This is a genomic window from Paeniglutamicibacter psychrophenolicus (assembly GCF_030812255.1).
Lineage (GTDB): Bacteria > Actinomycetota > Actinomycetes > Actinomycetales > Micrococcaceae > Paeniglutamicibacter > Paeniglutamicibacter psychrophenolicus_A.
Genome location: NZ_JAUSSH010000004.1, coordinates 1 through 57,671, shown reverse-complemented (window position 1 = coordinate 57,671; position 57,671 = coordinate 1). Strand labels below are relative to the sequence as shown.

Sequence of the window (57,671 nt, the reverse complement as noted above, 5' to 3'; positions counted from 1 at the left end):
CCCGTCCAGGGCCGACTGTTGCCCCGGATCGTTTTTCCGGACGTCCAGAAAATTGGGGCCGTGGCTGCCGGAATAGACTCGAGGCATGCCGATACTAAACAAGGACATGACCCTCTGCATTTCGCTGGCGGCGCGGCCCAGCAACAACGGGACGCTGTTCCACAACCACCTCTACGACCAGCTGGGACTGAACTGGATCTACAAGGCTTTCGCCCCAACCGACCTGACCCAGGCCATCTCCGGCATTCGTGGTCTGGGCATCCGCGGTGCCGCAGTATCCATGCCCTACAAGGAAGCGGTGATCCCGCTCGTAGACCACTTGGCCCCGTCGGCGGCAGCCATCGAGTCGGTGAGCACCATCGTCAATGACAACGGGATCCTCACCGCCCACAACACCGACTACTCGGCGGTCGTTGAACTGTTGGGGACCCACAACGTTTCCCCTGCCCTGCGGACCGTGGTCAGGGGCTCCGGCGGGATGGCCAAGGCAGTGGTGGCGGCGCTGGCGCACTCCGGGTTTGGCGACGTCGTGGTGGTGGCCCGCAACGAGGCGGCAGGACGGAATCTGGCCGAGACCTACGGCTTCACGTGGGCGACGGAAACCACCGAAGACGCGGAATTGTTGGTCAATGTCACACCCATCGGCATGGCGGGCGGCGCGGAGGCGGACCAGATGCCGTTCTCGCAGGAGCACGTGGCCACCGCGGAGGTGGTGTTTGACGTGGTTGCCGTCCCGACGGACACGCCGTTGGTTCGCGCGGCACGCACTGCGGGAAAGCCGGTCGTGACAGGCGCCGATGTTGCAACATTGCAGGCCGTGGAGCAATTCGTGCTCTACACGGGCATCCGGCCCACCACCGAACAGATCCGCGCGGCACGCGCATTCATGCTGGCGCCGACACCTCGCGCCTGACGCCGGAGCTGGCGGGCCGGGAACCTCGGTAACGGGGACTGGGCAAAACACCGGAAACCGCCGCGGTGGTTATCGCGGGGTTGCGCGATTCGCGTGTCGGCGGGTCCATGCGGCATGGCCGATCGTCGCGGCGATTGTCAGCACCACGCTGGCCAGCAGGCCGAATCCGAAGATGGCGGCATAGGAACCTGCCTCGGCCAGTGTTGCCGTGGCGAAGTTTCCCAGCGAGCCGCCCAGGAACAGCGATGCGGCGAACAGCGATACCGTCGTCGCGCGGGCCTGCGGTGCCACGTCCGTGGCCCAGCCCTGCATGGACGAGTGCATGACCGCGTTGGCCACGCCTATCAGGGTCGCCGTCACGGTGACCACCGCCGGGACCGGCCAGAGCATGGAGATCCCGCAGGCCAGCGCCAACACCGCGCCGCCGGCACAGATCAGCCGGGTCCGGGAGAAGCGATGCACCAGGGCCTTCATCGCCCGTGCCCCGGCAATCACCCCGACGGCATAGCCGGTGGCCAACAGCCCGGCCAATCCGATCCCCACGCCGGCGTGCTGCAGCGCCGGCACGATGTAGGTCAGGGCGCCGAGCAACACCGTGCCTTCCAGCAAGGCAATGGCATAGAGTCCAACCACGGCGCGAGTGAAGGCCCTCCGCAGCCGGAACCGGCCGCGCACCGCCGGAGGTGCTTCCACCCTTGTCAGCGCAACCAGTATTGCCGCGGCCCCGAGGGCTGGAAGCCCGAAGACCAACCGCCAATCCACAAAGGTTGCAATGGCTCCGGCACCCAACGTGGCCAGGGTTGCCCCGAGTGAGGAATAGATCTGCAGGTCCGAGAGTCCCCGTGCGCGGTCGGTCCCCTTGCGGGTGTCGCCCAGCAGCGTCAGCAGGGTCGGATAGAGCGCGCCGAACATGAAACCGGTGAATGAACGGACCACGAGCAACGGCAGGTATGCCATGAACAGGGTGCTCGTGACGGCTCCGACCGCGGCCCCGGCCAGCGCCAGCCGCAGCACCGCTAGCCGGCCGAATCGGTCGCTGAGCAAGCCCCAGAGCGGTTGCCCGAGCGCGTAGAACAGCGAATAGGCGGCAACCAGCTGGACTGCCTGGGCCAGGGTGAGTTCGGTGACCGTGGCCAGGACGATGAGCATCGGCGGGGTGGCGAAGCGGTCAAAAAATGCCAGGAAGCCGATGGACCTGAGCACCGGGTCGGGTATCGTCCCGGCCTCGACAGCGGATTCCTTGGCCACGTATGCGCTCGCCACCTTCCCCACTCGTTCCCTTGCTATATGTAACCAGACGGGTGAAGCAGGGGATGCCTTCGTGACGAGTCGAGGAAAACACCAAGCGCAGGAAACCACTAAGGTGGATTCCTGCGCTTGGGTTGATCGAATATGACAGGGATTCCGTAGATCGGATTCCTGGCCGCGCTCTCAGCGTCCGAGCAACCGGCCCAGAAAACGGCGAACCCCGCCGCGGGAGCCCAAATGTCCCTCGAGCTCCCAAGGGCCCGCGGCCTCGTCGGACAACCGGCCGTCCTCGCCGTAAAGCAGGTGCTCGGTACCAGGACCAGGGATCTGGGCACCGGCGAGATTCGGAAGGCCGGGGCTTGACGCCGAACCGTGCAGGGATGCCGGTCCCATCCGTGACGTCCTGCCCTGGACGCTTTCCGGGCGGGGGAATATCTTTTTCATCGTCATCACCGGGTCCTTTGTCGGTACCTCAATTCTAGTTTTCTTCCCCGGCCCGGGGCAGGAAATCCGACAACATCTTTTGGCTGTCGACGTGCACGTTCCCGGGCCCCGCATCCGATGCACCTGCCTGGCCCCGTCCACCTTGGTGTCGAAAGGTCAAGGTTTCTTGCGGTTGATGACGCGGTGCCCCTGGCGAATATCCGCCGGGGTAGGACCCGGGGCGCGGGAAATGCCCCATGTGACCCCACGTGACCGTAGCTGGTCCTCATATGACGGACGGGTTCCGCCGGATCATGTCGGCTGCTTGAATCAAGGGGTACCCATCCAGAGCGGCCGAGAGACCTGGCTTGTCGACGCCGCAGCAAGTCCACTCGGCAATGAGTGGATAGTGCTTCCGCCAGGATCGATGGAGATCGCGCAACTCCCCCTTCGGCCGGCAGTGCAGTGCCCGCTGGGAGGCGTTCAAGTCGAATTCCATCCCCAGCGCCGAAGGTGCCTGTAGGTTCGCGCCTCACACCGGAATCCCAACCATTTCGATCGATTTGCCGACACGACCAGGAGCCCCCCATGACCACGACTTCCCTGAACCGCAGCCGGCTCGAGCTGCTCTCGGCACGCTTCGCACCGCTCTTCGAAGAGATTGCCGCCGGTGCCTCGGAGCGCGACAGCAGCCACTCGCTTCCCCGCGAACAGGTGGCGGCGCTGGCCGCTGCCGGGTTCGGCGCGGTGCGCGTGCCCGAATCCCACGGCGGGGCCGGGGCCACGCTGCCCGAGCTCTTTGAGCTGCTGACCGAACTCGCGGCAGCGGACCCCAACATCACCCAGGCGCTGCGCGCGCACTTCGCCTTCGTGGAGGACCGGCTCGTTGCCGCACCCGGCGCGGAACGCGACATCTGGCTGGCGCGCTTCGCCGCCGGCGAGCTGGTCGGCAACTCCTGGACCGAGATCGGGACCGTCACCGTGGGCGAGGTGAACACCAAGGTCAGCCCGGACGGCAAAGGCGGGTTCGTGGTCAACGGGACCAAGTACTACTCGACCGGGTCGATCTACGCCGACTGGATCGACACCTACGCCCAGCGCACCGACACCGGAACCAGGGTCATTGCGGCGATCAACGCCCACCAGCCCGGCGTGCAGCTCGCGGACGACTGGGACGGATTCGGCCAGCGCACCACCGGCACCGGAACCTCCACGTTCACCGATGCCGTCGTGACCGCCGGGAACCTCATCGAGTTCGACACCCGGTTCAAGTACCAGACGGCGTTCTACCAGGAGGTGCTGCTGGCGGTGCTGGCCGGAACGGCGCGCGCCGTCGAACGCGAGTTCGCCGCGGAGCTTGCCGCGCGCAAGCGCACCTTCAGCCACGCGGCCGCCGAGGTGGCGGGGCAGGACCCGCAGTTGCTGCAAATCGTCGGCGAAGTGTCCGCCGCGGCATTCGTCGCTTCCGGAGCGGTGGAACGCGTGGCCGCTTCCCTGCAGCGTGCCTACGAAACCGCCGTCGGGATCCACACCGGGGATGTCACCGAACAGGAGGACGAGGCAGCCAACGATGCCGCGGAACTTGCCTCGGCACAGGCCCAGGTGGCGCTCACCCCGCTGGTGCTGCACGCGGTGACCCACGCCTTTGACGCGCTGGCCGCCTCGGCCACCAGCACCACCAAGAACCTGGACCGGCACTGGCGCAACGCCCGCACGGCCGGCAACCACAACCCCTGGGTCTACAAGGCCAGGCTGGTCGGGGACCACGCGGTCAACGGTGCGGCGCTGCCGCGGGTATGGGCCATCGGGGCGTCGAAAAAGGCGTAGTCGGGCGGCGGGTCTTCGGGCTTAGCGCGACCAGTTGTAGGGCGTGGTTGTCGAGACCTTGAACAGGCCGGAGCGTTCCAGGATGGGCCTGGAATACTCCGTCGAATCGCTGTGGACCAGCGTCTTGCCCGCCGCCAGCGCCGAGCGCGCCCGGGCCGCCGTCAACGCACGGTAGATGCCGCGCCCGCGGTAAGCCGCGAGGGTGGCACCGCCCCAGATGCCCGCGAAGTCGGTGTTCGGCACGGGCTCGAGCCGGCCGGCACCGACCATGCGCCCGTCGGTTTCGGCGACCCACAGCTCCATGCCGTCGTTGCGCGCCAGGCGCGAGATGAGTGCTTCGGCAAGCCGGGTCTCGGCGGGGTCGCCGAAGGCTTCCTGGGCCATCGCGCCCATGGCGCGGACATCGGCATCGCTGCTGATCCGCCGCAACGACACCCCTGCGGGCATGGGGACATCGGTGCACAGGCTCTCGAGGGCCCCGATCATGATCGACTCGGGCTCGTCGGGCAGGAAGCCGTGCGCCAGCAACGCCTCGTGCAACCCCGGGGCGCGGTCGTGGCCGCGGCTCTTCCACTCGACGCGGGTGATCTCGGGATCGGCGCGGAAGTGGTCCAGCACCCGGCCAACGAGTGCCGCGATGCGGCGCCCGTCCAGGTCCCCCAGATCGCGGTAGGTGATGAAACCGCGCCCGCCGGCAAAGGTCACCAATCGCAGGGGGCCCAGCAGGTCGACCCGGATCGCGCTGGGTGTCTCGGCGTCCGTGCGGAGCTGGTCGTCGTAGGCTTCGAGGTATTTCGCAAGTGCGGTCACCGGTTTCATGCTGTCAGTGCGGAAAGGCCGCCGCAACCCCCTCCAGGGTCCGTACGGCGGTCCGACATCCGGTTTCAGGCTTTCTGCACCGGCCGCTTCCCCGAAATTGCCAGGATGCGTGGCATCCGCCGCAGGAACCGTCCGTCCATCGCGCGGAAGCCGGACGCATTCGGGTGGCTCGCGGAAAGCCGTTCCGGCAGGTGGCCCGCGACAAGAATTGCACGAAACCCGTCTTTTGGGGTTTCCACCCTCTCCCGATCGGGCAAAGTACTGGGAAGATCTCCACTTCTTCGCGTACCCTGAAAAAGTGAGCACCCCCACATGGAACCGGCCCGCAGCGCCGGAAAAGAGCATCCTGTCCCCGGAAGACGCCGAAGAGCTGGACATCATTTCCCTGGGCCGGCGGATTCGCCATCTGCGCAAGGCCAAGGCGATGACCCTCGACGATCTCTCGGCGGCCGTGGGAACGGCGCCGAGCCAGCTCTCGCTGATGGAAAACGGGAAGCGCGAACCCAAGCTGAGCATGCTCAAGTCGCTGGCTTCGGTCTTCGGCGTGGGGCTCGAGGAACTGCTCGGGGCCGAGCCGCCCACCAAGCGGGCGGCCCTGGAAATCGAACTCGAGCGGGCCCAGCGCGGCCCGCTCTACCAGGCGCTGGGGTTGCCCAAGGTGCGCATTTCCTCGCGGCTGCCCATGGACGTGCTCGAGTCCCTGGTCGGGTTGCAGGGCGAGCTGGAACGCCGGCTCAACGAGCAATCCGCAACGCCCGAGGAAGCCCGGCGCGCCAATGCCGAGCTGCGCGGGGAAATGCGCGAGCGCAACAACTACTACCCGGAGATCGAGAAGGAAGCGGCCAAGGTGCTCAAGGCCATCGGCCATGCCACCGGACCGCTCTCGCACCACGAGGTCGCGGACATCGCCTCGCACCTGGGATTCTCGCTGCACAACGTCTCGGACCTGCCGCACTCCACCCGCTCGGTCACCGACCTGAAGAACATGCGGGTCTACCTCACCCAGTCCCAGCGTTCCGAGCACTCGACCCGCTCGGTGCTGCTGCAGGCGTTCGGGCACCACGTGCTGGGCCACGCCACCCCGGGCGACTACGCCGAGTTCCTGCGCCAGCGCGTGGCCACCAACTACTTCGCAGCCTCCCTGATGATGCCGGAAAAGGCCACGGTGGAATTCCTGCAGCGCGCCAAGAGTGCCCGCGAGCTCGCGGTCGAGGACATCCGGGACGCCTTCGCGGTGTCCTATGAGACCGCGGCCCACCGCTTCACCAACCTGGCCACCGAGCACCTGGGAATCACGGTGCACTTCCAGAAGGTGCACGAGTCCGGCATCATCCACAAGGCCTACGAGAACGACGGGGTGAACTTCCCGATGGACCACATCGGCGCCATCGAGGGCCAGTCGGTCTGCCGGCACTGGACCAGCCGCGAGGTCTTCGACGTGGCCGACCAGTTCAGCGCCTACAACCAATACACCGACACGGTCGCCGGCACGTTCTGGTGCACCGCGCGGACCGAGCGATCCACCACCGGGAAGTTCTCGCTGAGCATCGGGGTGCCGTACGTGCACGTGAAGTGGTTCCGCGGGCGCGACACCACCGAGCGCTCCATCTCCACCTGCCCGGACGAATCGTGCTGCCGGCGCCCGCCGCTGGAACTCCAGAAGCAATGGGCCGGGCAGGCCTGGCCCAGCGCCCGTGCCCAGACCCACCTGCTGGCCGCCATGCCGCAGGGTGCCTTCCCCGGCGTGGACGAGACCGAGGTGTATTCCTTCCTGGCCCAGCACTCCGGCGACAAGTAGTGCACTGCGTCACACAATCGTCATGCTTTCCGCCCGCCGGGCATTGCTGGTAGGTATGGGGAGCACGCAGCACCGCCTGCCGAACTCCCACCGAAGGGGCCACTGAAATGAAGTATGTCGTCGGATGCCTTGCGGACAAGCGCGGCCGCGAGGCGATCTCGCTGGCCCTGGCCCTGTCCAAATCGCTGGCCGCGCCGACGCAAGCCGAACTGGAGCTGGTCCACATCATCCGCGGGGCCGCGCCCGAGGACGCGGGATCGCACAGCGAGCGCGTCTACCAGCAGTTCCTGCAGCAGTCCGCGCAGAAGTGGATGGACCGCGCGCTGGCCCTGGTCCCCTCGAGCATGACCGCGCGCACCCACATCCGCTTTGCCGACTCGATGGCCGAGGGGCTGCTCGAGGCCGTCTCCGCGTTCAAGGCGGACCTGGTGGTGGTGGGCGCGGCCAGCCACGGGCCGTTCCGGCGCTTCACCGTCGGATCCGTGGCCAACGCGCTGCTGCATTCCTCCCCGGTGCCCGTGGCCCTGGCGCCTTCCGGGTACCTGCCGCCGCGGGAAATCACCCGGATCACCTGCGCCCTGGGAACCCGCACGGGAGCCGACTCGGTGCTGGAGGTCGCCGTGGATTCCGCCGCGATCCGCCACGTGCCGCTGCGGCTGATCTCCCTGGTGGCCCTGGACGGGGATCCAGGCCATGCCGACGCAGGGCGGTGGGCCCGCGCACATGCCGCCGCGACGCTGGAACGCGCCATCGAAGGGGTGCGGGCCCGCACCATTGTCACCGCCGACGTGGCGCAGGGGAAATCCACGGAGGCGGCCATCGAATCCCTGGACTGGGACGAGTCGGAAATCGTGATGATCGGCTCCTCCCGCCTGGCCGAACGCAGCCGGATCTTCCTGGGATCCACCGCCAACAAGATGCTGCGCGCGTTGCCGGTGCCCATGGTCGTGGTTCCGCGCTTCCACGTCCCGGTCCCGGCGGCTGGCCGGCCGGGACGCATCTAGGGCCGCGCCCGGACCATCCATGACGCCACCGAACCCGCACCTCCCCCCGTCGCGCCACGGGCTGGTCCGCGCCCCGATCGCGGTCAGCTCGGATTCCGGGGAGCCGCTGTACCGGCAGCTGCGCCAGGCCCTGGAGCACCAGATCCTCTCCGGCTCGCTGGTGCCCAACCTGCCGCTGCCCTCCTCCCGGGAACTGGCCCGGGAACTGGGACTCTCGCGCAACACCGTGAACGCCGCCTACCAGGAAATGCTCGCGTCGGGCATCATCGAGTCCCACTCGCGGCGCGGCTACTTCATCAACACCCAGATGCTGCGCAAGGCGGCCCCGGAGTCCGCCGCGGCTCCTGCCGCGGGCTCGACGGTGGACTGGTCCCGGCACATCCGTCCCCGCCAGGACGCCGGGATGCCCGAGATCACCAAGGTCCGCGACTGGTCCAGCTACCCCTACCCGTTCGTGGCCGGGCAGGTCGACGAGCGCGACTTCCCGCGGCTGGGCTGGTCCCGGGCACTGCGCGACGCACTGGACCCGCCGCACCTGTTCTACTCGCTGCGCGACTCCGTCGACGAGGACGACCCGTTCCTGGTCGAGGTCCTGTGCAAGCACGTGCTTCCTGCCCGCGGCATCCTGGCCCGGCCCGAGAACATCCTCATCACCGCCGGCTCCCAGCAGGGCCTGGACCTGCTGGCGCAAACCATGATGGGCACCAACACCCTGGTGGGCGTCGAAAACCCCGGGTACGTCGATGCGCGGCACACCTTTGCCCGCACCGGGGCGACGCTGCGCCCGCTGGAGGTGGACGAGCACGGGCTGGTCCCGACCGCATCCCTGGGCGAGCTGGATTTGCTCTACCTGACCCCCAGCCACCACAGCCCCACCAACGTCACGCTCTCGGGGTCCCGGCGCCGGCAGATCCTCGACGGCACCCGGGAAACCGGGGCGCTGGTCATCGAGGACGACTACGACTCCGAGTTCCGCTACCGCGGCAAGCCCACCCCGGCGCTCAAGGCGCTGCCGGACTCCGAGCACGTCATCTATCTGGGCTCCTTCACCAAGTTCCTGGCCCCGGGGCTGCGCATGGGCTACCTGGTGGCCGAGGCCGAGCTGGTCACCGAGCTGCGCAACCAGCGCCGCTACAAGATCCGCCACATCCCCGGCCACCCGCAGCGGGCCATGGCCCTGCTGATCGAATCCGGGCAGTACCACCGCACGATCTCCCGGCGCCGCACCCAGCTGGCGCGCAAGTGGCAGGTGCTCGTCGAGGCACTGGAGGAGTTCGTGCCGTGGACGATCACCGCGCCCCCGGGCGGGGTGAGCATCTGGATCCGCGGGCCCGAGGGGCTGGACTGCGTCGCGCTGGCGGCCGCGGCACTGGAGGCCGGGATCGTGATCGAGCGCGGGGACGTGTTCTTCGACGACCCCGAAGCCAACCGCAACCACTTCCGCCTGGGCTTCGCCGCGATTTCCCTCGAGGCCATCCGCCCCGGCATCAAGGAACTGGGCCGGGTCATCGCCGCCCTGCCTGCGCGGTAACGCGCCGCACCGCGGTGGACCCAAGGAAGCGCCCCCGATCTGGATCTGGGCCGGGCGCCGAAGGTGAAGAACAGTTGAACCCAACGGCGCCGAAGCGCACCCACGACGAAGGAGTCCATGCCATGAACCGGTCAAGCACGCTCAAGAACACCGCCGCATCCGCTTACCGCAACGACGAGGGGTTCGTGCCGCAACGCGCGGCCTACATCGAGACCGCCGCGATCACCGCCAACGTGCGGGCCCTGCGCGAGGTCGCGAAGGGCGCCAAGGTCCTGGCCGTGCTCAAGGCCGACGGCTACGGACACGGCATCGTGCCCGCGGCCCGGGCCGCGTTGGAGGGCGGCGCCGACTACCTGGGCACCGCGGTGCTCGAGGAGGCCTTCGCGGTGCGCGCGGCCGGGATCACCGCCCCGCTCTTCTCCTGGCTGTCGGCACCCGGTGCACCCTACGGCCGGGCGATCGCCGAGGACATCGAGCTGGCCGCCTACTCGCTGGGCCAGCTGCGGGAAATCGCGGATGCCGGGCAACAGGTCGGCGCCGTGCCGCGGATCCACCTGAAGATCGACACCGGGATGTGGCGCGGCGGGGCAACGCCCGGGGACTGGCCCGGGCTCTGTGCCGCGGCCCGGGAGCTCGAAACCGAAGGCAGGATCCGGGTGCTGGGCATCTGGTCCCACCTGGCCTGCGCGGACGAGCCGGGACACCCATCGCTTCCCGCGCAGCTGGAGGTCTTCCGGCAGGCGATCGCCACGGCCCGCGCCCTGGGGCTGGAGCCGACGCTGTGCCACATCGCCAACTCCGCCGCGACCCTGGCGAGCCCCGAGGCGCACTTCGACATGGTCCGCCCCGGCCTGGCCGTCTACGGGGTGAACCCGCTGGCCGAGGCTGACCGCGGGAACGGTCCCGCGTTGCGCCCGGCCATGAGCCTGGGCGCGGCGGTCGTGCAAACCAAGCGCGCTCCGGCCGGCGCCGGGGTTTCCTACGGGCACACCGAATCCACCGCACGGCAGACCACGCTGGCGGTGGTGCCGCTGGGCTACGCCGACGGGGTCTTCCGCAGTGCCAGCTCCGCGGGCCCGGTGCTCATCGGCAACCGGGCCTACCGGGTGCTGGGCCGGGTCTGCATGGACCAGTTCGTGGTTGACGTGGGCGATGACGATGTCGCGGCCGGGGATGCGGCACTGCTTTTTGGCCCCGGGGACTCCGGGGAACCGCACGTGGAGGCGTGGGCCGCGGCCGCCGGGACCATTCCCTACGAGGTGCTGACCCGCATCGGGTCCAGGGTGCCACGGATCTACCTGTAGGTAGGTAACTGGTACCTAAAAAGGGACGCCAATTTGGGTCTGGGAAAGGGCCCAGCATACGGGCAGAGTGATACACACCACAGCAAGCCATGTGTGGCGAGGACCGCAGCGAGGTTGCTGCCGGTCCTGTCAGGAAAACTTTGAATGGAGGGGTCTCGTGACCAACTCAGATATCCGCAATCGTGCACAGCGGCATCTCTACCCGCACTTCACCACCGGCCAGGTGTGGAACGACCCGAACCTGCCGATCATCACCCGGGGCGAGGGAAGCTACCTCTTCGACGAAGACGGCAACAAGTTCCTGGACGGATTGGCCGGACTCTTCTGCGCCAACATCGGCCACGGACGCCAGGACATCCCGAAGGCCGCGTACGAGCAGATGTCCAAGCTGGCCTACTGGACCAACTGGGGCTCGGCGCACCCGGCCGCCGTCGATGCCGCCACCGCCATCGCCGAGTTGGCCCCGGGCGACCTGGACGTCGTGTTCTTCGTGAACTCCGGCTCCGAGGCCGTCGAATCGGCCATCAAGTTCGCCCGCCAGTACCACCGCAGCCAGGGGCAGCCCGAGCGCACCAAGATCATCGCCCGCGACATGGCCTACCACGGCACCACCCTCGGCGCCCTGGCCGTCACCGGCATCCCGGCCTACAAGGAAGCCTTCGGCACGCTGATGCCCGGGGTCTTCCACGTCCCGAACACCCTGGGCGAGGTCGTCCCGGAAGGCGGCTCCGCCGCTGACCTGCCCTCCGTGCAGGCCATCCGCGAGGTCATTGCCCGCGAAGGCGCCCACACCATCGCCGCGCTCTTCGCCGAGCCGGTGCAGAACTCCCGCGGCGCCCTGGTCCCGCCGGCGGGCTACTGGCAGGAACTGCGTTCCATCTGCGACGAGCACGGCATCCTGCTGGTTGCCGACGAGGTCATCACCGGCTTCGGCCGCCTCGGCGAGTGGTTCGGCAGCATCAAGTACGGTGTGGTCCCGGACATGATCACCTTCGCCAAGGGCTCGACCTCCGGCTATGCACCGCTGGGCGGGGTCATCATCCGCAAGCCGCTGGCCGATTCCATGCTCGCCTCGCCGCTGGCCGGGGTCTTCACCCACGGGGCCACCTGGGGCGGGCACCCGGTGGCCACGGCCACCGCCGTCGCCAACCTGACCGCGCTGAAGGAAGAAAACGTCGTGGGCAACGTGCGCAGCCTCGAGCCCTACTTCCAGAACGGGCTGGACGCGATCCTCTCGGCGCACGACGGCATCAAGGAATACCGCGGCACCGGATTCTTCTACTCCATCGAGCTCATGGGCAGCCGCAGCGAGGGCCGCGAGCTGACCGCGGAGCATTCCAAGGCGCTGCTGACCCGCATCATGCCGCAGGCCATGCGCGAGGTCAACCTCATCACCCGCCCGGACAACCGCGGCGCGACGATGCTGGTGCTCTCCCCGCCGCTGGTCGCCGACCAGGACGTGCTCGACGACCTGCTGAACAAGGTCGACCACGTCATGGGCGCGGTGGACAGCTACCTCAAGGCCCCCGCCGCCCTGGCCTCGGTCTAGGAACCAGGGAAGCACAGCAGATGACCATCGCACCGGTGCGGCCCCAGGGGGTCGACGAAAACATGCTGGCCCGCTTCACCGCGGGCCACTGGGCCGGCACCTCGGGCCGCATCATCCTGGCCGACGGGCACGACGCGCGGGCCATCACCGCCGCCGGCGTGCTCAACGAGATCGGCCTGGAGGTCATCCTGGTCGGCGGGCGCGAGGGCATCAACGCCCTCGCGCTCACCGAGGGCGTCACGCTCACGGACGCCACCACCGTCATGGACACCGCCGAGCTGAGGGACAGCGCCGCCGGGGCCCACCTCGCCGAGGTTGTCGCCGGGCTCGGGCCGGGGAAGACCGCCGGGTGGATGGATGACCCGCTGTTCCTGGCCGTCGCCGCGGTCCCGGCGGGTCTGGCGGCGGCAGCCGTCGCCGGGGCCACCCGGCCCACCTCCGAGGTCTTGCGTGCGGCCCTTCGGGTCGTGGGAACCCGCGAGGCGGGCGGCACCATCTCCTCCTCGTTCCTGATGCGGCTGAACGACGGACGCTACGTGGGCTACGGCGACTGCGCGGTGATCCCCACCCCCGATTCCACCCAATTGGCGCACATCGCCACCGCCACCGCGCGCACCTTCGCCACGCTCACCGGGCAGGAGCCGGCGGTCGCGATGCTCTCCTTCTCCACCGCCGGTTCCGCCGAGCACGAAAGCATCTCGATGGTCCGCACGGCCACGGCGCTGGCGCGGGCGGCCGAGCCGGCGCTGCAGATCGACGGGGAACTGCAATTCGATGCGGCGCTGCTTGAATCGGTGGCCGTTTCCAAGGCGCCGGGTTCCGCGGTGGCCGGGCACGCCAACGTCTTCATCTTCCCCAACCTGGCCGCCGGAAACATCGGGTACAAGATCACCCAACGCCTCGCCGGCGCCCAGGCCTATGGGCCGATCCTGCAGGGCTTGGCCGCACCGATCAACGATCTCTCCCGCGGCGCAACCGTGGCGGACATCGTGAACGTTTCACTGATCAGCATGATGCAATCCCAGAAATCTTGACCCCGACAGGTCCGCCCGCCAGGGCGAACCGACAAACCCCCATCCATGGTGACGCAGGCGTCGCCGTGCAAGAACGAGGTTCAAATGAAAGCCACAACAGACAAGACGGTGACTAGTCCCATGGCATCGGCTTCGCCAGGTTTCGACGGCGGCCAGCCCGAGCGCATGGAAAAGACGCTCAAGGCCCACTGGGTCTGGGCCATCGCCCTGGGCTCCGCGGTGGGGTGGGGAGCCTTCATCCTGCCCACCGATTGGCTGGCCATGGGTGGACCGCTCGGGGCGGTCTCCGGCTTCCTGATCGGCGGCGCATTGATGGTGCTCATCGCCGTCAGCTACGGGTTCCTGATCAAGTCGTTCCCGGTCTCCGGCGGCGAACTGGCCTTCGCGCTGGTCGGCTTCGGCCGGACCCACGCCTTCTTCTGCGGCTGGTTCCTGACCCTGGGGTACACCTGCATCGTGGCGCTGAATGCCTCGGCGCTGGCGCTGCTCTTCCGCAAGCTCATGCCCGACGTGGTGCAGCAGGGCTACCTCTACACCGTGGCCGGCTGGGACGTCTACCTGGTGGAAGTCATCATCTCGATGGTGGCCCTGGCGGTCTTCGCCTACCTGAACATCCGCGGCACCGCACTGTCGGGCCGCATCCAGTTCATTGCCTGCGTGATCATGCTCGTCGCGGTCGCCTGCATCCTGGTGGCCGTCATCGCCAGCCCGCAGGTCGTCTTTTCCAACGCGCTTCCGGCATTCCCGGAGAATGTCAATCCCATCGCCGCGATAGCTGCGATCGTCGCGATTGCGCCCTGGGCCTTCATCGGATTCGACAACGTCCCGCAGGCCGCGGAGGAGTTCGACTTCCCTCCGGCCAAGGCCATGAAGTTGATTGTGCTGGCCCTGCTGGCAGCTGCCTTGCTCTACGCGGCCATGATTGCCGCGGTGGCGATGGCCGCACCCTGGGAGGCCCTGGTTGCCGGGGACTCCGCGTGGGGCACCGCGGATGCGTTGACCGGGGTGCTGGGCGGCTCGGGCCTGCTGCTGCTGACCATCGGAATCACCATGGGCGTGAGCACCGGACTGAACGGCTTCTACGTCTCGGCCAGCCGCATCCTGCTGGGCATGGGCCGGGCCCAGATGGTCCCGAAGGTGTTCGCCCGGCTGCACCCCAAGTACAAGACCCCGTATGTCGGAGTCATCTTTGTTGGCGCCGTATGCCTGGTCAGCCCGTGGTTCGGTCGTGCCGCACTGACCTGGGTGGTGGACATGTCCGCGGTCGGAGTGACCGTCGCCTACCTCTACACCTGCCTGTGCGCGTTCAAGATCTTCCGCCCGACCAACTCCGTTGAGCGGGCGGGCGACCTGGAAGGCACCCGCTCGACCTCCAAGAAGGTGCTCAGCGCGCTGGGCGCGGTCACGGCGCTGGTGTTCATGGCCCTGCTGCTGGTCCCGGGCTCGCCGGGCGTGCTGGGCGTCGAATCCATGTCCGCACTGGCCGTCTGGACCGTGCTGGGCGTGGTGTTCTTCATGATGCGCCGCAAGCACAACAAGACCCTGTCCGACGAACAGGTCGACATCCTGGTGCTCGGTGCCCCGAGGCCGGAGGGCACCAAACTCAAGGCCCCGTCCGCCAGCGGTGCCTCGGCGGCAAACTGACGCCCGGAGCAAGACGCGGCACAATAGTAAACATATCCAGCGCGTGGTTCGTGGTGCGGCCGCAGGCCGCACCACGAACGCGACTCTTTTCCAAGGAGCTTCCCCCTCATGGCCAACCAAACACACGAACCGGTGGTGCAGTCCAAGGGGCCGGGTACCTCGGTCACGGGCAAGGCCCGCTCCTGGGTCGTGGCGCACTGGGCCGGACTGGCCGCCTGTGCCGTGGCCGTCCCGCTGTCCTTCGCGGTGCACCTGCTGTTCCCTTCCGTCCCCGTGATGACCACCGCGGTGGTGCTCGGCGTGCTGTCGGCCAACATCCCGGGCCTGTCCTCCCTGGTGGCCGGCCCCCTGCAGAAGGGCCTGGGATTCGCCGGGAAGAAGCTCATGCGCGTCGGCATCGTGCTGCTGGGCCTGAAGCTGAGCATCGTCGATGTCCTGGACCTGGGCTGGTTGACCTTCGTGGTGGTCGTGGCCATCGTGCTGCTGGCCTTCGGCGGAACCTACCTGCTGGGCAAGGCGTTCAAGCTGCCCGGGGACCAGCCGTTGCTGGTTGCCACGGGCTTTTCCATCTGCGGTGCCTCGGCCATCGGCGCGATGAGCGCGGTGCGCCGCTCCAAGGACGAGGACACCGTGATCCCGGTGGCGCTGGTGACCCTGTGCGGCACCCTGGCCATTGCCGTGCTGCCGCTGCTGATGGTTCCGCTGGGGCTGGGCCCGGAGGCCTTCGGGCAGTGGGTCGGCGCCTCGGTGCATGACGTGGGGCAGGTCGTGGCCACCGCGCAGACCGCCGGCGCCTCCGCGCTGGCCATCGCCATCGTCATCAAGCTCACCCGCGTGCTGACCCTGGCCCCGATGGTTGCCGCCGCGGGCATCATCAGCCGCCGCACGCAGGGGACCGGCTCCACGCACGAGGGGCTGAAGCTGCCCCCGATCATTCCCGGGTTCATCATCGGGTTTGTGGCCCTGGTGGCCGTGCGCTCGATCTTCGAGGTTCCGGCCGAGCTGCTGGACGCCGCCACGATCGTGCAGGACATCGTGCTGGCCGCGGCGCTCTTCGGCCTGGGTTCCGCGGTGCGGGTCCGCCAGCTCTTCGCCTCCAAGGGCGCCTCGATCCTCATGGCGCTGTGCGCCTGGGCGCTGATCGCCGGCCTGGGCTACGCGGGAGTCCTGCTGCTGCAGCTGTAGGGCAGGGGCCGCAAGAACCGAGCCGAAGGGCTCGTCTGCCGGAACGGTTTCCGGCGGACGGGCCCTTCCCTGTTATCCGGTGTGGTGATTCGCCGGAGGCCAAGGGGGCGTCTTCGGCGCCGTGGCAGTTGCCTGCTTCCGTCATTCCCCGCGGACCGCACCATATCGAAGGTACGCTTGAAAGATGAGTGTCGATGCACAATCCACCGTCTTCCTGGACGGCCAATTTGCCCGTGAGCTTCCCGAGCTGGCCGTTCCCTGGCAGGCGGAACAGGCTCCGGATCCGAGACTGGTCGTGCTCAACGAGCCGCTGGCAGAGGAGCTGGGCCTCGACCCCGAGTCCCTGGGCAATGCCGAGGGACTGAGGCTGCTGATCGGCACCGGGCTGCCCCATGGCGCCACCCCGGTGGCGCAGGGCTACGCAGGCCACCAGTTCGGCTCCTACTCGCCGCGCCTGGGAGATGGCCGGGCGCTGCTGCTCGGCGAGATTGTCGATGCCGGGGGCCGCCTGTGGGACCTCCACCTCAAGGGTTCCGGACGCACGCCGTTTGCCCGCCGTGGTGACGGCCTTGCCACCCTCGGCCCGATGCTCCGTGAGTACGTGATCAGCGAGGCGATGCACGCCCTGGGCATTCCCACCACGCGCTCCCTGGCCGTGGTGGCGACGGGACGGTCGGTGAGCCGCGAGACCAAGCTGCCCGGGGCGGTGCTGAGCCGGGTGGCAAGCAGCCACTTGAGGGTGGGAAGCTTCCAATATGCCCGGGCCATGGACGACGCGGACCTGCTGCGCCGCCTGGCCGACCATGCGATGACACGCCACCATCCCGGGGCGGCCGAGGGCCAGAACCCCTATCTCGCCCTGTTCGAAGCGGTGGTCGCGGCCCAAGCATCGCTGGTGGCCCAATGGATGCTGGTGGGTTTCATCCACGGCGTCATGAACACGGACAACATGACCATCTCGGGGGAGGGCATCGACTACGGCCCGTGCGCCTTCATGGACGTTTTCGATCCTGCCACGGTCTACAGTTCGATCGACGAAGCCGGGCGCTATGCCTACGGCAACCAGCCCCACGTGGCCCAGTGGAACCTCGCCCGGCTCGCGGAGGCACTCCTGCCACTCTTCCACGAGGACCAGGACCAGGCTGTTGCCTTGGCACAGGAATCCCTGGGCGCCTTCCACACCCGGTACAGCGCCGCGTGGCTGGCCGGAATGAAAGCCAAGCTCGGCCTGGCCGAGGGCCTGGACGATGACTCGGCCACGTCACTGACCGGGGAATTGTTCACCCTCCTGCAGGAGGCCCGCGTGGACTACACGTCCTTCTTCCGAAATCTGGGCACGGCCGCGCGCGGTGACGCCGAGTCCGCGTGCTCCATGTTCCCTGGCCCGGCCGCGTTCGAGGCCTGGGCTCAGCGCTGGCGGGCGCTGGAACCGGACGCTGGCCTGATGGACCGGACGAACCCCGTCTACATCCCGCGGAACCACCTCGTCGAGGAGGCGCTCGCCGCCGCCGTCGACGGCGACCAGGAGCCGCTCTCGCAGCTTTTGGCTGCGCTGAGCACACCTTTCCAGGAGCGCCCCGGCCTCGAGCGGTTCGCCGCCGCGGCCCCGGAAGGCTTCGCCCCCTACCGGACGTTCTGCGGAACCTGAGCCTGGGTGCGGGCCATGCCGGTCCTGCCCGCAGGCTTTGGCCGGCCAGTGGAGAAGAAATCCTGGTGCCAACCGGCCACGTGGTTCGGGTTGTCGAGTTCAGCGTGGACAACCGCGCCTGCATGGGCGGCGGATTGGGCCTTGCACCGGTTCCCACACGGCCAGAACCCGGCGCGGCCGGGGATCATTGTTCCGGAGCATATCCACCAGCGCAGCCTGACGGATCATGGCCGGGTCCCCGGGTCGCAGGCCTTCGCCGGCACGGGTGGCGTGCGGCCGGTAATTCGAGCGGTTATGTTGCGCACCGGGCAGGTGGACCTGCGCTCCCAGCGCCTCCAGCGCGGCGGCGTGGAGGCGACGCAGGGCCGGCTCCGGTTCCACCAGCGAGACCGGCACGGACGCGTCGTGGCCGAACTGCGCGTCCGCGCCTACGCGCACGCCAAAGCCCAATCGCACCGGCAGCACACCGTCGAGCCGGGCGCTTGCGAACTTGGCGGTCTCCCGGGTGTCGAAGCGGTCCAAGGCAATGTTCAGCGGCCAGCCGGACCGGGGCGGGCCAAACCGGCCTGGACAGGAACAACAAGGTCAACGAGGACGTATGCACCCATGGTTGAGGACAGGCCCACCCTCAAGGCAGGACCACGCTCATGGCAGGACCACGCACCGGCTGCCCGGGAGCAGTTCCGGTACCGAACGAGGCGGTAAACCTGGCGTTCACCTTTACGACGTCCGTATGTCGCGGGCCAAGCTGCCGTCCCCGTGCTATATCGATCGAGCCACCACCGCGGCCGTTCGAGAACGGTGCGGTGTTCAGCGCCCCGGCGACATCGTCTCCGCGAGCGAATGCTCCAGCAACTGGCGCAGCGCGCCGCGGTCCACCCCGGTCAACCGGGTGAGGTACAGGCAGGCCTTGGAAGCGCGGTGCGGCCCGAGCCGGTCCAGCAGCTCCGGCCAGCGTTGGGAGAAGTCGTTGACAAGGTAGATCGTGTGCTTCGTCGGTCCCGGAGCGAAGGCGAGGACGGGGGCACGGCCCGAGTGCCCGCTCTCGTAGCGGTACTCGTACTCGCCGAACCCGATGATGCGCCCGGCCCACACGACCGGGGTCTCGCCGCTGAGCTCTCCGAACAGTGCGAGCAATTCGTCGGCCTCGGCGCGCCGCGGCCCCGTGGCCCGGTCCAGGACCTGGGCAACCGGCAGGTCCGACGGTGACATGGCGGGCGGTTTCTTTCCCATGGGTCTCCTCGCGATGGTGCTGGATGGCCCAGCGTACCTCCCCGGTCCGGTGAAGCTCCGCGGGGTGTCGCGGGCTCAGCGCCCGGGGCGCAGCGAGCGCTGAAGCAGGTCCAGCAGGTCGCGCACGGATTCGGAGCCGCCGAGCCGCCCGGCATCCAGGATGGTGCTGCGGCGGAAATACCCGCTCATGTCCAGGCCCAACCCCAGGCCCAGGATGGTGGAGCCCGCGGCCTCGGCCCCGCGCAGCACCGCGGCCAAATCATGCTGCAGGTAGTTTTCGTCGTTGGCGTTGGCCGTGGCGCCGTCCGACGGGCTGCCATCGGTGACCACCACCAGGATCCTGCGGTCCTCGCCCCGTGCCCCGAGCCGGGACAGCGCCCAGCGCACGGCTTCCCCGTCGACGCCCTCGCGGTACAGCGTGGACTTGAGCATCGCCGCAAGCCCGGGGCGCCCGGTGCGCCACGAGGTCGCGGCGTCCTTGAAGACCAGGTGGCACAGCTCGTTGAGCCTCCCGGGATTCGGCGGGGCGCCGGCGCGGCGCCAATCCTTCAGCGCGCGCCCGCCGTTCCACGCCCCGGTGGTATAGCCCAGGACCTCGCAGGGCACCTCGATGCGTTCCAGCGCCCGCACCAGCACATCCAGGAATGCCGCGAGCCCCTCGGCGTGCTGCTTCATCGACCCGGAGCAGTCGACCAGGAACGTGACGGCCGCGGCGGCCACCGGCTCGAAGCGTTCGGTCTTGAACAGCCTGGACTCGGTGGGGGAGGCAATCAGCTGGCCCAGCCGGGAACCATCGAGCAGGCCTTCCTCCGCGCCGGAATCGTGCCCGGAGCGCTCCGGGACGCAGAGCAGCCCCTGGAGCCTTTTGGCCAGCAGCGCCGTGTTCACCGCCTCGGTGTGCACCCGGGCGGCAATGCGTTCGCGGTAGCCGCGCAACAGGTCCTCCCGGACCAGGTCCCGGGCCGCCGATTCCTTGTCATAGGCACGAGTGAAGACCGTGTAGCCGCCGGCCGCGTCCGCCAGCGTGCCGCTGGCTCCCGTGCAGGTTCTCCCGATCAGCGCGGCCTCCCGCTCGACGTCCACAAGCAGCGAGAACTCCGCCGCCTTGGACTCCTTCGCCTTCGGCGCATTGCGGGCAGGTGCCCGGGATTCCAGGGCATGGACGGCGTCGGCGACAAGACGTGCGATCTCCAACGCCGGCGAGGCGAAATTGGACTGGCTGAGCTTGTTCCGGCGCAGGGCGGGAAGAAGCGGGCCCAGCACCGGGGACAGGTTCGCGCGGGTCGCCTCGATCATGTCCTCGGATTCGGCGACCACCGGTTCGGCGGTGATCCGCGAACGGGTGACCTGCAGGATCGTGTACAGCAGCATGCCCAGCGAGGTTTCGGCCAGGCCCGAGGCCAGGTATTCCTTGGACCATGCCTCGTGCCGGGCCCGCAGGTTGGAAAGGACCCCCGGCAGGGTGGCCAGGGATTCGCAACGGAATTGCTCGAGCACCTCGAAGACCAGTCGGGCGCTGGGATTCTCGGGGAGCAGGGCCAGGTGGGCGGCGGTGTCCGAATGCAGGGTGCGCAACGCCATCCCGTCGCTGGCGCCGCGGAAGGACTCGAACGCCGCGCCGGGGGAGGGCGGGTAGAGGTGCGGCGCGTTGAACGGCAGCACCGTGGTGCCCCGGTATGGCCGGGAGCCGAGCAGCTCCAGGCGCGGGTCGGCGCCGAGCGCGCGCAGGGAGGCTGCGCACAGCTGGCGGATTTCCTGGGCGCGGCGCTCGGTGATTCCCGTGGTGTCCATGGCGTTCCGGACGGTGTCCGCTAGGCCCCGGCCGGAACGAGCGCGTAGGACTCCTCGAGCTCGCATGCCATGACGCGCTGGTAGTACTCGGAGATGATGAAGCGCTCGGCCTCGTCGCACTTGTTGATGAAGGAGAGCCGGAAAGCCAGCGCGGGATCGCGGAAGATGGAGATGTTCTCCGCCCAGGTGATCACGGTGCGCGGGGACATCAGGGTGGAGATGTCCCCGGCGGCAAAGCCGTCCCGGGTGAGGTTGGCAACCTGCACCATGGAGCGGATCAGTTCCATTCCGGAGGGCTTCTGTGCCAGGTCCGGGACGCGGGCGGCCACGATGCCGACCTCGTCGGCCACGGGCAGGTAGTCCAGTGCCGCGACGATGTTCCAGCGGTCCAGCTGGGCGTGGTTCAGCCGCTGCACCCCGTGGTAGAGCCCATTGAGGTTGCCCAGCCCGACGGTGTTGGCGGTGGCGAAGAGCCGGAAGTGCGGGTGCGGGCGGATGACCCGGTTCTGGTCCGGCAGCGTGAAGCCGCCGTCGCGCTCCAGCAGCCGCTGGATGACGAACATGACATCGGGGCGGCCGGCATCGTATTCGTCGAAGACCAGCGCCATCGGCTGGATCATCGCCCAGGGCACCACTCCCTCCTGGAACTGGGTGGCAGGTGCACCGTCCTGGATCACGACGGTGTCCTTGCCGACCAAATCCAGGCGGCTGATGTGGCCATCCAGGTTCACCCGCATCAGCGGCCAGTTCAGCCGGGCGGCGACCTGCTCGATGTGGGTGGACTTCCCGGTGCCGTGCAGCCCCTGGACCATCACCCGGCTGTTGTGGGTGAACCCTGCCAGGATCGCCAGGGTGACATCGGGGTTGAAGCGGTAGGCCGGGTCGATGGCCGGGACATGCTCGGTGGCCTCGAGGAACCGCGGCGCGCGCGCCTCGCTGTCAATGCCGAATATCTCGCGGACCGAAACCAGCTCCTGGGCCGCGAGCCCGGGTGTTTGGTGGCTCATCCGGTTCACCACCCTGCCGCGATCGGCTCGGACTCCGGAGAGCCCAGATCCGCGTGGTCCTCGAGACGCGAGATGCTCTCGGCGGCCCGGCGCAGGGCCGGCAGCAAGGTGAGCAGGTCCGCCGAGCTCTTGCGCATCATCGGGGCCTGCACCGCGACGCAAAGGTTGGAACGGCCTGCCGGGTTCGGGACCAGCACAGCCAGGCAGACCAGCCCGTCCAGGTATTCCTGGCGGTCCTCGGCGTAGCCGTTGCGCCGGATCTGGGTCAGCTCGGCCTCGATTTCCGTCTTGTCGGTGAGCGTGTGCGCGGTGAAGCGCTGCAGCGGTCCGCTGGTCAGCACGCGTTCGCGCTGGGTGGGGCCGAATTGGGCGAGGATCAACTTGCCACTGGCCGAGCAATGCACCGGCACCCGGGAACCGGGGCCCAGGTACACGCGCAGCGGCTCGTTGGTTTCCACGCGGTCCAGGTAGATGACCTCGTTGCCGGACAGGGCCGTGATGTTGCAGCTTTCGCCGATTTCATCGACCAGTCCGCGCAGTATGGCGTGCCGGGTGCCGTGCCGGGTGTCGTTGAGCAGCACGTCCTCGGCCATGCGGCGCATGCGCGAACCGGTGCCGTAGTGCCGGCCGTCGGACTGGCGGGTCAGCAGGTTGGCGCCCTCGAGTTGTTGCAGCATGCGGTGCAGGGTCGGCTTGGGAAGCCCCGTCTGGTCCACCAGGGATTGCAGGGTGAAGAGCTGGTCGCGGGTGGTGATCAGCTCCAGCAGTGCGAAGAGGCGCAGGGCCGGTGTTTCGCCCTGGACGGCACCCGCGGGCCCGAGATCCGGTTCCGTGAGATTTTCCATGATCGATCCAATCATCCGTTGTGCGAAGTTTCATTAAATCGTATCAGCACGAAGAATAAATGAAATAGGGGCTTGACGGATGTGAGTTGGGTCGCATAGCTTTGTCATCAATCCCGTTTATGGGAGCAGTTCGAATCATTTTTTGAGACTTTGCGTGATTGCGACGTCTTGATCCACGAAGGAGACTTGTAATGACTGAAAAGGCCACATCCCGCGAGGTCGTCAAGGGCGCGCAGAAGATGACGTCGTCGGAAGCCTTCGTTGAGACGCTGGTGTCCAACGACGTCACCGATATCTTCGGCATCATGGGCTCTGCCTTCATGGACGCCATGGATATCTTCGCCCCGGCCGGCATCCGCCTGGTTCCGGTCGTCCACGAACAGGGCGCCGCCCACATGGCCGACGGCTATGCACGTGCCTCCGGCCGCCACGGCGTGGTCATCGGCCAGAACGGCCCCGGTATCTCCAACTGCGTCACCGGCATCGCCGCCGCCTACTGGGCCCACAGCCCGGTTGTGATCATCACCCCGGAAGCCGGAACCAACACCATCGGCCTGGGCGGCTTCCAGGAAGCCAACCAGCTGCCGATGTTCCAGGAATTCACCAAGTACCAGGGCCATGTCACCCACCCGAACCGCATGGCCGAATTCACCGCCCGCTGCTTCGACCGCGCCATGAGCGAAAACGGCCCGACCCAGCTGAACATCCCGCGCGACTACTTCTACGGCGAATCCATCACCGAGATCCCGGCCCCCCGCCGCGTGGACCGCGGTGCCGGCGGCACCAAGTCCCTCGACGAGGCCATCGAGCTGCTCAAGACCGCCAAGAACCCGGTTATCGTCTCCGGCGGCGGCGTGGTCATGGCCGACGGCGTGGAGGAAGCCAAGGCCCTGGCCGAGCGCCTGGGCGCACCGGTGGTCAACAGCTACCAGCACAACGACTCCTTCCCCGCCAGCCACCCGCTCTGGGCCGGTCCGCTGGGCTACCAGGGATCCAAGGCCGGCATGAAGCTGATCTCCGAGGCGGACGTCGTCATCGCCCTGGGCACCCGGCTTGGCCCGTTTGGCACCCTGCCGCAGTACGGCCAGGCCTACTGGCCCACCGAGGCCAAGATCATCCAGATCGACGCGGACCACACCAAGCTCGGACTGGTCAAGAAGATCTCCGTGGGCATCACCGGCGACGCCAAGGCCGTGGCCATCGAACTGGTCAAGCGCCTCGAGGGCACCGAGCTCGCCTCGGACGCCACCAAGGCCGAGCGCGCCGCGAACATCAAGGCCGAAAAGGACGCCTGGGAGCAGGAGCTTTCCGCCTGGACCCACGAGAAGGACGAGTACTCCCTCGATGTCATCGAGGAGGCCAAGGGCGAGGAAGGCAACTGGCTGCACCCGCGCCAGGTGCTGCGCGAACTGGAAAACGCCATGCCGGAAGACGTGATGATCTCCACCGACATCGGCAACATCAACTCCGTGGCCCACAGCTACCTGCGCTTCGAAAAGCCGCGCAGCTTCTTCGCCCCGATGTCCTTCGGCAACTGCGGCTACGCGCTGCCGACCATCATCGGCGCCAAGGCCGCGGCCCCGCACCGCCCGGCCATCGCCTACGCAGGCGACGGCGCCTGGGCCATGAGCATGGGCGAGGTCCTCACCGCGGTCCGCCACGACCTGCCGGTCACCGCGGTCGTCTTCCGCAACCGCCAGTGGGGCGCCGAGAAGAAGAACCAGGTCGAGTTCTACAACCGCCGCTTCATCGCCGGGGAGCTGGACAACGGCGAGTCTTTCGCCGAGATGGCCCGTTCCATGGGTGCCGAGGGCATCGTGGTGGACAAGCTGGAGAACGTCGGTGCCGCGCTCAAGGAAGCCCTGAACGCCCAGATGGTCGACGGCAAGACCACCGTCATCGAGGTCATGTGCACCCGCGAGCTGGGCGACCCGTTCCGCCGCGACGCGCTGTCCACCCCGGTCCGCCATCTGGAGAAGTACAAGGACTACGTCTAAACCCGGAAGGCAACCCCGGGCAGCAATGATGCGGGGGAGGGCAAGGCAGGGGGCACCGCGGTGCCCGCTTGCCTCGCCTTCCCCCGCTTGCATCCCCCAGAGATTCACTTCCGCCGCCGCACAACGAGGTGCACCGCGGGAGACAGCACAAGGATTGGAGCGAACAATGAGCAATACGCAGACGCCGGAAAACGTGGTCGTCATCGGTGCGGGCATGGTGGGGCTCGCCACCGCCTGGTACCTCCAGGAACGCGGTGTCAACGTCACCGTGGTGGACCGCGACGGCGTCGCCGCCGGGTCATCGTGGGGCAACGCCGGCTGGCTGACCCCCGCCCTCACGCTGCCGCTGAGCGAACCCTCGGTGCTCACCTATGGGCTGAAGACCATGTTCGATCCGGCCTCCCCGCTGTACATCCCGCTCTCGGCCAAGCCCTCGCTGATCCGCTTCCTGCTCGGCTTCGCCCGGCACTGCACCCCGGGCAAGTGGCGCGAGGCCATGGCCGTGTTCAGCGAGATCGGTGCCACCGGGCTGGACGCCTTCGACGAGATCTCCGAGGCCAACGCCGTCACCAGGATCGGCCGGGACCACGCCGCCGTCGGCGGGGGCACCCCCGGCAACGGCGGCGGCACCACGACCCTGGGCACCGGCGTTTCCGAACCGACCAAGCCCGCCGAACCGTTCCTGACCGGCTTCAAGAACCTCAAGGACCGCGACGGGCTGCTGCACGAGCTCGAGGGCATCCGCGCCTCCGGCGGCCAGGTCGAATTCGACCTGCTGGACGCCGCGGACATCCGTGCCATGGAACCCACCCTCGGCGACGGCGTCAAGGCCGGTGTCGCGATCCACCACCAGCGTTTCATCAACCCGCCCAAGTTCATGGACTCCCTGGCCGACTCGGTCATCGCCCGCGGCGGGCAGATCACCACCGACTTCGAGGTCGCCGACATCCGCGAACACGCCCACGGGGTCGAGGTCGTCGACGTCCACGGACGCACCCAGGGCGCCGACGCGGTGGTCATCGCCACCGGCGCCTGGCTGGGCAGGCTCGCGAGGAAGTTCGGCGTCAAGCGCGTGGTCCAGGCCGGCCGCGGCTACTCCTTCACCGTGGTTCCCGAGGTCATGCCGACCCACCCGATCTACTTCCCCGCCCAGCGCGTGGCCTGCACCCCGCTGGGCGACAGGTTCCGGGTGGCCGGCACGATGGAGTTCCGCGATGCCGACCACCCGTTGGAGCCCAAGCGCATCGAGGCCATCGTCGCCGCGGCCTCCCCGCTGTTCACCGGCATCAACTGGGAGGACCGGCAGGAGGAATGGGTCGGTTCCCGGCCTTGCACCACCGACGGGCTGCCGCTGATCGGGGCCACCCGCTCGAACCGCGTGCACGTGGCCGGCGGCCACGGCATGTGGGGCGTGGCGCTGGGCCCGCTGACCGGCAAGATGCTGGCCGCCTCGATCACCGGGGAATCGACCCCGGCGGTGATGCAGCACTTCAATCCGCTGCGCTGACCCGCGCCCCGGCGCAACGACACCGGGGGGCGTGGTGCGGAACCCGTCAGGGTCCGCACCACACCCCCGGCGCATTTTCCGCCCCGTAACGCACCATGCGCCGACTTGGTTCGGACGGCGGGACAGCGGTAGAGATGGAGGATGACCCATGACGTTTCCCCGTTCTCCCACCAGGTCCTGGCCGCCCGGGGCGCCGGCGGCCACCGCCAATACCGGATCCCCGCGCTGGCGGTGTCCACGCGCGGAACGGTCCTGGCCGCCTACGACGGGCGCCCCAACCTCGATGACCTGCCCAACACCATCGACCTGCTGCTGCGCCGCAGCTTCGACAACGGGGCGAGCTGGGAGGCCCAGCAGGAAATCCGCACCGGCAGCGGGCTGCAGGGCTTCGGGGACCCCAGCCTGCTGGTGGACAAGATCACCGGGCGCATCTTCTGCTTCCACGCCGCCGGCACCCATGCCGGGTTCTTCGAGGCCGTCGAGGGCCTGGAACCCGACGACGCGGTGCAGCACGTGGATGTGTCCTTCTCGGATGACGACGGGGAATCCTGGAGCCACCGGCGGCTGACCGGGGCGCTCAAGCGCGAGGGCATCACCGGGATCTTCGCCGCGGCCGGGGCAGGCATCCAGCTGCAAGACGGGCCGTGGGCCGGGCGCTTGGTCCAGCAAATGGTCATCCTGCTGCACGGGAACATCCGCGCCGCCTCCGCCTACTCGGACGACCACGGCCAGAGCTGGACGCTCGGCCAGGCCACCGCCACCGAGGCCAATGAGAACAAGGTTGTCGAGCTGCCCGGCGGGCGGGTGCTGCTGAATTCCCGGGCCCGCGGCGCCCGGCTGCAGGCCATCTCCACCGACGGCGGGCACAGCTACGGGCCGCTGGAAGAAGTGCCAAGCCTGCCCGATCCCAGCGACAACGGCAGCATCCTGCGGCTCCCGGCACCGGGAGCGGGCCCGGGACTGCTGCTGGCCACCAACAACCGGGATACCGACCTGCGCCGCAACACCGTGCTGAGCATGTCCCGGGACGAGGGCGCCGGCTGGCGCCCGGTCGCCGCGATCCGCCGCGGATCCAGCGCGTACTCCACAGCGGCGCTGCTGCCCGACGGTTCCCTCGGGGTGCTCTACGAGGACAACGGCTACAGCGAGATCGTCTTCGCCCGGCTGGCCGCGGAGCACCTGGCCCCCGCCGCACTGGAAGCGGCCGCCGCGGCGTACCTCGATGACGACGGCGGGGACTTCTGCCTGGTGCTGCGCTCGATCACCCCGGGACGCCCCGCAGCCTGGCGCAGCGTCGGGGAATCCCACACCATCTCCGCGGCGCCCGCGCAGTGGGGCGTTCACACCTGGAAGGAAATCGGGCAGGGCTACGGGGACGGGGACCAGGTCCTGGGCACCCGCGAGGCCCAGGACGTGAACTACGGGCCCGCCGCACCGGGGTTGCGGGCCGGGGACATCCTGGCCTTCACCGGGCGCTTCCGGAACCCATCCGGCCACACCGTCGAGGCGGTCCTGGACGGAAACTTCGACGGGGACGTGGCTGCGTCCTTCCCGGCCGCGGCGGTGACGCCCGGGGAAGCAGCCCTGTATTTCACCCCCAAATACACCGTCACCGAGGCCGACGTGGCCCGCGGGCACTCAATGGTGCACTGCGCCCTGCATGCCGGCGGGAAAACCTGGGAGCGCAGCTTCCGGGCGGACACCGCCACCGGCGCCGTCACGGAGCTCCATTCCGGGTAGCCACGCGCCGGTGTCCCCGGCACCCGCGCGCGGCGAAGGGGTCGAAAACGCCCTGCCAACGCCTATATTGGCTTCATGGCGCCAACACGCCGTGGTGGGGCCGGCCCGGCGGGCCGGGGAAACGAGGGGGCGGCATGGAGCAGCACACGATCAGGGCCGGTTTCATCGATGACCACGACCTGATGCGGGAGGGGTTCGCGTACCGCGTCCAGGCCGATGCGCGGGTCAATTCCCCGCCCATCACGGTGACCCGGCTCGCGGCCACCGTGGATGAATTCCTGGCCTTGGACGCCGAGGACTGCGACGTGGTGGCCCTGGACTTGTCGTTGGAGGACGGTTCGCGTCCCGGGGACAACGTCGCCCGGCTGGTCGCGGCCGGCTACCCGGTGCTGATCTACTCGGCGGTGGCCGAGGTCGCCCGGGTCCAGGACGCGCTGGCCAACGGGGCGCTGGGGTTCTCCCGGAAATCGGACGCCCCGGAGCGGACCTTCGCCAAGCTGCGCCTGGTCGCCGCCGGGGAAACCATCGACGACCAGGAACTGGCCCGGATGATTGAGATGGACCAGGACTTCGTGCGGGTGATCCTCGGCGAACGGGAACAGGAATGCCTGGGCCTCTACGCCGACGGGCTGGCGAAGTTCTCCGTGGCCCGGCGCATGGGCGTCTCCGAGCAGACCGTCAAGAAGACCATCGAGCGGATCCGGCAGAAGTACGCGCAGGCCGGGCGCCCCGCCGGGGACAAGGTCGATTTGTTCCGCCGAGCCGTCGAGGACGGGATCCTGCCGCCGGTGCTGCCCCTGTCGCGGCGGGACCGCCGGTGAGCCCACGGCCGGCAGGGATCTCCGCGGCGGCCACGCACCGGTTGATGGCCCGCGGCATCGCCGCCTTCGCGCTGCTGCTGCTCATCCAGGCCTCCGGCTCGCTGCTGGCGCAAACGCCGTTCATGGCCTGGTGGTGGAATGCGGTGTTCCTCTTCGGCTTCCTGGCCGTGTTCGCGCTGGCCTTCATCCTGGCCATGTGCGGCAGGGAAACCACGGCGCTGGTGGCAACGGCCGCGGCACTGGTGCTGCTGGGATACGCCACCTGGCCGCTGGCCGCCCCGGCGCCGCTGCCCGAAGGTTCCGGGCCGCCCTGGTCCTGGGCCATGATCAATGTGGGTGCCGCCTGGTGCGCCTACGCCGCCGGCACCCGGATCGCCGGCGCCTACACGGTTCTCCTGGGCGTGCTCTTCGCCCTGGTGCGGGCCTCGCCGACCGGTGGAGGCGCGGATTTTTCCACGGCACTGCAGGACGCGCTGCTGGCCACCGTGATGGGCCTGGTGATCGTGATGGCCATCGGCATCCTGCGCCAGGCCGCGGCGCGCTCCGATGCCGCGGCGCAGCACGCCGTGGACGAATACCGCGCGGCCGCGCACCAGGGAGCGCTGCGCAGCGAACGGGCGCGCTTCGACGCGCTGCTGCACGACAGCGTGATGACGGTGCTGCTGGCCGCCTCCGGGCTCCAGGCCCCCGGCTCCCGGGCGCGGAACGCCAAGCTGGCACGCAGCGCCATCGAACGGCTTGAGGACGGCGGGCGCACGGCCCCCGGTTCACGTGCCGTGGCCCCCGCCGAGCTGGAGGCGCGGATCCGCTTCGCCAACGACACCGGGCACGGCACGATGGCCCTGGATGTCGCCCCCGCGGCCGGGGACGGCACCGGGATCCCCGCCGAGGTGGCCCGGGCGCTGTTCGAGGCCTGCACCGAGGCCGTCACCAACGCCCGGAGACACGCCGCGGCCGCACGCTGCCAGGTGTCCCTCGAATGCCGGGGGCATGGGGAGCGGGCCCGGGTGCGCCTGCTGGTCATCGACGACGGGAAGGGGTTCGATCCGGACGCCGTCCCGGCCCGTCGACTGGGCATCAAGGTGTCCATCACGGGGCGCATGGATTCGGTCGGAGGGCACGGGCGCATCGAGTCGCGCCCCGGCCGCGGCACCGCCGTCCAGCTGCTCTGGGAAGCGTCGTCGGGGGAGGGGGAGCGGGCATGATCCGGCTGATCTCGGCGAAGACCATGGTCCTGCTGTGCCTGGCGCTGGTGGCGGTCCAGTTGCTGCTGGCGGTCCTGGCCCTGTGGCAGGTGCAGGAGAAGGCCGCGTACCTGGTGCTGCTGGCCCTGTACCCGGCGGCGATCGCCCTGGCGCTGCGCCCGGCCGGACGGTGCCTGCCCGCCTGGCGCACCATCGCCGTGCTGCTGTACGTCGCGGCCATCAACGCGGTGGTCCCGTGGACCCTGCAAGCCGGCGCCTGGGACGGCTACGCGCTGTGGAACCTGTCCTCCAGCTACACGCTGCTGGTGATCCTGGTGCTGCGCCAGCGGGCCGCTGCGGCCTGGACCGGGGTGCTCATCCAGATGCTGGCGATGATCTGGTGGGCGGCCCCCGGCCCGCCCGGGGTGCTCGGCGGGCTGCTGTTCACCACCGCCACCCTCGGCTGGACGGCGGTGGCCGGCGGCATCGCGCACCTGTTGGACAGCAGCGACGCGAAGATCGCCCAGTACACCGCCGACGCGGCGGCGGCCGCCCTGCGGCAGGACACCGAGACGGCACTGGATGCCTCGCGCGCGCAGTGGATCCGGCACGTGCGCCGGCTCGCAGGGGGAATCCTGTCCCTCATCGCCGACGAATCCCATGTCCTGGCCGAGGATGAGAAGCGGGAGATGCCGATGCTCGAGGCGCGGCTGCGCGACGAGATCCGCGGCAGGGCGCTGGCCACCGGCCCGCTGCTGGCCGCGGCGCAGCAGGCGCGCGAGCGCGGCGTGGAGGTCCAGCTGCTCGATGACCGCAACGAGGAGCTCGATACGGGGTTCCTGGAGCGGGTGGGTCAGGCCGTGCTCGAGGTGCTGGCCGCGGCGCGGGCCGGGGAGGTCACCGTCCGGGTGCGGCCCGGCGGCCCGCGCGCCACGGTGGGCATCCTGGTGCGGCCTCCGGGGCCCGGAGCCGAACCGGTGCTGCGCATGCTCAGCGACGGCGAAGACGTAACAAGGGCTCAATAAAGGCCCGCGGCTGTATGCACTTTGGCCTACAACGGGCCGGTTCGGCGGCTGCGGCCTTGGCGAAGCCGACGGGCCATGCTTAGGTGGGTGTACCGGTACGCGGTGGACTCCACCGCCTGGCCGGTGGTAGCCGTTTCCCGCCGTGCCACCGGCATGCGGGGCCCCTTGGGCCCCCGCCGGAGGGTGCGTCTCGATGCCTGGTCGGTGCGCTGCACCGGTCCTTGGGGGAGTTATCGGGCAGCGACCACCGCCACGGCGTCGCGGCGGGAAACGGCAGCCCTTCCTGCGCCCGCCGCCGGAGGGGAAGCTCAGCGCGGGGCCGGCACGGGGTCGAACCCCAGCTCCCGGTACCCGGCCGAACGCTTGTCGTAGGCCCTGGCGATCACCGGGGTCAGGACGTCGACATAGTCGTGCACCACGGCATTGGCCTTGCCCGGGTACGGGCGGGTGACACGTCCGGCGTACTGCACCAACCGGCCCTTGAAGGAAACCGGTGCGGCAAGAAAGAGCGTGTCCAGGCGCGGGCAGTCGAAGCCCTCACCGATCAGCGACCCGGTGCCCAGCACCAGCAGCGGCTCGTTCGCCGGGGCGGTGTTGATCCGCGACATGGCCTCTCGGCGTGCCGCGGCCTTCAGCGACCCGGTGAGTTCGATTGGGTCCAGCCCCGCGGCGCGCAACGCCTCGGAAATCAGCTGCAGGTGCCGTTTCCAGGTCGAAAGCACCAGGACCTGCCTGCCCTGTGCGTGCGCCTCGATGATGTCGCCGGCGACCTGGGCCACGCGGGCGGCGTCCTCGATGAGGATCTTGTAGATCGCCGTGATTCCGCCCGGGGAGCTCGGGTCGATGTCCCCGTCATAGGCGAAGGCGGTTTCGTGGACCTGCAATTGCAGGGTGGGGGCAGGGTGCTCGGCGGGGCCTTGCGGCAGCTCGCCGTGGCGCGGCGCGGTGAATTCGTGGGTGAAGGTGCCCAGCTGGTGGAAGATCAACTCCTCCAGCCCGTCCCGCCGGTACGGGGTGGCGGTGAGCCCCAGCCAGGAGCGGGCCGGGATCTGGTTCATGACCTGGCTGAACGCGGCCGCCGGAATGTGGTGGCACTCGTCGACGACGACGAACCCGTACCCGGCCGCCAGCTCGGCGACGTTCTTGCGCCGCGCCAGCGTGGGCAGCAACGCCACGTCGATCCGCCCGGTGGTCTTGGACTTCCCGCCGCCGATCTGCCCGGATTTCTCGCCCAGGAACCTCAGGATCTCCCCGCGCCACTGGTCCGCCAGCGCCTTGCGGTCCACCAGCACCAGCGTGGAGACGGACTTGGCCGCGATCAGCGCGCAGGCCATGACGGTCTTGCCGCTGCCGGGGGCTGCCACCAGCACGCCGTGGGTGCGGGCCGACAGCGCCTTGAAGGCCCGGGCCTGCTCGGGGTGCAGGGTCGCGGTGAACGCGAAGTCCTGGGGTTGCCCTCCCACGCGCTCGTCGGTGAGCGCCAGGCGGCTGCCGGCGGTTTCCACCAGCTTCTCGAGCATCGGCAGCAGCCCGCGTGGCAGGATGAGGTCGCCCTCGAGGCTCTCGTCGTAGCTGGCCAGGAAGCGCGGGATGCCCCAGGTGGAGCGGCGCTGGCGCTGGCGCTCGTAGAAGTCGGGGTTGGGCAGGGCCGCGGCGTGCTTCAGTGCGGTGACCATGGCCGGGCCCAGGTCGGTGGAGCGCAGGGTGATGCGTGCCCCGATGACCGCTTGGACAACGGGTGCCGGGCGCGGGGAGATCTTGGAGGAGGCCGGGACCTCCAGGCGGGTCTTGCGCCCGGTGGCCGGCGGCGACAGGGAGCGCAGCAGTTTCTTCAGCTCCCCGGGGCTCACCCGGCCCAGCCCCGAGAGGTAGGCCCACTGGTCCCCAAAGGGTTCCAGCGTCGCGGGATCCAGGAAGAGCGTGGTGCCGTGCATCCGGCGCCGCCCGGAAAGCGGGGCGGCGATCAGGTTTCCCATGCCCTTGCCGGTGTGCCGGTCCTGGGAGGGGAACAACCGGTCGTAGCTGCGCAGCGACATCGAGCCGCGGATGCCCATGGCCTCGTGCAGCAGCGACGTGGCCAGGGCCCGGGCCGCCTCGGCCGGGACAAAGTGGGTGAAGAAGATCCACACGTGGGCCCCGCGCCCGGATTGCGAGACTTCCAGTGCGGCGGGGATGCCCCGGAAACGGGCGGCCTTGAGGTAGGCCAAGGCATCGAGCATCGCCGCCGCACCGTCGAAGTCGGCGGCCACGAAGGCGCAGCTGTCGGCCTCGGTGAGCGGGTAGAGCCCGATGTGCTGCCGGCCCCGGAGGTGGGCCTCGACCTCGGCGGGGGTGAGCCGGGTGTAGTTCGTGTTGTCCCGGTCCATCCACTTGCGCCAGCCGCCGGGAACCGCCGGCACCCAGCCGGCTTTTCCGTCCGCGGCATTTTCCCAGCGCAGCGCAAAGACGTCGGTCCGGGTGCGGAACAGGTCCATGTAGAAGGCGATCTTCTCGGCCTCCGGGGAGGCGGCGGTCACCGGGCCGGGCGCCGCCAGCGCAAGCTGCCCCTGGTCCGGGGCGGCGGCCCGGGCCTCGGAGGCGCCCAAGTCAAGCAGCTTGCGCAGCCGTTTGTTGTCGATGCGCAGCGCCTCGAGCTCGCGCTGCACGGCGCTGGCAACCGCCTCGGCGCTGGCCACGTCTTCGACCTCCGGGTGGGCGGGCGCCATCGCGGCGATCGCTTCGTCATCCAGGGGAAGCTGCGTCTGGGCAGGATCGTGGCGTGCGGGACTCACACCACCATTGTGCCCCGAAGCCCCGACAATACGCCGGAATTCGGGGCACGGCGGCCGCCGTCAGGAGGCGTGGTGGGTTTCGGCCAGCGCGTAGACCGGGGTGTCGATGCCCTCGAAGCGGGCCTTGAGCTGCAGCGCCAGGTACTTGGAATAGTGCCGCGACTGGTGCAGGTTCCCGCCGTGGAACCACAGGTTCTCCTGCCGGGTCGGCTTCCACATGTTCCGCAGCTCGCCCTGCCACGGACCGGGGTCCTTGGTGGTGTCAGAGCCCAGGCCCCAGCACTTGCCCACGGCGTCGGCGACGTCCTGGGAGATGAGCTTGGCGGCCCAGCCGTTCATGGACCCGTAGCCGGTCGCGTAGATGACCGCGTCCGCAGGGAGCACCGTGCCGTCGTCGAGCACCACCGAGTCCTCGGTCAGCTGCGCCACGTCGCCGTGTGCCAGGGCGATGGACCCGTCGGCGACCAGCTCCGAGGCGCCGATGTTGATGTAGTAGCCCGAGCCGCGGCGCAGGTATTTGAGGAACAACCCGGAGTCGTCGTCGCCGAAGTCCAGGTCGAACCCGGCGTCGGCGAGCCCCTGGTAGAAGTCCGCGTCGTCGGCGCGGATCTTCTCGAAGGCCGGGCGGTGGAATTCGGGCAGCACCTTGTACGGGATGGAGGCGAAGATCAGGTCCGCGGTCTCGTGGTCGATGCCGTTGGCCAGCGCCTCCTCCGAGTACAGCGGGCCGAGCACGGTGTTCATCAGGGACTCGGAACGCACGATGTGGGTGCTGGAGCGCTGCACCATCACGGGCCTGGCACCGTTCTGCACCAGGTCCGCACAGATGTCGTGGGCGGAGTTGTTGGCGCCGATGACCACCACGTCCTTGCCGCGGTACGCCTCGCCGCCCGGGTGGGTCGAGGAATGATTCTGTTCCCCGGCGAAAACATCCCGGCCCTCGAAGGAGGGGATGTTGGGGATCCCGGACATGCCGGTGGCGATGACCACGTGCGCGGGGTGGAGCGTGTGCGCCTTCCCCTCGCGGATCAGCTGCACCGTCCAGCTGCCGGTGTCCGGGTCGTGGGTGGCGGAGGTGGCCTCTGTGTTGGACCAGTAGTCCAGCTCCATCAGCAGGGTGTAGCTTTCGAGCCAGTCGCCCATCTTGTCCTTGGGGGTGAACACCGGCCAGTGGTCGGGGAACGGGATATAGGGCATGTGGTCATACCAGACGGGGTCGTGCAGGCACAGCGAGTGGTAGCGCGAGCGCCACTGGTCGCCCGGGCGCGGGTGCTTGTCGATGACCAGCGCCGGGACGCCCAGGCGCTTGAGGCGCGCCGCCAGCCCGATGCCGCCCTGCCCGCCGCCGATGACCAGCACGTAGGGCTGTTCGGTGATGCCGAATTCGGCCTCGCGGCGGGTGCGCTTGTCCAGCCAGTTCTCCGAGGACATTTCGCTGCCGTGCTCGGCCCCGCGTTCGCGCAGCGCCCCCGCGGGTTCCGGGAAGTCGCGCAGTCCCTGGGCGGTGGAGAGCAGCGTCCAGCATTGTCCCTCGCGCAGCCGCAACAGCCCCTTGCCGTCGATGGACTTGTTGGTGAAGGTGTACCAGGCCTCGACCACGCCGTCGCCCTCGGTGGCGGAGGCCAGGGCGAGGTTCCGCGGCCAGGCGTCGGGCCCGACCCCGTCCAGCATGTCCTTGATTTCCCCGCGGCCCTCGGAGGTGTGCAGGTTCCAGGTCAGCGCGGACAGGTCCCGCCAGTAGGATTCCTCGCCGAAGAGGGCCGCGGCCGCTTCGGTGTTGCCCGCTCCCAGGGCGCGTTCCAGTTCCCCGAGCCATTGTTCCGCCGCGGCGCCGGCGTTCACTTCAGTCATGTCCGTCTCCTTCGAAAGCGTGTTGCGATGGAGACGATGCTATGAGCTGGGTCACAGTGCCGCGAGGGTTGCAGAAGGTTGCAATGCCCGCCGCGGTTCAGGGGCGGAAGTCCGCCGGCAGGCCCAGGCGGTAGGGCCGGGACTCGACCAGCCCGCCGAGCCGGGCGCGCAGCCTCGACAGCTCGGCGCGCACCGTGACGGTGGTGGTGGTCCCGGGCAGCCGTTCCATGAGTGCGTGGGCGTCAAGTCCCTCGGGGTTGGCCACCAGCAGCGCCAGGATCTGCCCGTGCCGCTCGCTGAGCCGGATATCGGTCCGCTGCCCGTCCTGGATAATGGTGGCCACCGGCACGGGGGCCGGGGAGAATTCCAGCCGGGCGTCGGACGCACGGTCGCCACCGTGCAGCAGCCAGCCCCCGGGGACCTCTTCGGCCACCACCGCACCGAGCTCGGGCACCCACGCCCCGCCGGCGCACAGGCCGCCCGGAAGCCGCAGGCGGTTCCCCACCCCGAAGCCCGCCGCATGCGCCACCCAGCCCTGCGCATCGACCAGCACGTGCCGGCCGGAAGGGACGGGAACCGAGCCGGCCAGCAGGTGCAGCGCGCCCTCGTGCCGCGCCGCCAGCAGGCCGGTGGCCTCCCGCGCCGTCGCGCTGACCAGCGCCAGGGTGTGCGGGTGGGCGGTGCGGTAGGAGCCGGAGAGCGTGATGGCGCCAAGCACCTGGCCGGTGCGTTCCTCGATGATCGGGGCGCTGGTGCACACCCAGGTGTGCTGTTCCTCGCGGGCGTGCTCCGGGCCAAAGATCTGCACCGGGGTGCGTTCGGCCATGGCGGCGCCCAGCCCGTTGGTGCCGACATCGGTTTCCCGCCAGCGCGCGCCGGCGACGAATCCGATGTCCTCGCTGCGCCGGCGGATGGGGGAGGGCCCGGCAACCCACAGGACGTAGCCCTCGTCGTCGCTGATGACCAGCTCGTTGCCGGCATCCGCCGCCAGGGGCAGCAGGCGGTCCTCGAGCATCGGCACCAGGCCGGAAAGCACCGCCGCGCGTTCCCTGCGGTCCCCGATCCCCGCCGAACCCAGCGGCCGGACGGCAGGGTTCTTCAGCGACTGCCGCTGCCAGGACCTGGCCACCACGGGGCGCACCGGTGCGGGGATGGCCTCGGTGCTGGCCCACGCCCGGTACAGGGGCACCAGCGAGCGTGCCTTGGCCGCCGGATCCTCGAATGCGGCCAGTGCGGCTTCCAGCCGTTGCACCTTCATGTCTCCCGCCTCTCGCCCATTAGAGGATCGCACGGAAGCTCAATCCGCGGAAGGGGCGGGTGCATGCCCCTGCCCTCCGTGTCGCACCCGGGGGACGGCTGCCCTGCTTCGTCACAAGGTGGGCGGCGGAGAGCGGGAACCGGGAGAATGAAAGCATGAAACTTGGATTCATTCGCCATGGACAGACCAACTGGAACGCCGAAGGCCGCCTGCAGGGCTCCAGCGACATCCCGCTCAACGACGTCGGACGCCAGCAGGCCCGTGACGCCGTGGCGGTGCTTGGCGCCGGAACGTGGGACGCCATCGTCAGCTCCCCGCTCTCCCGGGCGCGTGAAACGGCCGAAATCATCGCCGCCGGCCTGGGCATCGAACTTGGCCGCAGCTATGACGAACTCATCGAGCGCGACTACAGCCAGGCCGAGGGCATGACGGACGAGGAATGGGAAAAGCTCTGGCCCAACAAGGTCGGCGGCGGCATCGAGGCCCTGGACTCCGTGGTCGCCCGCGGAAGAGCGGCGATCGAGAAGATCGCCGCGGACCTCCCGGGCAGGAACGTCGCGGTGGTGTGTCACGGGACGATCATCCGCTACACGCTCTCCGCGCTCGCCGGATGCACGTTCGACAGCATCCTCAACGGCTCGGTCTCGCTGCTGGACAACGACGAGGGACCCTGGAAGGTGCGCAGCGTCAACGGGCAGGCCGTGGACACCCCGCTCATCCGGTAGCCGGGTGGATGGCGTCGTCCCCGAGGAGCCATACCCATCCCGGCGGTGTCGTGAGACGATGCGAAGGTCCCCTGGGGTTTTTGGGGACACCACCATTTGTGCGCAGGGAGGGCGGAAAATCATGGTCGAACGCATCGGGATCGTTGGCGCCGGGATCGTGGGTCTGGCCATCGCCCAGGCGCTGTCCCGCACGGGGGACTTCGACGTGACGGTGCTGGAGAAGGAATCCCGTGTGGCCATGCACCAAACCGGCCACAACTCCGGGGTCGTGCACGCCGGGCTGTACTACCAACCCGGCTCGCTCAAGGCCGAACTCTGCGCCAAGGGGCGGGCGATGACCCGCGAATACTGCCAGGAGCATTCCCTTCCGTACCGCGAGGCCGGGAAACTCGTGGTGGCCCTGAATGCCGAAGAGGTCCCGCGGCTCGAGGAGATCCAGCGGCGCTCCGCCCTGAACGCGGTCCCCGGTCTGGCTCGCGTTTCCATGGCGCGGCTGCGCGAGATCGAGCCGCATGCGGCGGGGGTCGCCGCGTTGCATTCCCCGCATACCGCGGTCGTCGACTATGCGGTGATTGCCGAAACCATGGCCCACCAGGTGCGGCGGGCCGGCGGCAGGGTGCTGCTTAACCAAAAGGTCCAGGCCGTTGAATCCTCGCCCGGCAGCTGCCGCGTTTCAACCTCCGGCACCACCCACGTCTTCGACCGGATGGTGGTCTGCGCCGGCCTGCATTCGGATGTCGTCGCCAAGCTGGTCGGGGCCTCGGACTCGCCACGGATACTGCCGTTCCGCGGCGAGTACTGGTCCCTGGCCCCCGAGCGCAACGACCTGGTCAAGGGCATGATCTACCCGGTTCCGGATCCCGCATTCCCGTTCCTCGGGGTCCACTTCACCCGCGGGGTCTATGGCGAAACGCATGTGGGGCCCAACGCCGTACCGGCACTGGCCCGGGAGGGGTATTCGTGGGGCAGGATCTCGGTCCGCGACACCGTCGAATCCCTGCGGTGGCCCGGGGCCGGAGCCCTGGCCAAGGCCCACTGGAAAATGGGTGGAAAGGAAATTGCCGCGTCGCTCTTCAAGCCGCTGTATTTCAAGGCTGCCCAGGCCTTCATCCCGGAGCTGCTGCCCTCTGACCTGCGGCACAAGACCACCGCGGGAGTTCGCGCCCAGGCATGGTCCAGGGACGGTTCCCTGCTTGATGACTTTGCCGTGGACCAGGTCGGGCCGGTCACGCTGCTGCGCAACGCGCCCTCGCCGGCGGCAACCTCGGCCATGGCCATTGCCGAACACATCCTGGCGAACCACCTGGGAATCCGGACCTAGCTCCGCCGCGGTTCGCCGGGTTCAAGCCGGAGGGTATCCGTCGACGGCCGGGGCCTCGTCGGCCGGGTCCTTGAAACGGACCGCAACCTCGGAGGCCTTCGCGAGTTCAAGGACCAAGGGCTTGAGCAAGGCGGGCGGGATGGAAAGGGTTGAACCAATCTCGACCAGCCCCTCGTCGCACAGTCGTTCCAGCCGTTGCCAGGCAATCGCAATGATGTCGGCGTCTCCCCGCGGATCAAGGTCGGGTAGGCCGCGGACCGGGTGCTTGAGCACCTCGGTGTTGATCGGTTCCACGGCCGCCTCCAACAGGAAATACCGGGTCAGGTACCCCATTTCCATCTCCTGGTAGCGGTCGCTGACCTCCTTGGAGAACGCCCCATACATGTTCCGGGCGACGGTGCGAACGACCTCGACAAGGTTCGCGGAGGGATCCTCGAGGAAGCCGATTGCCTCGGGGCTCGGGTAGGCCCGGCTGGCACTGAGCTCGATCAATCCGGCACCGACCAGCGCGCCCCAATAAAGTTCAAGCCGGCCGACGCCTGTAGCGCTCTTGAACAAGACCGGACCGTTCGTGGGTTGCCCTCCGACCGGAAGGGCGCCGGAGACGGGCACGGCGTCGACGTCCAGGGCCGCGGCGGCCTCTTGGACGTGCTTCTTGTTGAGCACCTTCAAGCTGGTGATCTCGCGCCTTGGCCCGAGCCATTGCAGGAACGAGAGCACCCGCCTGGCCACCGGCAGCCTTCCGATGGCTTCGGCGAGCTCGTCCTCGGAGAGCTTGGGGACGGTGATGATGGCGGCTTGAAGCTCGGGGATCGGGGAGTAGGACGGCTCGAAGCCGGGAAAGCTGAAGCACTTGAAGTAGGTGTCGAGCTGCACGAATTGCTCGTGGGTTCCGCCCCAGGTGCCGGTGGCGTGCAGGAACTCGAGGTAGGCGCCAAAGACGTGGGTCATGTCCAGGAAATCGTTGGTTTTCCCGAAGAACATCAGCTCATCCAGTGTTGCCGCGAAGGCCTGGACGTTCAGGAAGGTGATGTCGCTGTCCCTGTTGAGGCGTGCGTAGTGTCCGAGAAAGGCGGTGATTCGTGCCTTGAGCGCGTCTCCGCGGACGTCAAAATTCTTCTCGCGGCACCAAGCTTCGAACGCCGGGAGCACACGTGGAATCTCGCGCCGTATGCGATATTCACCGATGCTGACGATGGCCGGCCCGCGGGATTCCCGTGGCGCCGGTTCGGCGTTCTTGGCTGTTTCCGGGTCCTTGTGAGACATCTTCATTCCACACGTGTCGGGATTCGTGGCAATGCCTCATGATGACGGCAGGGCCGCTTTCGATTTGAGCATACTAGCGAGCCGGGGCCGTTAGTACTGCGAACGAAGGTTTTCTCGGCCGCCTCAGCGCCCGGCCGGGTGGAGGACCTGGTTCCACAGGTAATCTTCGCCAACGACCGGGATGCCGTATGACCTGGCCTTGCGGGCCTTGCCCGAGAGGCTGTCCGGGTCGGCGGCCACCAACAGCTTCACCTTTTTCGTCACCGCCGGGTGCGACTTGAACCCGGCGGATTCCAGTTCGGCCTCGATGGCGCTCCGGGGCCGGGTCATGTCCCCGGTGAGCACGACGAGGTCCCCGGGTTCCAGGAACGAGGATGCCGTCCGCTGCGGCAAGGGGGCCTGTGGCGGGCCGGCCGGCCTGGCCAGCGTGGCGGCATCGAGTTGTGCGGAAGGGATGCCAAGCAGCTGGGCGATGGTTGCCAGGTCGTGCAGCTCGTCGTGGGTGAGGACACCGTCGGCCCAAGCGGTGTCGGCGATCGAGGAGAAATATTGGCGGTGCAGTTCGATGACGGTGGCCCTGCTCAATTCGAGCTCGTCGGCCATCGCCACCAGGGCGGATTGCTCGTGGGCCGAGAGATACCTGTCAAGCAGTGCGCGGTCGAGCAACGCCAGGTATTCCTGGTGCTGGGCGGGCCCGGTGATTTCGGGCAGGCGAACCACGATCCGGTCGACGAAGTGGGTTTCCCTGGTTCCCTCCGTGGAGCGGTGCACGGGTGCAAACAGCGCGGGAGGAGTATCTACGTTCCAGCTGGTGGCCGCTGCCTGCTCCAGCAGGTAGTCCCAGTCGTCCAGGTCCGGGTCAAGCTCCATGTACCGGGACAAGAGCACGGCGGTGGCCTCCGCGTCGTCCCCGGCGCTGTGCGCATGGCGCAGCTCGATGCTGAACGAATCGCAGCAGTCCTGCAGGGAACGCCCGGCGCCGGGCAGGTATTCGTGGGCCATTTGCATGGTGCACAGGCCTCGGGGCAGGTAGAAGTCCGGCAGGGCCAGCCCCGCGCGCTGGAATTCGGCGCCGAGGAAGCGGGCGTCGAAGCCGAGGTTGTGCGCGACGACGATGGTTCCGGACAGCCGCCAGTCAAGCTCCTGGGCGATGTCGACGAAGCGCGGTGCCTCGAGGATGTCCTTGGCACGGATCCCGTGGATCGATTGCTTGCCCAGGTCCCGTTCGGGGTTGACCAGCGTTTCCCACCGATCCAGGACGGTGCCCGAGCGGTCGAGTGTGATGACGGCAATTTCCGCAATGCGGTCGTGGTTTCCCGGGAAAAGTCCCGTGGTTTCCGTGTCAATCACGGCAAAATATCCTTGTGCCATGGAGGCCCCGCTCCCTGCCCGTATCCGACGATGTGTTTTGATCCTAGGCCAACCGGCAGGGCCGTGGGACTCGGGTCCGGTGTTTGGGGCCCACCGGGTGTTAACTTTCGTGTAGTAGATCTTGTGCATGCGAACTCAGGATGGGGAAAAAGTGGTACCAGGTCTTCAGCGACGGTTGGGCACCTTTGACGCGGTCATGATCGGGCTGGGGGCGATGATCGGGGCGGGCCTGTTTTCGGCCTTCACGCCCGCGGCCTCCGCGGCCGGCTCCGCGCTCTTGGTCTCCCTCGTTCTTGCCTCCGCGATTGCCTATGCCAATGCTCGTTCCAGCGCGCAGCTCGCGGCACGCTACCCGACTTCCGGCGGCACCTACGCCTATGGGCGGGAGGTGCTGGGGCCGTGGCCCGGTTTCATTGCCGGGTGGGGGTTCGTGGTCGGCAAGACTGCATCCGCGGCAGCCATGGCATTGACCTTTGCCACCTACACGGTCCCCGGACCCTGGGTGAAACCGGTGGCCGCTGTGGCTGTGGCGGTGCTCGTGGGCGTCAACTGCCTGGGCGTTACCCGCACGGCGGCCGCGGCCAGAATCATCGTCACCGCGGTCCTGGCGCTTCTGGCCGTGGTCCTGATCGTGATCCTGGCGGGAGGACATGCTCCGCCGGAATACGTTGCCGGTACCGACCACGGGGTTTTTGGCGTCTTGCAGGGAGCGGGGTTGTTGTTCTTCGCGTTTGCCGGTTATGCGCGCATCGCGACCCTGGGGGAAGAAGTGCGGAACCCGTCCAAGAGCATTCCGAGGGCCATCGGAATCGGGCTCGGCATCGTGGTGGTCCTCTATGCCGCGGTGGCTCTGGTGCTGATCAATGTCCTGGGGACGGCCGGCATTGCCCAAAGCCCCAAGCCGCTGGCGACCGCGGTGGGGGACTCCTGGGCGCTTCCGCTGGTCCAGGTTGCGGCGGCGCTGGCCTCCCTGGGTGCCTTGCTGGCCCTGGTGGCAGGGATCGGACGCACCGCCATGGCCATGGCCAGGGAGAACGACCTGCCTCGGGCCCTTTCAGCCGTGCACCCGCGGTTTTCCACACCCCTGAGGGCCGAACTCGTCGTCGGTGCCGCGATCCTGGCGCTCATCGCGTTCTTCGACCTGGGCACGGCCATTGGCTTCTCGTCGTTCGGGGTCCTGGTCTACTACCTGATCGCCAACATCTCGGCCGCGAAGCAACCAAAGAACGAGCGGTTGGCGCCCGTGTGGCTGGGTGTCGCCGGGACCGCGGGCTGCGCGGTGCTCGTCGCCACGCTTCCGGCCTCCGCCGTCATCGGCGGACTGGTCATGTTCGCCGTGGGACTGGGATACCGCGCGACAAGGCTTCGGTTCGGCGGCTGAGTCCTGCCCCGGACGTGGCTGCCGGCACCGGTGCCAGCCGTCGGCCAGCCCTAGCAACTTGGCCCAAAGAAGAGCATGCTGGGGAAGAACCACACATTTCGAACCACAGAAACTTCGTGGATCGGATGCCCGGCCGGGGAACGTCGGGTGCCTGCCGCGTCGTTTGGGGAAACCGTGAGATGAAAAATGGCAACCTATGAATACGCAACGGATGAACTGACCCGCGACCAGCCACGGGCAGTCCCGCTGAGCAAGGGGCGGATGATCGTCGGCTGGCTCACGACCACCGACCACAAGAAGATCGGGTACATGTACCTGATTGCCTCGTTCACCTTCTTCTGCCTGGCCGGCGTGATGGCGATGCTGATGAGGGCCGAATTGTTCGACCCCGGCCTGCAGATCGTGCAGACCAAGGAACAATACAACCAGCTGTTCACCATGCATGGCACGTTGATGTTGCTGATGTTCGCGACGCCGCTTTTTGCCGGTTTCGCCAACGTGATGATGCCGCTGCAGATCGGGGCGCCCGACGTCGCGTTTCCCAGGCTCAACGCGCTGGCCTTCTGGTTCTTCCTCTTTGGCTCGACCATCGCGATCTCGGGCTTCCTGGCCCCGCAGGGCGCGGCGGCGTTTGGCTGGACCGGGTATGCACCGTTGTCGAACACCACCTTCAGCCCCGGCATCGGCGGTGACCTCTGGGTCTTCGGCCTGGCGCTGTCGGGCTTCGGCACCATCCTGGGCGCGGTCAACTTCATCACCACGATCATCTGCCTACGTGCACCTGGCATGACCATGTGGCGCATGCCCATTTTCACGTGGAACACGCTGATCACCGCGATCATGATCCTGATGGCGTTCCCGCCGCTGGCGGCGGCGCTGTTCGCCCTGGGTGCGGACAGGCGGTTCGGTGCGCATGTGTATGATCCGGAAGCGGGCGGCCCGATGCTGTGGCAGCACCTGTTCTGGTTCTTCGGGCACCCCGAGGTCTACATCATTGCGTTGCCGTTCTTTGGCATCGTCACGGAGATCTTCCCGGTGTTCTCCCGCAAGCCGATCTTCGGCTACAAGGGCCTGATCTTTGCCACCATCTCGATCGCTGCGCTTTCGATTTCCGTCTGGGCCCACCACATGTACGCCACCGGCCAGGTCATGCTGCCGTTCTTCGCCTTCATGACCATGCTGATCGCGGTGCCCACGGGCGTGAAGTTCTTCAACTGGATCGGCACCCTCTGGCGAGGCTCTGTCACCTTCGAAACCCCGATGCTCTGGAGCATCGGATTCCTGGTGACCTTCCTCTTCGGCGGCCTGACCGGCATCGTCCTGTCGGCACCGGGCCTGGACTTCCATGTGACAGACACCTACTTCGTCGTCGCCCATTTCCACTACGTCGTCTTCGGAACCGTGGTGTTCGCGATGTTCGCGGGCTTCTACTTCTGGTGGGCGAAGTGGACCGGCAAGATGCTCAACGAGCGATTGGGCAAGATCCACTTCTGGATGCTGTTCGTGGGCTTCCACGGAACGTTCCTGATCCAGCATTGGCTGGGCGTCATGGGGATGCCGCGTCGCTATGCGGATTACCTTCCGGAAGACGGGTTCACAACGATGAACCAATTCTCCTCGGTGTTCTCCTTCATCCTGGGAGCCTCGATGATCCCGTTCTTCTGGAACGTGTGGACCACGCACCGGAACGGGAAGAAGGTGGTGGTGGACGATCCGTGGGGCTTTGGCGGGTCGCTGGAATGGGCAACCTCCTGCCCGCCGCCGCGCCACAACTTCAGCTCGATCCCGCGCATCCGTTCCGAGCGCCCGGCCCTTGACCTCCACCACCCGGAGCTTGGCGCACGGACAACCCCGCAGGGCCCCGTGGCCAAGGTGTTTGGCCCGGCGCAGCAGAAGGACACCGACGAATCGGGCTGATGCCGGATTCCCGCAGCGACAGGAATGCGGGTCGAAACGAACGTGGGGTGGTGGGGGGCCGGGGGGGGGGGGGGCCCCCCCCCCCCCCCCCCCGGGGGGGGGGGGGGGGGGGGGGGGGGGGGGGGGGGCCCGGCCCCCCCCCCGGCCGGGCGGCTCCCCCCAACCCCCCCCCCCCCCCGCCCCGGTCGCGCCCCCGCCCTGTCGGGTTCCCCGCCCGGCCCCCCCCCCCCCCCCGCCCCCCCCCCGCTCCCCCCCCCGGGGGGGGGGGGGGCCCCCCCCCCCCCCCCCCCCCCCCCACCCCACGCTGCCGTTTGCCGTGCGTGCTAGTCGGTGGACTTGGGGTGCACTCCGGGCTGTCCGGCATCGGCCATGGGTGCGTCTGCGCCATGGACAGCTGTCGCGCCAACAAGGACAGCCGGCACCGTGGCATCGGCTCGACGACCCTGCGGAACGGCCCGGCGCAGCCTTGCCGTCAGGTTCTGGAGATTGAGCAGCTGCGAATCCCGGTTCGGGCCTTCAACTTCCAACCCGTAGAAGTCACCGATGTGGTCCACGAACGCCATCCGTCGGGCCTTCTCATAGACCTTCACTTCACGGGAGAACGCCCGGTATGTCGCCCAGCAGATCATGATCAAGACAATGCTGAAGGGCAACGCGATGACGATGGCTGCGGTCTTGAGCGCTTCGAGGCCTCCGGATATGAGCAGCGAAGCAGCCAACAGGGAAGTGGCCAGCGTGAAGAAAATGCGGATCCAGTTCTTCGGTTCCACGTCGCCGCCGGTGGCGATCATGCCCATGACCAGTGCGCCCGAGTCGGCCGAGGTGACGAAGAAGATGACAATCATGATGATTGCCCCGACCGTCAGCACGGCACCGGCCGGCAAGGTGTCCAGCATGGCGAACAACGCGCCTTCGGTGTCGATCGAGCGGTCCTCAGCCACGAGGTTCCCGGTGCCTTGCAGCTGGCCGTAGATCGCGGTTCCTCCCAGGACGGCGAACCACAGCATGGTGACAACCGTGGGGACCAGGATGACTCCGCCAACGAACTGGCGCACCGTGCGGCCGCGGGAGATCCTGGCGATGAAGATGCCCACGAACGGGGCCCAGGAAATCCACCAGCCCCAGTAGAACGTGGTCCACACGCCCTGCCAGGCTTCGCCTTCGGCACCGGTGAAGGCGCTGACGTTAAAGGACATGGCAAGGAAGTTTTGCAGGTAGTTGCCGATCGACTGCACGAAGTTGCGCAGAAGGAATTGCGTGGGGCCAACAACCAGCAGGAAGACGACGAACACCCCGGCCAAGATCAGGTTGGTGTTCGAGAGCCACTTCATGCCCTTGCCAACGCCCGAAAGCACGGAGAAGAGCACCAGGCAGGTGACGACGGCAATGATGACGATGTCGATGAATTGGGAGGCCTTGACCATGCCGGCGCTTTCCAGGCCGGCACTGATCTGCAGGACGCCCAAGCCCAGCGAGGTGGCCACACCGAAGATCGTGCCGACCAGGGCTACGACGTCAATGAGGTTGCCGAGGCCGCCATGGACCTTGCGACCCAGCAATGGTTCGAGGGTCCAGCGGATCGAAATGGGTCGGCCTCGCCGGTGGATCGCGTAGGCCAGGGCCAACCCGATGACAACGTAGATCGACCACGCATGGACGCCCCAGTGCAGGAACGTTTGGGCCTGGGCCTGTTGGGCAAGATCTGCCGGGGACCCCGAAGCGCCGGGTTTGGGTGAGGCAAAGTGGCTCAGCGGCTCGGAGACGCCGTAGAAAACCAGGCCGATGCCCATCCCTGCGGCAAAGAGAAGCGAGAACCAGGAACCCAGGGAGAACTCCGGTTCGTCTTCGTCCTTGCCGAGCTTGATCTCGCCGAATTTCCCGAATCCCAGCCAGAGACTGAACACCACAAAGCCCGTTGCAATCAGGACGTAGTACCAGTTGAAGTATCCGATGATCTTCGTCTGGATGGATGAGAAGAATGACTCTGCCGTACCGGGCATGGTCATGGCGAACGTGGCAAAAACAATGGTGATGATGGCCGCGGGCCAGAAGACCCACCGGTGTACACGGGGCGATGTACTCGTCTTTGTCTGTTCGGTTGTCATTTTCCGAGCCTAAGGGGTAGGAGGGGGCGACCAACAAGAAAGGTGGTATTCACCACCAAATTTGCGAAACTTTGAGGACCTATGGATTGGGGTTCACCTGAGGAAAAACTACAAGGTTTTCCAGATAAAGGTAAGCCCCCTGCGTACGGTTCAGGCGTCGGATTCGGAACCGCACAAGGCGTTGGTGGTGAAGCGCTCGGAGCACCCCAGAGCCGTTCGTCGAATGGTTAGTCCATATGAAGCTCGACCAGACCGTACTGCGCGGCCCGGATCAGGGCCTGGACCCTGTCGCGAACGCCGAATTTTGCCATGACCCGGCTCAGGTGGGCTTTCACGGTTGCCTCGGAAATGTGCAATTCTGCGGCCATCTCCGGATTGTTTCTGCCCCGTGCGAGTAGTTGGAGAACTTCCTGCTCCCGCTCGGACAATGCCATGGGGTTCGTCCCGATGGAACTGCTGGGCTTCACATCGTGGGCTTCGCGGATTGCGCGAATAAGGTCCTGCGACACCGACGCGGAGATCGCCGCGCTTCCGTCTTGTACTGCCTGAATGGCTGCGAGGATTTCCGTGGGCTCGGCGTCCTTGACCAGGTAACCCGCGGCTCCTGCGCGAAGAGCCGGGACCAGGTATTCTTCCGAGGAAAAAGCGGTGATGGCAAGTACGCCAATGCCCGGGTAATTTGTGGTGATGATGCTGGTTGCTTCAACGCCGTCCATGCGGGGCATTTGCATGTCCATGAGGATTACATCCGGGTTGTTGCCCACGCAGAAGTCGACGGCTTCAATGCCGTTTGTCGCTTCTCCAAGCCACTGAAACCCCGGGGCGGCTTCAAGGATGATCTTGAGGGCTTGGCGCATGAGTGGTTCGTTATCAACCACAAGAACTCGGATGTCGGTCACAGTCTTGAGTCTAGTGATCTTTTGGGTATATCAGCGTCTTTGATGGATAACAACATGAACTTTTGGGAAAACACCTGTTGACTTATGGGAATAAGTGCAAGAATGAGCAACATGACTCGTAAAACTCGTATCTTCGCTGCTGTAACCATGTCCGCTGCCTTGTTGCTGCCGGCCGCCATTCCCGCCCAGGCCGCCGTTGTCTCGGGGCCTATTTCCCAAGGTGGCTCGTTGCCTGTCGCTTCGCCTGCCGGGATGTCTGATGCTTTCAACGACTGGGTTTGCCGTAACCTCGGCGCTCTGTGCCGCTAACCGCGTCAGAAAGCAGGGCTCGCAGACAGGAGCCCTGCTTTCAGTGAGAATGGGATTGTGAAACGACCACATTCTCCACCCAGCGCCATTGAGCCATCGTCCGCCCCTTTGGGGCGGACGATACTTCTCATTGCCAGCGGGATCGTCGCGCTATTGCTGGTTACAGACATCATAAGTTTGCTCAGTGAGACTGATCCTTCGCGGTTTCGGGATCGTGCAATGGAAAGTCTCGTAAGCGTTGCCTTCGCTCTTGCGCTCGGGCTGCTGTGGGCTCGGGCAGGGGCGGCAGCCATTATTTCTGTTCTTGCCATGATTTTGAGCCTGATCGTGGGAAAATATCTTTTTGCCCTACTCGTTGTGCCCTTGCTCCTTGGGCTGGTTACGCTGACCCAGATACGCAAGTTCTCGCTTCGATATCTATGCTTTTCGCTGTTATGGGCCATCTTGATCGTGGTAGTACGACCGCTAGACGTGGGCTTCTTGGTTCTTCTTGTGCCATTGATATTGCTGGCCTATTTTGTGGCACTGTTTGCCCGGAAGTTCCAAGAGCAACGCGAATCTGACAGGAAACGCATCGAGGATTTGCGCCGCAAGCAGCAAGAAGCCGTGGAGGCCGAGCGCAAGGCCATCGCCAGGGACCTGCATGACATCGTCGCCCATGACATCACAGTGATTTCCATGCAGGCCAAGGCCGCAGGTTTTTCGGGGGACCCCGCAGTTGCCCAAGCCGCGCTCAAGGTCATTGGGAACACCTCGAAGGAGGCGCTGCAGGACCTCCGCGTCATGCTCAACGTCCTGCGATCGGACGGGCCAGCGACCCGCGTGGACGGATCGCTCGTTGACTCCGCGGGAAATGCAGCCAGCAGCCTGGAGATCCTCATCGGTGTCGAGGTGTTTGCCGAGCGGCTGATTGACCTCGGCCATCCGACGAAGACCATGGCCGATCCGAGGCTTGCCGGCTTGCCGCAGTCCGCGCAGGCCGCGCTGTATAGGGTTCTGCAGGAATCCACGACGAATATCGTCAAGCATGCGGAGCCGCATGCCGCATGCCGCATTGAGGCACTCGTGGTCGGGGACCGGGTATGGCTGGAAATCGCCAACTCGCTACCCCGCCACGTCATGGACCAAGGTTTCGACATTGGCGGGCACAGCTCGGGCATCGTCGGCATGTCCGACCGGATGGCGGCCTTCGGCGGCACCCTCTCCGCCAAGCGAGTCCGCGGCGATTGGGTGGTGCGTGCCGAACTCCCGGCCACTACCATCGACCAGGGAGTCAAGGCTCCGGAGGGCACATCCAGTGCCCCGGAATAACCTTGAGGTTACCTCAGTAAGTATGGCCAAAGGTCTAATGTGCAGCACCCGCTCGCATGGATAGAGTAGGTACTACATCGGCGGAATAGCCGATTGATGGGAACTAGGAACGTTTTGCGAGTGGCGTTTCCAGAACTCATTTCCAGCACGCCAGACGACGCCAGCCCCGCGAACCGAGCCCCCAAGTTGGTTCGCAGCACAGGAATCACGTCAAATGCTTTCCCCCAAGGAGCATTTGGCATTGAAGGTTCCTAGGTCGCTTCTACCCCAAGAGAAGCCACCATCGGCGTCGTCGGGCGTGCTGATGTTTAAGCTCATGGTTGCCCCGATTTTCCGGTGATTGGCCCGGCGGGTGATGCGCTTCACAGGCCCCGAGGGAATGCTTCCCGTGGCTGTGGCGGTTCTGCTTGGTAGGAAGCCACCGAAGAACCGCAAGGAGAACACCCCAGATGAGCGTTGAAACCGCCGCAACCGTGTACGACCAGCTGTCGATCGATGCCGACACCGCAGACAAGCTCTTCCTTGAAGCCCGCACCGCAAACACCTTCTCCGAGGAACCCGTTGCCGGCGAAACCCTCGATGCCATCTACGAGCTCACCAAAATGGGCCCGACGATGATGAACAACCAGCCGCTGCGCATCACCTGGGTCAAGAGCGCCGAGGCCCGCGAGGCAGTCGTCGCCAAGATGATGGAAGGGAACCGGGCCAAGTCCCTGGCCGCCCCGGCGCTTGCGGTGCTTAGCTACGACGCCGACTGGCACGAACAGTTCCCGGTGTTCTTCCCACACGCTCCCGAGCGCAAGGCCATGTTCGACCAGGACGCCGCCTCGCGCGCCGAAATCGCCAAGAACAACGCCTGGATGCAGGCCGGCTACTTCATCATGGCCGTTCGCGCGGCAGGGCTGCACGCCGGACCGATGGGCGGCTTCGACGCGGCCGGCGTGGATTCGGTCATCAACGCGGACTCGTCCAACCATGCGTTCCTGATCGTCAATGTGGGCACCCCCGGCGAGAACCCATGGTTCGATCGCCTGCCGCGACTGGACATCGACGTGGCAACCACCAGCATCTAGACGTGCGGCCAAGCCCGAAGCAGGAACGCCGTGGGGCGGTGAAGATGCCAGGCATCTTCGCCGCCCCACGGCGTTAAGCATTGGGACCTAGGCCAAGACCTCTTCGGCCACGCGGGTCAGTGCACGTTCCAGCGGGGCGCGAAGCACGCGCGGCACGCGGATGTGCTTGCCGATGCGCACGAGTCCCTCGGCCTCGGCGGCACGCAGCAGGGCCTCGGCGGCCGGCACGGTCTTTGCGAAGAGCGGCTGCAGGTGGGCCTGTTCCGGCTCCAGCTCCCCGGGTGCGGGAATCGAAAACGCTGCCTCGGTGCGCGGGGGATTCGCCGATCCGGCCTTGGCCAGCAACGCGGCGGTCATCTGCGTGACGGTGTGGTCCGCATCCGGACCCACAGCATTGAGCAGGATGTGGGCGTAGAGTCCCTCGGCCACCAGGTCCTTCGCCCCGCGGGCGCTGAATCCCGAATCGGCGTTCAACGCCTCGGCCACCACCGGGTTGGGAAGTGCCGTTCCCTCTTTGAAGCTCAGTACCCCGGCACGCAACAGCGCATCCCAATAGGTGCCCAGTTTCGGAAGCTGAGCCAATGTGGCAACCGAGGATCCGGCCTCGGGCACCCAGCCCGGCCGTGCATCCTCGGATTCCGGGTCCAGGCGGACCTCGAGCCCGACGGCAGCGGCGGCCGAAACCAGGTCGGTGGGCAGCAGCAATCCGTCCTCTGCCACCTCGCGGCCCTCGCCCACCCAAGCCAGCAAGGCCCGGGCCGTGGCCACCATCGGCAGCTTGGCCCAGCGCTCGTCCGCGCTGGCCTCGTCAAGCTCGGGGACCACAACGGGGGATTGGCCGCCCTGGGCCGACAGCAGGTCGAAGACGGCCTTGAATTCCTCCACCTCTCCGCTCCAACGGCCGGTTTCGGCCAAAAAGAGCATGAACTCGCGCAGCATGGCGGCGCACGCGACGGCGACCTCGTCGCCGAGCTCGCGCAGGTCCGTGAACTGGATGGCCAGCGCGCCATGGTCGAGCTCGGACACCGTCACCTTCCCGCGCAGCCGGGCATGGACCGTCAGCAGGGTGACCAGGCCCTCGATGCCGGCCTCGGAGTCGTCCGGGGTGTGGCGCTGGTTGAAGAAGGCACGCAATTGCGCGGCGTAGGGCCGCATGGCCGTGCGGACCTGGTCCTCGAATTTGGAGGCGCCGGCGCTTGGATTGCGTCCCGGGTGCCCGCTGCGTGGCTTGCCGGCGGATTTTGATTTCGACATGTTGGTGTCGTCCCCCTCTGGGCTTGGAAAATTCTGGGTGCTGCTTGGGTGGTGCCTTCCGGCTCCGTGCTAATCCGCGAAGAGCGAGCGAACGTCGTCGGCGCTGATCGCCGAGGCAAAGGCCGCATCGTCGTCGAGGACCGCGGTGAAGAGCTTGGCCTTCTTGTCCTTCAGCGCCATGACCTTTTCCTCGATGGTGTTCTTGGAAACCATCCGGTAGACCATGACGTTGCGCTTCTGCCCGATGCGGTGGGCACGGTCCACGGCCTGGTTCTCCGAGGCCGGGTTCCACCACGGATCCATCAGGAAGCAGTAGTCGGCCTGGGTGAGGTTCAGGCCGAACCCGCCGGCCTTCAGCGAAATCAGGAACACCTTGACCTTGCCGGAGGTGAAGGACTCGATGACCTTGGCGCGCTTGGTGGTCGAGCCGTCCAGGTAGGCATGCTCGATCCCGGCCTCGGTCAGCCGGTCGCTGGCCTTGGACAGGAACGAGGTGAACTGGCTGAAGACCAGGGCGTTGTGGCCCTCTGCGGTGAGGTCCTCGAGCTGCTCGAGCAGGGCGTCGAGCTTGCTGCTGGGAACGGAGGCGTACTCCTCGTCGATGAGCGAGGCGTCCAGCGCCAGCTGGCGCAGCTTGGTCAGCGAGGAGAACACCGCGAAGCGGTTCTTGTCCATGTCCTCGAGCATGCCCAGCACCTTCTGGCGTTCGCGCTGCAGATGGCGCTGGTAGATGACCCGGTGCTTGGGCGCCAGGTCGAGTTCCAGGACCTGCTCCTGCTTCTCGGGCAGGTCCGTGGCCACCAGTTCCTTGGTGCGGCGCAGCATCAGCGGGCGGATCCGGCGACGCAGGCGCCCCAGCGCCTCATTGTCGCCGTCCTTCTCGATGGGCTTGCGGTAGGTCTCGTCGAAGCGCTTGAGCGCGGGGAAGAGCCCCGGGGCGGCAATGGCGAACATCGACCAGAGCTCGGAGAGGTTGTTCTCCATGGGGGTGCCGGTGATCGCGAGCTTGAAGGGCGTCGGGAAGTCGCGGGCCTGCTTGGAGGCCTGTGTGGCGGGGTTCTTCACGAATTGCGCCTCGTCCAGGATCAGCCCGGAGAACCTGGTGGCTGCGTATTCGTCCTGGTCGATGCGGAACAGGCCGTAGGAGGTGATCATGATGTCGACCTCGGTGGCGATCTCGTGCGCGGGGACCCCGCCGCGGCGCACGGTCTCGGTCATGTAGACGCTGCGCAGGTTCGGGGCGAAGCGTGCCGCCTCGGCGGTCCAGTTGGAGACCACGGAGGTCGGAGCCACCACCAGGAACGGCGGCATCTTTCCGGTCGACTCGTCGTGGTTGTCCTTGGCGTGCTGGATCAGTGCCAGGGTCTGCAGCGTCTTGCCCAGTCCCATGTCGTCGGCGAGCACCCCGCCCAGCCCGTTGTCGTAGAGGAAGGAGAGCCATTCGAAGCCCTCGAGCTGGTAGGGGCGCAGCGTGGCGTCGATGCCGGCCGGCAGCGGGGCGTGGTCGACCTCGAGGATGTTGCTCAGTCCCTCGGTGGAGTGCTTCCACGCGGCCGAGGCCTCGACGTTGGTGGCGATGTCCTTGAGGTCTTCCCAGAGCGAGGCCTGGTGCTTGGAAATCCGGATGGTGCCGTCGCTTGTGGCGTCCGACAGTGCCCGGGCCTCCTCGATGAGCCGGCGCAGCTGCTCGTATTCCGGGCGGTCCAGGGCAAAGTACTTGCCGTCGGGCAACATCAGGAATTCATCGCCGTGCGCCAGTGCCTGGAAGAGCTCGGTGAACGGGACCTTGTTGCCGTCGATCGCGACTTCGACGCCCAGGTCGAACCAGTCGTTGGTTTCGGTGTTCTCGGTCGAGATGGTGATCAGCGGGTTGGCGGTGAGTTCCTCGAACTCCGGCTGTTCGCCGTCGATGTGCACCCGCAGGTTTTCCAAGGCCTGCAATGCCGGCAGCGCCTCGGTGATGAACCGTGCCGCCGCGACGCCATGCAGGCGCGGTGCGACCCGGGTGGCGGCAACGTTGCGTTGCGGATTGGCGAAGGCATCGGCATAGGCCTGGGGGAAAGCGGCGATCGCTGCGGCGACTTCGCGTTGCATGGCCAGCTCGGCCTTGGGGTTGCGTTCGGTTCCCGCCACCAGCTCCAGGGGCACCTGGTGGTTGCCGTAGGAATAGCCCCAATGCAGGTTGATGCCCGGGACCGAGGTTTCGTCCTTCTTTTGCTTGCGGACCGGGTTCTGCTGGCCGGCGAAGTGCTCGACGCGCAGCAGCATGACCGGTTCAAGCGAGGTCGGCACCTCGACGGAGTGGTCGACGGAGGAGAGCTCGGAAGCCTTGGCTAGCTTGGGCAGGTATTGCTGCTCAAAGTTTTCCCGCCCGTTGGCCGGGACGGTGACCTTTTTGTCGGTGGCCAGCAGGCCGGTGACCAATGCGGGGAGCTTGGCGCGGGAGGGCGCCAGATGCAGGTCCACGTTCTTCATGCCCTCGGTGGTGTCCCACCAGAAGACCCCGTGGTCGGCCACGGCGCCGAGGAAGTCGCTGTCGAAGTCCGGCGGCAGCACATCGACCGAGGGACGGATCCGCAGCTTCTTGCCCTCGGAGGCGATGTCGGTGCGGACCGCGACCGGATCGTGCACCCGGACCGTGGATTTTGCCGACTGGCCGCGCAGTTCGATGCCCAGCGCCGCGGCCCGTGCCAGGTGGTTCCACACCATCGGGGTCAGGAAATCGCTGGCCGAGAGGTGGGTCCCGTTCCACGCGACAAAGGAGTTCAGCTGCAGCAGCGTGCAGAACCACTCGACCTGCTCCGGGTCGTAGGAGTAGTCGAAGGGCAGGGTCGGGATGCCGCCGGTGCGGGTGTAGCGGAAATGCTGCCAGGCCAGGTTGCCCGAGACCCAGCGGCCCTTGTCGTTGAGCTGGATCGGGCGCAGCAGCAGCTCCAGCTTGGAGGTGTGCGGGATGGTCCCGTCCTTGATCTTGGCCATGGCCGAGGCCTGGTAGCGCTGCAGGGTCTTCGGGCGCAGCTCAAACTGGATGCCCAAGGCGCGCTGCTCGGTTTCCTGCCCGGCGCCACCGCCGTCCCCTATGAGCGAGTCCAGCGTGCGCTCCCACGGGGCACGCGGATCGGGATCCTCGTAGTTTGTCTCGTCCCACATATAGGCGAAAAGCGCGGCCGCCGCGTGCTTGCAGTTCGAGCCCACCGGGCAGGTGCAGATCCCCAGCTGGGGCATGAGCAGCCCGTGGCGCACCTGGGAATGGACCGCGGTGCGGTAGACCATGCCGCCGGAGCCCAACACCGAAGCGCGCACGATGCCCATGGGCTCGACCCAGTTGACGTCCAGGACCCTGCCCTGGCTTGCGTATGCCGCCCCGCGATCCAGGCTGAGTGGTCCGACAAGCTCACGGATCAGTGTGGTGGAGTTGAGCAGTGGTGCAACGGAAGACATGTCAATAGTCTAAAGGCGGGCACCCACGCCACGGAGCCAAAATGGCCGCAGTGGGCCTGCGGGCTGAAACCCGCCGGGAACGTCCGGGTGGCGGTGAAAGTGACGGAAACTTATGGGAAGCACCTGGTTTACCTCCGATACCCATTTCGGACATGCCCGCATCATCGAGTCCTGCCACAGGCCCTTTGCCGACGTCGCCGAAATGGATGCCGAGATCATCCGGAGGTGGAACCAGGTGGTGGGCGCCGCGGACACTGTCTGGGTGCTGGGGGACTGGGCCCTGGGTGACAGGGTCCGCGGGCTCGAGATCGTCTCCGAGCTGCACGGCACCAAGCACCTGGTGGCAGGCAACCACGACGCGTGCTGGCCCGGGCGCATCGGGGCGCAGCGCCACCTCCGGCAGTTCCTCGATGCGGGCTTCGCCTCCGTGCAGGATTTCGCACGGGTCAAGCTGCCCGCGACGGTGAACAATGCGCCGGGGCGCAAGGTGCTGCTCAGCCATTTCCCGTACGCGGGGGACTCCCATGGCGGCGACCGCTATGCGCAGTTCCGGTTGCGTGACGAGGGGGCATGGTTGCTGCACGGACACGTCCACAATGCCTTCCTGGTCTCGGGCCGAGGCATCAACGTCGGGGTTGACATGCACGGCTTCGCCCCGGTCGGCGCCCTGGCGCTGGCGCAAATGATCGATTCGACCGAGGATGGAGACAGGCCAGACACCGCATGACGGGTCAGAAACCCGTCCTCCGAACGACTCGACGCAGAAAAAATGATAAACGATCGTCTTTACCGTATTTAATGCAAACAACAAGGTGCTGTGGCCTGCGTCACCGATGAAAAACGAAGTCCCGTTGCTTCGCGCCGCATTCCCCGCCAAAGTTGAGCCCAAGTGTTGGAAAAATCTTGAATGGAGTGTGAACCATGGCCAGCGTAACGACGCCTGAGCATGTTGTCATCGTCGGCGCCGGGTTCGTCGGCCTGTCCACCGCCTGGTACCTGCAGGAAGAAGGCGTCAAGGTCACGGTCGTTGACCGCGGCGGCGTGGCCTCCGGTGCTTCGTGGGGCAATGCCGGCTGGCTGACCCCGGCGCTGACCCTGCCGATCGCCGAACCCTCCATCTTCTCCAGCGGCCTGAAGATGATGATGGACCCGGCGTCCCCGCTGTACATTCCGCTTAAAGCCAACGCCAAGCTGCTTCGCTTCCTGATCGGGTTCACCTGGCACAGCACCCCGAAGAAGTGGCAGGAGGCCATGCGCATCTACTCCGAGCTCGGCACCACCGGGCTTGACGCCTTCGACGAGATCGCCGAGGGCACCAACGCGGGCCCGGGCGTCGTCGAGAAGACCAAGCCGGCCAACCCGTTCCTGACCGGATTCAAGTCGCTCAAGGACCGCGACGGACTGCTCCACGAGTTCGACATGATCCGCAAGACCGGCGGCAACGTCGAGTTCGACCTGCTCACCGGAGACGAGCTGCGCGCCCTCGAGCCGACCCTCTCCGATTCCGTGGCTGCCGGTGTGGCCATCAAGAACCAGCGCTTCCTGAACCCGCCGAAGTACATGGAGTCCCTCGCCGAATCCGTCATCGCCCGCGGCGGCGACATCGTCGGGTCCTACAACGTCACCGACATCCGGGACAACGGCGGCTCGGTCACCGTCATTGGCTCCGAGGGCCGTTCGATCACCGCCGACCACGTGGTCATGGCCACCGGCGCCTGGCTCAACGACATGACCAAGAAGTTCGGCGTGAACGTCGTCGTCCAGGCGGGCCGCGGCTACTCCTTCACCGTCCAGCCCGAGGTCATGCCGACCCACCCGATCTACTTCCCGTCCCAGCGCGTGGCCTGCACCCCGCTCGGGGACCGCTTCCGCATCGCCGGAACGATGGAGTTCCGCGACGCCAACCACCCGTTGGAGCCCAAGCGCATCGAGGCCATCGTTGCCGCTGCGGCCCCTGTCTACAAGGGCATCAACTGGGAGAACCGCAAGGAAGAATGGGTCGGCGGTCGTCCCTGCACCGCCGACGGCATGCCGTTGGTCGGCGCCACCCGTTCCCCGCGCGTGCACGTTGGTGGCGGACACGGCATGTGGGGCGTGGCCCTTGGCCCGCTGACCGGCAAGATGATCGCCGCCGGCATCCTCGGCAAGGAAAAGCCGTCCGTGGCGCGCCATTTCGATCCGCTGCGCAAGGGCTTCTAGGCCCACAACGGGCAAGCCGGCTTGCTTTCAGGCCCCGGGGGGGGGGGGGGGGCCCCCCGGGGGGGGGGGCCCCCCCCGCCCGGCCCCCCGGGGGGGGGGGGGCCCAAAAAAAAAAAAAGACAGCGCAGAGGGGGAGATGCGG

The 57,671-nt window shown here is 67.5% G+C and carries 42 protein-coding genes; 26 read left to right on the top strand and 16 right to left on the bottom strand.

The window, feature by feature from the left end:
• Positions 1-85: 85 nt before the first annotated feature.
• Positions 86-913, top strand: coding sequence for a shikimate 5-dehydrogenase (locus tag J2T21_RS07690; RefSeq protein WP_307580155.1), 828 nt, complete (start codon positions 86-88; stop codon positions 911-913).
• A gap of 69 nt (positions 914-982) precedes the next feature.
• Here the strand turns inward: J2T21_RS07690 and J2T21_RS07685 are convergent, their stop codons facing one another.
• Entirely contained in the window at positions 983-2,176 is a 1,194-nt protein-coding gene (locus J2T21_RS07685) for an MFS transporter (RefSeq protein ID WP_307580153.1), read from the bottom strand.
• 996 nt (positions 2,177-3,172) lie between these two features.
• Between J2T21_RS07685 and J2T21_RS07680 the strand changes: the two genes are divergently transcribed.
• Entirely contained in the window at positions 3,173-4,411 is a 1,239-nt protein-coding gene (locus J2T21_RS07680) for an acyl-CoA dehydrogenase family protein (RefSeq protein ID WP_307580150.1), read from the top strand.
• A gap of 21 nt (positions 4,412-4,432) precedes the next feature.
• Here the strand turns inward: J2T21_RS07680 and J2T21_RS07675 are convergent, their stop codons facing one another.
• A complete protein-coding gene (locus J2T21_RS07675; protein WP_307580148.1) occupies positions 4,433-5,230 on the bottom strand; it encodes a GNAT family N-acetyltransferase in 798 nt (265 codons plus the stop codon).
• 298 nt (positions 5,231-5,528) lie between these two features.
• Here J2T21_RS07675 and J2T21_RS07670 point away from each other — a divergent pair, with 298 nt between their 5' ends.
• The 9 genes from J2T21_RS07670 (at position 5,529) to J2T21_RS07630 (ending at position 17,927) form a co-directional block, all read left to right on the top strand.
• Complete coding sequence (locus J2T21_RS07670; protein ID WP_307580146.1) at positions 5,529-7,028, top strand: helix-turn-helix transcriptional regulator; 1,500 nt, start codon at positions 5,529-5,531, stop codon at positions 7,026-7,028.
• 107 nt (positions 7,029-7,135) lie between these two features.
• A complete protein-coding gene (locus J2T21_RS07665) occupies positions 7,136-8,032 on the top strand; it encodes a universal stress protein (RefSeq protein WP_307580144.1) in 897 nt (298 codons plus the stop codon).
• A 19-nt stretch (positions 8,033-8,051) separates the two neighbouring features.
• Positions 8,052-9,563, top strand: a complete 1,512-nt coding sequence (gene pdxR, locus J2T21_RS07660) for a MocR-like pyridoxine biosynthesis transcription factor PdxR (RefSeq protein WP_307580142.1) — start codon at positions 8,052-8,054, stop codon at positions 9,561-9,563.
• Positions 9,564-9,685: 122 nt separating this feature from the next.
• A complete protein-coding gene (gene alr, locus J2T21_RS07655; RefSeq protein WP_307580140.1) occupies positions 9,686-10,867 on the top strand; it encodes an alanine racemase in 1,182 nt (393 codons plus the stop codon).
• Between the two features lie 157 nt (positions 10,868-11,024).
• Positions 11,025-12,416: an aspartate aminotransferase family protein gene (locus tag J2T21_RS07650; RefSeq protein ID WP_307580138.1), complete on the top strand. Its 1,392-nt coding sequence runs from the start codon at positions 11,025-11,027 to the stop codon at positions 12,414-12,416.
• Positions 12,417-12,436: 20 nt separating this feature from the next.
• Positions 12,437-13,450 (top strand): phosphotransacetylase, encoded by a 1,014-nt coding sequence (locus J2T21_RS07645; protein WP_307580137.1) that lies wholly within the window; start codon positions 12,437-12,439, stop codon positions 13,448-13,450.
• Between the two features lie 84 nt (positions 13,451-13,534).
• Positions 13,535-15,094, top strand: a complete 1,560-nt coding sequence (locus J2T21_RS07640) for an APC family permease (RefSeq protein ID WP_307580136.1) — start codon at positions 13,535-13,537, stop codon at positions 15,092-15,094.
• A gap of 108 nt (positions 15,095-15,202) precedes the next feature.
• Positions 15,203-16,279 carry a YeiH family protein gene (locus J2T21_RS07635; RefSeq protein WP_307580134.1) on the top strand — a complete coding sequence of 359 codons (1,077 nt, stop codon included), beginning with the start codon at positions 15,203-15,205 and terminating at the stop codon, positions 16,277-16,279.
• Between the two features lie 184 nt (positions 16,280-16,463).
• Positions 16,464-17,927 carry a protein adenylyltransferase SelO gene (locus J2T21_RS07630; protein WP_307580133.1) on the top strand — a complete coding sequence of 488 codons (1,464 nt, stop codon included), beginning with the start codon at positions 16,464-16,466 and terminating at the stop codon, positions 17,925-17,927.
• A gap of 99 nt (positions 17,928-18,026) precedes the next feature.
• On the opposite strand, the gene J2T21_RS07625 is transcribed toward J2T21_RS07630, so the two are convergent.
• The 5 genes from J2T21_RS07625 to J2T21_RS07605 form a co-directional block, all read right to left on the bottom strand.
• Complete coding sequence (locus tag J2T21_RS07625) at positions 18,027-18,449, bottom strand: hypothetical protein (RefSeq protein ID WP_307580131.1); 423 nt, start codon at positions 18,447-18,449, stop codon at positions 18,027-18,029.
• Positions 18,450-18,737: 288 nt separating this feature from the next.
• A complete protein-coding gene (locus J2T21_RS07620) occupies positions 18,738-19,160 on the bottom strand; it encodes a DUF1801 domain-containing protein (RefSeq protein WP_307580129.1) in 423 nt (140 codons plus the stop codon).
• Between the two features lie 75 nt (positions 19,161-19,235).
• The gene (locus tag J2T21_RS07615; RefSeq protein ID WP_307580127.1) at positions 19,236-20,951 is read right to left on the bottom strand and encodes a cobaltochelatase CobT-related protein; all 1,716 of its coding nucleotides are present in this window, start codon (positions 20,949-20,951) and stop codon (positions 19,236-19,238) included.
• A gap of 20 nt (positions 20,952-20,971) precedes the next feature.
• Positions 20,972-21,958: an AAA family ATPase gene (locus J2T21_RS07610; RefSeq protein WP_307580125.1), complete on the bottom strand. Its 987-nt coding sequence runs from the start codon at positions 21,956-21,958 to the stop codon at positions 20,972-20,974.
• A gap of 5 nt (positions 21,959-21,963) precedes the next feature.
• Entirely contained in the window at positions 21,964-22,803 is an 840-nt protein-coding gene (locus J2T21_RS07605) for an IclR family transcriptional regulator (RefSeq protein WP_209905585.1), read from the bottom strand.
• A gap of 191 nt (positions 22,804-22,994) precedes the next feature.
• Between J2T21_RS07605 and xsc the strand changes: the two genes are divergently transcribed.
• The 6 genes from xsc (at position 22,995) to J2T21_RS07575 (ending at position 31,077) form a co-directional block, all read left to right on the top strand.
• Positions 22,995-24,800 (top strand): sulfoacetaldehyde acetyltransferase, encoded by a 1,806-nt coding sequence (gene xsc, locus J2T21_RS07600; RefSeq protein WP_209905584.1) that lies wholly within the window; start codon positions 22,995-22,997, stop codon positions 24,798-24,800.
• A gap of 166 nt (positions 24,801-24,966) precedes the next feature.
• Positions 24,967-26,307 (top strand): NAD(P)/FAD-dependent oxidoreductase, encoded by a 1,341-nt coding sequence (locus J2T21_RS07595; protein WP_307580121.1) that lies wholly within the window; start codon positions 24,967-24,969, stop codon positions 26,305-26,307.
• Between the two features lie 141 nt (positions 26,308-26,448).
• On the top strand, positions 26,449-28,047 hold the full coding sequence (locus J2T21_RS07590) for a sialidase family protein (RefSeq protein WP_307580119.1): 1,599 nt from the start codon (positions 26,449-26,451) through the stop codon (positions 28,045-28,047).
• Positions 28,048-28,181: 134 nt separating this feature from the next.
• Positions 28,182-28,868, top strand: coding sequence for a response regulator transcription factor (locus tag J2T21_RS07585; RefSeq protein WP_307580116.1), 687 nt, complete (start codon positions 28,182-28,184; stop codon positions 28,866-28,868).
• On the top strand, positions 28,865-30,073 hold the full coding sequence (locus tag J2T21_RS07580) for a sensor histidine kinase (protein WP_307580114.1): 1,209 nt from the start codon (positions 28,865-28,867) through the stop codon (positions 30,071-30,073). The genes J2T21_RS07585 and J2T21_RS07580 overlap by 4 nt, the downstream gene beginning before the upstream one ends.
• A complete protein-coding gene (locus tag J2T21_RS07575) occupies positions 30,070-31,077 on the top strand; it encodes a hypothetical protein (RefSeq protein ID WP_307580112.1) in 1,008 nt (335 codons plus the stop codon). Before J2T21_RS07580 ends, J2T21_RS07575 begins: the two co-directional genes overlap by 4 nt.
• 308 nt (positions 31,078-31,385) lie before the next feature.
• Here J2T21_RS07575 and J2T21_RS07570 read toward each other — a convergent pair whose 3' ends face one another.
• The 3 genes from J2T21_RS07570 to J2T21_RS07560 all read right to left on the bottom strand — a co-directional run bounded on the left by J2T21_RS07570 (position 31,386) and on the right by J2T21_RS07560 (position 36,957).
• Positions 31,386-33,848 carry a DEAD/DEAH box helicase gene (locus tag J2T21_RS07570; protein WP_307580110.1) on the bottom strand — a complete coding sequence of 821 codons (2,463 nt, stop codon included), beginning with the start codon at positions 33,846-33,848 and terminating at the stop codon, positions 31,386-31,388.
• A gap of 60 nt (positions 33,849-33,908) precedes the next feature.
• The gene (locus tag J2T21_RS07565; RefSeq protein WP_307580108.1) at positions 33,909-35,699 is read right to left on the bottom strand and encodes a flavin-containing monooxygenase; all 1,791 of its coding nucleotides are present in this window, start codon (positions 35,697-35,699) and stop codon (positions 33,909-33,911) included.
• Between the two features lie 97 nt (positions 35,700-35,796).
• Positions 35,797-36,957 carry a helix-turn-helix domain-containing protein gene (locus J2T21_RS07560; protein ID WP_307580106.1) on the bottom strand — a complete coding sequence of 387 codons (1,161 nt, stop codon included), beginning with the start codon at positions 36,955-36,957 and terminating at the stop codon, positions 35,797-35,799.
• A gap of 155 nt (positions 36,958-37,112) precedes the next feature.
• On the opposite strand from J2T21_RS07560, the gene J2T21_RS07555 reads away from it, so the two are divergent.
• Both J2T21_RS07555 and lhgO read left to right on the top strand, forming a co-directional pair.
• Positions 37,113-37,682 carry a histidine phosphatase family protein gene (locus J2T21_RS07555; protein WP_071214749.1) on the top strand — a complete coding sequence of 190 codons (570 nt, stop codon included), beginning with the start codon at positions 37,113-37,115 and terminating at the stop codon, positions 37,680-37,682.
• Between the two features lie 121 nt (positions 37,683-37,803).
• Complete coding sequence (lhgO, locus tag J2T21_RS07550) at positions 37,804-39,003, top strand: L-2-hydroxyglutarate oxidase (protein ID WP_307580104.1); 1,200 nt, start codon at positions 37,804-37,806, stop codon at positions 39,001-39,003.
• Between the two features lie 21 nt (positions 39,004-39,024).
• Here lhgO and J2T21_RS07545 read toward each other — a convergent pair whose 3' ends face one another.
• On the bottom strand, positions 39,025-40,275 hold the full coding sequence (locus J2T21_RS07545) for a hypothetical protein (protein WP_307580101.1): 1,251 nt from the start codon (positions 40,273-40,275) through the stop codon (positions 39,025-39,027).
• A 117-nt stretch (positions 40,276-40,392) separates the two neighbouring features.
• Complete coding sequence (locus J2T21_RS07540; protein ID WP_286135350.1) at positions 40,393-41,619, bottom strand: 3'-5' exonuclease; 1,227 nt, start codon at positions 41,617-41,619, stop codon at positions 40,393-40,395.
• Positions 41,620-41,767: 148 nt separating this feature from the next.
• On the opposite strand from J2T21_RS07540, the gene J2T21_RS07535 reads away from it, so the two are divergent.
• Complete coding sequence (locus J2T21_RS07535; RefSeq protein WP_307580099.1) at positions 41,768-43,021, top strand: APC family permease; 1,254 nt, start codon at positions 41,768-41,770, stop codon at positions 43,019-43,021.
• 186 nt (positions 43,022-43,207) lie between these two features.
• A complete protein-coding gene (gene ctaD / locus J2T21_RS07530; protein WP_307580098.1) occupies positions 43,208-44,938 on the top strand; it encodes an aa3-type cytochrome oxidase subunit I in 1,731 nt (576 codons plus the stop codon).
• 323 nt (positions 44,939-45,261) lie between these two features.
• Here ctaD and J2T21_RS07525 read toward each other — a convergent pair whose 3' ends face one another.
• Together J2T21_RS07525 and J2T21_RS07520 are read right to left on the bottom strand one after the other, a co-directional pair.
• Positions 45,262-47,043, bottom strand: coding sequence for a BCCT family transporter (locus J2T21_RS07525; RefSeq protein ID WP_307580096.1), 1,782 nt, complete (start codon positions 47,041-47,043; stop codon positions 45,262-45,264).
• Between the two features lie 227 nt (positions 47,044-47,270).
• Positions 47,271-47,942 (bottom strand): response regulator, encoded by a 672-nt coding sequence (locus J2T21_RS07520; protein WP_307580094.1) that lies wholly within the window; start codon positions 47,940-47,942, stop codon positions 47,271-47,273.
• Positions 47,943-48,053: 111 nt separating this feature from the next.
• Between J2T21_RS07520 and J2T21_RS07515 the strand changes: the two genes are divergently transcribed.
• The 3 genes from J2T21_RS07515 to J2T21_RS07505 all read left to right on the top strand — a co-directional run bounded on the left by J2T21_RS07515 (position 48,054) and on the right by J2T21_RS07505 (position 50,635).
• Positions 48,054-48,251, top strand: coding sequence for a hypothetical protein (locus tag J2T21_RS07515; RefSeq protein ID WP_307580092.1), 198 nt, complete (start codon positions 48,054-48,056; stop codon positions 48,249-48,251).
• Between the two features lie 219 nt (positions 48,252-48,470).
• A complete protein-coding gene (locus J2T21_RS07510; RefSeq protein ID WP_307580090.1) occupies positions 48,471-49,562 on the top strand; it encodes a sensor histidine kinase in 1,092 nt (363 codons plus the stop codon).
• Between the two features lie 449 nt (positions 49,563-50,011).
• Positions 50,012-50,635 (top strand): malonic semialdehyde reductase, encoded by a 624-nt coding sequence (locus J2T21_RS07505; protein ID WP_307580088.1) that lies wholly within the window; start codon positions 50,012-50,014, stop codon positions 50,633-50,635.
• Positions 50,636-50,722: 87 nt separating this feature from the next.
• Here the strand turns inward: J2T21_RS07505 and J2T21_RS07500 are convergent, their stop codons facing one another.
• Together J2T21_RS07500 and J2T21_RS07495 are read right to left on the bottom strand one after the other, a co-directional pair.
• Positions 50,723-51,889, bottom strand: coding sequence for a hypothetical protein (locus tag J2T21_RS07500; protein WP_307580086.1), 1,167 nt, complete (start codon positions 51,887-51,889; stop codon positions 50,723-50,725).
• A 69-nt stretch (positions 51,890-51,958) separates the two neighbouring features.
• Positions 51,959-55,330 (bottom strand): DEAD/DEAH box helicase, encoded by a 3,372-nt coding sequence (locus J2T21_RS07495; protein WP_307580084.1) that lies wholly within the window; start codon positions 55,328-55,330, stop codon positions 51,959-51,961.
• Between the two features lie 112 nt (positions 55,331-55,442).
• Here J2T21_RS07495 and J2T21_RS07490 point away from each other — a divergent pair, with 112 nt between their 5' ends.
• On the top strand, positions 55,443-56,057 hold the full coding sequence (locus J2T21_RS07490; RefSeq protein WP_307580082.1) for a metallophosphoesterase family protein: 615 nt from the start codon (positions 55,443-55,445) through the stop codon (positions 56,055-56,057).
• Between the two features lie 194 nt (positions 56,058-56,251).
• A complete protein-coding gene (locus J2T21_RS07485) occupies positions 56,252-57,529 on the top strand; it encodes an NAD(P)/FAD-dependent oxidoreductase (RefSeq protein WP_307580079.1) in 1,278 nt (425 codons plus the stop codon).
• Positions 57,530-57,671 lie beyond the last annotated feature (142 nt).

Bases quoted from the DNA above. Each gene is read 5' to 3' on its own strand.
- J2T21_RS07690 (WP_307580155.1), top strand. From the start codon at position 86: ATGCCGATACTAAACAAGGACATGACCCTCTGCATTTCGCTGGCGGCG.
- J2T21_RS07680 (WP_307580150.1), top strand. From the start codon at position 3,173: ATGACCACGACTTCCCTGAACCGCAGCCGGCTCGAGCTGCTCTCGGCA.
- J2T21_RS07675 (WP_307580148.1), bottom strand. From the start codon at position 5,230: ATGAAACCGGTGACCGCACTTGCGAAATACCTCGAAGCCTACGACGAC.
- J2T21_RS07665 (WP_307580144.1), top strand. From the start codon at position 7,136: ATGAAGTATGTCGTCGGATGCCTTGCGGACAAGCGCGGCCGCGAGGCG.
- pdxR (WP_307580142.1), top strand. From the start codon at position 8,052: ATGACGCCACCGAACCCGCACCTCCCCCCGTCGCGCCACGGGCTGGTC.
- alr (WP_307580140.1), top strand. From the start codon at position 9,686: ATGAACCGGTCAAGCACGCTCAAGAACACCGCCGCATCCGCTTACCGC.
- J2T21_RS07645 (WP_307580137.1), top strand. From the start codon at position 12,437: ATGACCATCGCACCGGTGCGGCCCCAGGGGGTCGACGAAAACATGCTG.
- J2T21_RS07640 (WP_307580136.1), top strand. From the start codon at position 13,535: ATGAAAGCCACAACAGACAAGACGGTGACTAGTCCCATGGCATCGGCT.
- J2T21_RS07635 (WP_307580134.1), top strand. From the start codon at position 15,203: ATGGCCAACCAAACACACGAACCGGTGGTGCAGTCCAAGGGGCCGGGT.
- J2T21_RS07630 (WP_307580133.1), top strand. From the start codon at position 16,464: ATGAGTGTCGATGCACAATCCACCGTCTTCCTGGACGGCCAATTTGCC.
- J2T21_RS07620 (WP_307580129.1), bottom strand. From the start codon at position 19,160: ATGGGAAAGAAACCGCCCGCCATGTCACCGTCGGACCTGCCGGTTGCC.
- J2T21_RS07615 (WP_307580127.1), bottom strand. From the start codon at position 20,951: ATGGACACCACGGGAATCACCGAGCGCCGCGCCCAGGAAATCCGCCAG.
- J2T21_RS07610 (WP_307580125.1), bottom strand. From the start codon at position 21,958: ATGAGCCACCAAACACCCGGGCTCGCGGCCCAGGAGCTGGTTTCGGTC.
- J2T21_RS07605 (WP_209905585.1), bottom strand. From the start codon at position 22,803: ATGGAAAATCTCACGGAACCGGATCTCGGGCCCGCGGGTGCCGTCCAG.
- xsc (WP_209905584.1), top strand. From the start codon at position 22,995: ATGACTGAAAAGGCCACATCCCGCGAGGTCGTCAAGGGCGCGCAGAAG.
- J2T21_RS07595 (WP_307580121.1), top strand. From the start codon at position 24,967: ATGAGCAATACGCAGACGCCGGAAAACGTGGTCGTCATCGGTGCGGGC.
- J2T21_RS07590 (WP_307580119.1), top strand. From the start codon at position 26,449: ATGACCCATGACGTTTCCCCGTTCTCCCACCAGGTCCTGGCCGCCCGG.
- J2T21_RS07585 (WP_307580116.1), top strand. From the start codon at position 28,182: ATGGAGCAGCACACGATCAGGGCCGGTTTCATCGATGACCACGACCTG.
- J2T21_RS07575 (WP_307580112.1), top strand. From the start codon at position 30,070: ATGATCCGGCTGATCTCGGCGAAGACCATGGTCCTGCTGTGCCTGGCG.
- J2T21_RS07565 (WP_307580108.1), bottom strand. From the start codon at position 35,699: ATGACTGAAGTGAACGCCGGCGCCGCGGCGGAACAATGGCTCGGGGAA.
- J2T21_RS07560 (WP_307580106.1), bottom strand. From the start codon at position 36,957: ATGAAGGTGCAACGGCTGGAAGCCGCACTGGCCGCATTCGAGGATCCG.
- J2T21_RS07555 (WP_071214749.1), top strand. From the start codon at position 37,113: ATGAAACTTGGATTCATTCGCCATGGACAGACCAACTGGAACGCCGAA.
- lhgO (WP_307580104.1), top strand. From the start codon at position 37,804: ATGGTCGAACGCATCGGGATCGTTGGCGCCGGGATCGTGGGTCTGGCC.
- J2T21_RS07545 (WP_307580101.1), bottom strand. From the start codon at position 40,275: ATGAAGATGTCTCACAAGGACCCGGAAACAGCCAAGAACGCCGAACCG.
- J2T21_RS07535 (WP_307580099.1), top strand. From the start codon at position 41,768: ATGCGAACTCAGGATGGGGAAAAAGTGGTACCAGGTCTTCAGCGACGG.
- ctaD (WP_307580098.1), top strand. From the start codon at position 43,208: ATGGCAACCTATGAATACGCAACGGATGAACTGACCCGCGACCAGCCA.
- J2T21_RS07525 (WP_307580096.1), bottom strand. From the start codon at position 47,043: ATGACAACCGAACAGACAAAGACGAGTACATCGCCCCGTGTACACCGG.
- J2T21_RS07515 (WP_307580092.1), top strand. From the start codon at position 48,054: ATGACTCGTAAAACTCGTATCTTCGCTGCTGTAACCATGTCCGCTGCC.
- J2T21_RS07510 (WP_307580090.1), top strand. From the start codon at position 48,471: ATGGAAAGTCTCGTAAGCGTTGCCTTCGCTCTTGCGCTCGGGCTGCTG.
- J2T21_RS07505 (WP_307580088.1), top strand. From the start codon at position 50,012: ATGAGCGTTGAAACCGCCGCAACCGTGTACGACCAGCTGTCGATCGAT.
- J2T21_RS07500 (WP_307580086.1), bottom strand. From the start codon at position 51,889: ATGTCGAAATCAAAATCCGCCGGCAAGCCACGCAGCGGGCACCCGGGA.
- J2T21_RS07495 (WP_307580084.1), bottom strand. From the start codon at position 55,330: ATGTCTTCCGTTGCACCACTGCTCAACTCCACCACACTGATCCGTGAG.
- J2T21_RS07490 (WP_307580082.1), top strand. From the start codon at position 55,443: ATGGGAAGCACCTGGTTTACCTCCGATACCCATTTCGGACATGCCCGC.
- J2T21_RS07485 (WP_307580079.1), top strand. From the start codon at position 56,252: ATGGCCAGCGTAACGACGCCTGAGCATGTTGTCATCGTCGGCGCCGGG.